This is a genomic window from Variovorax sp. GrIS 2.14, assembly GCF_046115955.1.
Classification (GTDB): domain Bacteria; phylum Pseudomonadota; class Gammaproteobacteria; order Burkholderiales; family Burkholderiaceae_C; genus Variovorax.
Genome location: NZ_JBJXIA010000022.1, coordinates 1 through 54,085, shown reverse-complemented (window position 1 = coordinate 54,085; position 54,085 = coordinate 1). Strand labels below are relative to the sequence as shown.

Here is a 54,085-nt window from a genome sequence, read left to right as displayed (position 1 = left end):
GCTCATCTTTGCTCCAGTCTTCACAGGCGAGGTCCTCGCCAGCAGGAGCAGTTTCCACACTTATCGGGTTGTTCAGATTTCCGGGGCCAGCTCTCAACCTCCATGCGCCGCCACGACTTGCCAGACCATCACGAAGCCGAAGCCATGCGTCCTGGCGTCGCGCGGCGCAATGTTGTGAGCCGCTTCAATGTCTCGTTCCAAAGTGGAGCGCGCGGAACCCCCGGTTAGGCCCTGGGGCGCGCGATCGAGCAACGCGTCCAACACGACCGGTGCCATGCCGGTGCCCTCGTCCTGAATAGTGACTACACCAGCTGTGCTACTTTTAGTGCCCTGTCGAACGCAAAAAACACCAACCACATTGAAAGTGCCAAGGATAGGTACAGCACCAATGGCGACGCCCCCAGGATGTAGCGGCCTTGCTGCAGCGCGTCGATGGCGCTCGCGTGGACTTCCGTTGAGGAGACCAATGTCGTGCCGGTGCCGGTGCCGGTAGCGACGTACCACAGCACGGCGAGCGTGCCCAGCGCGACATTGCGCGACTGCCCGACCACGATCGTGCGGCCCTTGAGTTGATCGGGGAGAAGCTTGCCTTCAAGCACATCGGAGGCGGCCCTGCGGGGCGTCGACGCGTTTTCGCTTGGTGAACGCCAAAGATTGAACTCCCCTCCCGCGAGGCAAGGACTGCGGAGTCCTATGCGCCCGAAGATCGCCCTACAACGTCTCGACGGTCGATCGCCGTGCCTCTAAGCAAGTGAGTACCGCGGCAGACTGATGGTGAAGACACAGCCGGTTCCCGGCACGTCACGCACGCTTAAAGTTCCCAGATCTGCTTCAATGCTCTGCCGGGCGATAGACAGGCCCAGCCCCAACCCAGCATTTGCGTGGCCGCTGTGCTTAAAGGGCACGAACATATTCTCGACACCCTTGGGAGGCAGGCCGCCGCAATGGTCCTCGACGTCGATCAGAACGAATTCTCCAAAAGCATGAGCGTTCAAAGTCACGGCGGTATTTGCGTGAGTGAACTTGAAAGCGTTCTGCAGCAAGTTCGCCAACGCAGCGTGCAGAAGCTCTCGATTCGCGTTGATCGCCAGCAACGGGTCCACGTCGCACACTTCAAAAATCCGACCTAGCGAATCGGCACTGAATCGACCTGCAATCGCAGAATCCGCGATGAACGAAGCTACGGAAAACGTTTGCCGTTCATGCGGCTTCTCACCACGCACTTCGACGAGTGCACCACCGATCAGCAGAGTCAACGCTTCAAGACTGCGCGACAGAACCGCACCGGTAGCGCCCCGGACTGTCATGTTGCCCACATCCAGCGCGCGAAACGCAAGGGTGGCCGTTCCCAATGCATTTCGGAGTTCGTGAACCAAAAAGCCCAGCCTCTGTTTCTCGCCAGCAATCTGATGCACCGAAATTTGCGCGTCGCGCTGGAAGCTGAACTCCGCGACTGCATCCGCGATGGCGTTATCCAAGCATCGGTTCAGTGTGCGGAATTGATCAACGGTAAAAGGCGCGTCCCGCTCAAAAGCCAGATCAGTGATTGCCTGACACACATCGCCGTAGTCGTGGACCACCTGATCTACCGTGTAGCCCAGATTCAAAAGCGCTTTGCCGTGTGCTGTCGCGCTCACGCCAATTTCAGACAAGGCTAGCGCATCCCCGCCGGACGGCCCGGAGATCTTGACGCTCGCATCGCCGTCGTTGTTTGTTTCGGCGGCAAGTGTTCGAGTTAGTTGATCCAGGAACATCGACACGCCTTGGACCAGACGCTCTTCGGACGCCGCGCGGTAAGGCCGCTGTGCCGCTTTGAGCTTGCACCGGGCGATTAACTCATCACGGTTGTTGACGAGAAAACGATGCATAGGAAACTTTCTTGCCCAACGGCAGATTATTCAACGCGCTTTTGTTGCTCCTGCTTAAGAGTTTGCAGCGCTCACACTGAGTCGAAATTTTGTCCTAGCGGCAAAACCCCCACCCCTCTCCAGCGCGCAGCATGTAGTGAATAACTTGGTGTCTACGTAGGACGACATCTTGCAGACCTGTCATCCCGCTGCAATGGGGAAATTCGGCCGTGCCAAGCGGAGAACGCTGTGCAAAGCTGCCATGTCACTTTCAACGCCGTAACCGGTGTACCTGCCGAATTCTCAGCATTCACGGCGTTGGGAGTCGTTCTTTTTGATGGTGCATAGCCGCACGTAGCTGGCGCAATGTCTTTTCAAAGCCCCCGGCATATGCATTGCGGGCCGCCAAGGCTTTACCCTCGGGGCTCTTTGGGCCGGTGGACTTTGACCGAGGCTGCCATCGCTGGATTGCCTCCCTGACCTTGTCCCTGGAATCCGTACCCCATAGCCGAGTTCATGAGTTGGCTTGCTGTGGCTGATTGGCAAGCCAGTCCTGCTCGAACTGCATCGGGCTGACGTATGCCAGCGTAGAGTGCAGCCGGTCGCGGTTGTACCAGAGCAGCCAATCGATGGTTTCGTCCTTCGCCTCGCGCCCGGGTCTTGAACCGTTTGCCGTGCAGCCGCTCCACCTTCAACGACCCGAACAGCGTCTCACTGCAAGCGTTGTCCCAGCAGTTGGCCGCCACGTCGGTCAAGTCGGGCCTGGCGCGCGCCATCTTGTACTCGCACCGCCGATGGGCAGCCCTCACGCGCTATGCCAGCGATGGCCGAATCGACTCTGACCACCCTGGACCAGTCGCACCGCCTCCTGCTTGAATTCGAGCGTGTAGCGCGCTCTTGCCGTCTTCGTCATTTCCGTTCTCCTTGCTTGAATTGAAACACTCAGCAAGGGGTACGTTTTTCGAGGGCAAGGTCAATATGCCGTGTGGTTCGCCCATTGATGTCGCGGCACGCCCGCACGAAACCACGTGTGTCGTAGGCCTTGTCGGCTCCAACGGTGATGCGCTGCTCCCGAATTTCGATCTCCCCGAGCATCACCGCGGCCGCATCACACTCGGCAGTCCCAGTGGCCTTCATGGTCTGCACGTTCACCACCAGGCCATGGCGGTTGTCAGTGGCGATGTGCCTCAGGAAGCTGGGCAGCGCCGGTGCCGCGTTGCTCTTGCGATAGAACTGCGAATCGGGATCGGTCCGGGACTCGTGGATCTCGTCGCTGCGCCGCTCACCACGCCAGTCCTCGGGGTCGCGCCCGTCGTCACCGCTGTCCTTGCGTCGCATGCTCTTGTGACTAGCCCAGGCCTTGATCTGCGTGCCGTCGACGCTGAAGTGTTATCCAGACAGCAGATCCGTGGCCTTGGCCATGTCGGCCGTGGCGTTGAACAGTTCGATGAGGAAGTCATGCTCGATCATCCGGTCGCGTTTCTTCGATGTTGACCGAGTGGTTCGACACTCCATCTTCGATCGACAGGCCGACAAACCAACGGAACAGCAAGTTGCAGTTATTCTGCTCGACAAGTTGCCGCTCGCTGCGAACGCTGTAGAGCACCTGCAGCAGCATGGCACGCACCAGCTTCTCGGGCGCTATGCTCGGATGGCCTCCATTGACGTCGGCTTAATACACAGCCGAATGACGCTCGTCCGTCTTGGCAAGCGCTTCGTTTATCCATGTGCGAATCGGTCGCAGCGGATGATTCGCAGGCACGGAGTCTTCCAGCGTCACCTTCGAAAACAGACTCGCGTTGTAGCCGCCACTGCCTCGCATCGTCGCTCCTCGGTCTGCTCAATATCGCAATTGTCGGAAAGATCTCGGGGTTCTTCAACGTCCCTGCCAACACACGACGCCAGAGGGCCTACCAGTCGCGTGGATGTCCTACACAGCTGTCTTTGGCTGGCGGACACCATGGTTTATGACGCTTGCTCCGTTGGACGCGCACCCCTCTAGCAACACAACCCTCCTACCGCGCGCAGCTGGCCAAGTGCCGAACATCGTTGCTTTGGGGATTTCAGGAGTAGGCAGTTGATTTCGAGGCCGACGTTCATTAGAAGCGTTGAGACGTCCGTTCCGCAGAACCGATTCACGAAAGCTGAGTGCCTGGCTGAGTTTGAAGCTTCAGACTGGTTCGGCAGGCTCGACCGCAGGTCTCACACCATCGCGCGTACGGTGCTGCAACGCGACAACGGTATCGACGCGCGTCGGTTGGCGGTGGATCGCCTGGCAGATATTTTCCAGATCGACCCTGACACGTTGAGTGAACGATTCCTCCGCAACGCGCCCGCGCTCGCATCCGACGCGGCGTTTCACGCGGTGGAGAGGGCCGGTCTCCTGGTCGCCGACATCGATGCTGTCGTCGTCAGCACATGTACCGGCTACCTGTGTCCTGGCCTGTCCGGCTATGTTGTCGAACGCCTGGGGCTCCGACCGAACGTCCAAGCCTATGACTTAGTAGGCCAGGGTTGCGCCGCGGCCCTTCCGAACATGCAAATGGGTCGGGCCCTGCTGCTCGGCGGTGATTGCCGCCATGTTTTGTCAGTTTGCGTCGAGGTCAGCAGTGCGGCGATGTACCTTGACGACGATCCCGGGGTTCTCATCAGTGCCTGCTTGTTTGGTGACGGCGCGGGCGCGGCGGTGTTGTCACGCGAGCCCCGCTCGGATGGGCGCTCCATCGAGTGGACGGACAACACCTCGCTGGTATTGCCCGAGCACAGGCGCGCTCTCAGGTTCGAAAGCCGCGCGGGGATGCTGCGTAACATTCTTACCAAAGAAGTTCCCGGACTCGCCGCATCCAATGCACTTGCGGTGCTGAATACGGTGCTCGATCGCGCTCGTGTCACGCTATCAGACGTGACCACATGGATCATGCACGCGGGTGGGCGGGATGTGCTGCAAGCAATCGAAACGCGGTTCGAACTCACAAAGCCGGACCTTCGCTACAGCGCGGAGATGCTGCGGGAATACGGCAATCTGTCGAGCGCGTTTGTGTATTTCGTGCTGCAGGCGGCGCTGGCCGACGAGGCCCCCGATGGCTGGTGGTGGCTGTCGTCGTTCGGCGCTGGCTTTTCTTGCCACGGTGCTTTGCTCAAGGTCGGGTGAGCATCGGCGAATGAACACTTCATCCCTGATGCCGCGCCAGGTGACGCCCGAGGCGCTTGACTCGCTTGGTGCCGACGACCCTGCCGCGCAGCGATCTCGCCGTGACCTTCGCCGCCTTCACGTCGTGATGGGCACTCTTTCGATCATGACGCGTGCGATCGGCGCCGAGCCAAACCGCGCGCCGCTACGCATCCTCGAGCTCGGTGCAGGCGACGGCTCGCTGGCACTGCGCTTCGCGCACAGACATGCGCGGCAGTGGCCGCGCGTGTCATGGACTTTGCTCGATCGCCAGGACACCGTCGCCGAGTCGACGCTGCACGGTTTGCGCGCGGTCGGTTGGCAGCCCATCATCGTTGTCGCCGACGTGTTCGACTGGCTAAGTAGGAACCAGCAATGCGGCTGGGACATCGTTGTCGCGAACCTGTTTGTCCACCACTTCGAAGGCGATGAGCTCGGACATCTGTTGCGCGCGCTATCCAAGGTCACGCCACTGTTCTTCTGCTGCGAACCACGGCGAAACATCACAGCGCTGATTGGCAGCCACCTCGTCGGCCTGATCGGCGCCGGGACAGTGACTCGCGAGGATGCGGTGCTCAGCGTTCACGCCGGCTTTCGGGACTGCGAACTGTCGGCGCATTGGCCGAGCCACGAAGGCTGGTCGCTGCGCGAGTATTCGGCAGGTTTCTTCAGCCACTGCCTGCTGGCGCGCAAGACGTGAGCGCCTCACCCGCTTTGCAGTACGACGCTATCGTGGTCGGCAGCGGGCCTTCCGGCGCGACCGCAGCGCTGCTACTGTCGCGGTCGGGCTGGCGTGTAGCGATCGTCGAGAAAGCTGCATTCCCGCGCCGCAAGGTATGCGGTGAGTTCGTCTCGGCCACGACGTGGCCTCTCCTCGATGCGCTTGGGGTCGGCGACGAACTCAGGGGCCAGGCGGGGCCCGTCGTGCGCCGCGTCGGGGTGTTCGCGCGCACGTCGATGGTCACGGCGCCGATGCCTGCCACAGGCAACGGGGTCGAAGGGGGACGCGCGGTCAGCCGGGAGTCGCTTGACGCAGTGCTCCTGTGCCGCGCCGTGGCGGCAGGCGCGACGCTCTGGCAACCGTGGACCGTGGCAACGTTTGAGTCCGGCGCCGGGCGACATGCTTGCACTATTGAGCACCGCGAGCGGGGCGAACGCATCGTTCTGGAGGCGCCGGTGATCGTCGCCGCGCACGGCTCGTGGGACCGCGGCCCGCTGCCCACGCAGCCTCTGCGCAGCGCTGTCGCCGCTTCGGACCTTCTCGGCTTCAAGGCAAGGTTTCAGGGCGGCACGCTCGAAAATGACCTGATGGCGCTGCTCGCGTTCCCCGGCGGTTACGGCGGCATGGTCAACACCGGCGCGGCGCGAGTCAGTCTGTCGTGCTGCATCCGTCGAGACCATTTGGACGCCGCCCGCGCTCGGCACCCGGGGCGTACTGCGGGGGAGGCCGTGCTCGCGCACATCTTCGAACACTGCGACGGTGTCCGCGCAGTCCTGGCCACAGCCTCTGGCGATGGCCAGTGGCTCGGGGCGGGGCCGATCCGGCCCGGCATACACGACTTCGGCCGAGATGGCGTGTTCGCGGTCGGCAACGCCGCTGCCGAGGCGCACCCCATCGTGGCCGAAGGTATCAGCATCGCGATTCAGTCCGCGGCGCTGCTAGCGGAGACCCTTGGCTGTTTCTCCGCTGCCGCGTCTGCACCCGTGGCGCTGGCGGTGGCACACGCGCGGTACCAACGGCTTTGGCGCCGCAACTTTACGCCGCGTATGCGCGCCTCCGCGCTTTACGCCCGAATGTTCATGCGGCCCTTGTCGACGCGGCTTGCGGTGGTGTCGATGCAGGTCTTCCCATCTATGCTGCGCATCGGCGCCGCGTGGAGCGGCAAGTCGCGCCAGCTGCAATTGCACTTGAACGCACCTCTCGGAGACGACGCATGACTAAGACTGCTGGCGCCGGCTCATATTTAACCTAGAGGAGCTGCGGCTAAAAACTTGGACTGTTTATGCCATGAACTCCAAGCTTCGACGGTAGTCAAGAGGGCTACGCGCGCCCAAGGACATCTTGATCCGCTTCTCGCTGTACCAGCGGATGTAAGAGTCCAAGGCTTGGGTGAACTGCTCAACGGTCGTTGACTGCCAGTTGCCAGGATAGAACCATTCGGTCTTCAATCGACCGAAGAAGCCCTCGCAAGCCGCATTGTCGGGCGAACACCCTTTGCGGGACATCGAACGCGTCAGCTCGGCATCCGCGATGCGTGCCAGCCATCCCGGCCATCGATAGTGAGCGCCGCGATCCGAATGCACAACAGGCCGGTTGGTGCTGATGTCGATCGTGTCGATAGCGGCATCCAGCATCGTGTTCACGCGCTGCGCGTCCGGGCGCATGCCGATCGTCCAACTTGAGTATTCCGGTCGAACGTGACCGCCATTCCGGCGAACGTGACCGGTACGGCGGTATGCGCCCCCGGCATGGGGATTGTCTGCATAACTCGACCCTATCCGTACCTCGTCAAAAGCAAGAGAACACGGACGACATGGTCCATCATGCAAGCTGATCTGCGCATCACGACCGTATGACGGCTGTGCTGCCAGGGCAACCGGCGCTGCGCTGCATGCAAAGCGACTTACTTCTTTGCCTTAGTTGCGGCGAGATCGGCCGCTGCTTCGGTGCCCTGAGCCTTTGGCCCTTCCCACACCTTCCACAATACCTTGCCTGTCCCGGCATCCACGGCGACCTCGACGATCGACGTCTTGCTCAGCAGTTTGATGTCGAACGTATAGATCAGGCAACCGCCTTCGGATTCCAGTCCGGAACTGGAGACCGAGGTCGCCGCCACGTTGACGGCCTTGAGCGCGGTGCTCTCAGCGTCAGCCTGGGTCACTTTGGCCAACGCCGGAAGGTCTGCATCCGTGATACCCGCTTTGAGATGAATCGAGCAGGGCAACTTGGCGGCACTGGCGCCAAACGATGCCAGGAGCGCGACGACGAGAAAGACTTTTTTCATGGGAACTCCGACCTCATTTCAGGGGTGGTCGAGGGCAGTAGGGCCATGACGTATGGCCGCTGTCGCTCTAGCACGATGGATGGTGCAGTCCGTGCGACCGGAGCGTCTGTGCGATGACCAATACGACCCGGGGGATTGCCTTGCCGAGTCGCATGAACAGCTTCAACGCTGGCGGCGAAGACGGTCGTTACTTGCGAGCACTGCTAACGGCTGGTTCAGCGAAACAGCGCACACCTTCAGTAGTCGACCCAACGGCCAGTCTCTTGTCTGAACCGCTCAGTCTGTACCAACAAAAAGGCCCCAGCGTCGGCATGCCACGCGTGGCGCTCGACGCTGACGGATTCCTCGCTGACCCGCAACACGTTGAACGCGTTCACTTCACCGCGGCTGCGCGTGGAGGTCGCAGTGCCGGCTTGTACAGCGAGCGCTGCATAGCCAGGAAAGTCGTGACGGCTGGACGTATCACCCGCATGGCTAGTGTGGAAGTGGCCCGCAAGCAGCAAATCGACGCCGCAGGTCGAGAAAGCTTCCATCGCCTGGCGTGCTCGCCCAACCAATTTGACCTTGCCCGTCACGTCGGGCAGGTCGAAGGGGTGATGGGTGACGATGATCTTGGTCGTTCCAGGCGGCAGTGCGGCGATGCGGCAACGGATCGATTCGATTTGGGCGTCGTCGATGCGGCCGCCCTTGAAAGTCATTGCGCGCGCGGTATTGACGCCGAGAACGGCAATCTCGTCATCGATGAACGACGGCTCCAAGTCTTCATGGATGCTGCGACGGTAGTTGCCGAAGGGATCTAGGATCCGCTCAAGGACCCCGTACAGCGGTACATCGTGGTTACCAGGAACGACGACCTGCGGCCTGGGCAAGCGATCAAGAAAGGCACGCGCATGACGGAACTGATCGACCCGCGCTCGTTGAGTCAGGTCACCTGAAACAACGACGCAATCCGGTCGGCTCGCCTGCACGCTGGCGAGCAAGGGTTCGATCACGGCCGGGTCGGTTCGGCCGAAGTGAAGATCCGAAAGATGGACCAAAGTGCGCATCAACGACCCATCTCAAGGGCCTGGCCGATCCGACGAAACCGCGCCGAGAACCGTCAGGCAGGCCGGGCGGATGCGATAGTGCAGCGGCGGCTTCATGACGCTGGTCTCGCCGTCGGTCGCCACGCGCAGGTGATGATGACTGCTCTCGACAATGATCACGGTGCCGAGCAGAACGTCGAAATCTCGCGCCTGTTTCAACTGCCCCACGAGCGCTCGAAGCGCGAGTTGCACGAGCCGTAGGCGTCCCGCTCGCTGTGTTGCGTAAAGGCTCAGACTGCCGCCGGTCAAGCTCTCGCGGTCTCCCATAGAAAAGCCTTCCATCCGGTATTCATTGTTGCCGATGAAGACGAAAGGGGTACGCCGCCGATGCTCCATTCCCTTCACCGAAAGACAAACGCTGAGGAACGCATACTTCCGAAGCGCCGTTACGGATGCCCAAAGAAGTGCCAGCCATTTGCCGCGGCCGATGCGTTTTCGCTGTCGATCCCGCTCGTGGACGATGTCCGGGTACAGGCCTAGGCTCGAATTATTGATGAAGACGCGTCCGTTGACTTCGCCCACGTCGACTCGAGTGCGTCGCCCAGCGGCGATCTGCCTGACCGCTGCATCGAGGGCCAAGGGAAGCCCCAGATCCTTGGCAAAGTGATTAAGCGTGCCGAGCGGCAAGATCCCGAGCGCGATGTCGCCGCCCGCCAACTCTGCTGCGACCGTGCTGACGGTTCCGTCGCCGCCACCGGCGACGATGACGTCAGCGTGCTTGGAGATGGCGTCGGCGATCTTCGCGGCAATCTCCCCGCCCCCTCTGGCCAGACAAACCTCCGCGGGTATACCGGCAGACACGAACAGGCCCTGAACCTGGCGAGTGAGCGCCTCATCGTGGCCGCTCCCGGAGTTGGCATTGAGGATCACGAAGATGCGGCTCATCGCAATGAATGCGGTCGGTCCTGCCCGCGCTCAGCCAAAAGCGTATCCGGCCTGGAGCCGACTTTGCGCCAAAACGTGGTCAACGCGCTCAGGCAAAGCGCGACCCATGCGACGCCTTCGGCGAAGGCCGCACCGACGTCACTGAGGTAATGCACGCCGAGATACATCCGAGAAAACGCCACGAGCAAAATCGCCAACCCTGCTGCGGTGACAGCCAGAACCCGCCATTGGAGCGCCCGCGTTTGGCCGAACACCCAGACTACGCCGAGCCCATAAAAGATCGTGCTGGCCGCGACGTGCCCGCTCGGAAAGCTGTAGCTCGTAAGGGTAAGAAGTGGATCAGCAAAGTGTGGTCGGGCGCGATGAAATGCGAGCTTCATCAGCACGTTGAGTAGCATGCCGCCTACCACACAAAGCGCCAGCGTCGAAACGCGGCGCCACCGCCGCTTTCGGAAGGCCAGAATGCCGACGATGCTTGTGTAGAAGGTCATCGCAACGGTCGAGTGAAGTTCCGAAACTACCAACATCCAGTGCGTCGCGCCGGTGCGCGCGTGCAGGTGCAGCCATTGGGCGACCCGCTCATCCAGAACGGTCAGGCGGTCCCCCGTCACGACGTCTTCGGCAATGGAGCCGAACAGCCACGCAGCGGCGACGAGGAGTACGGCCCCAACGCCGAGTTGCATGACCAGACGAACCCGAGCCGATGGATCGCGAGCCTCAGGCACAAGGCAAACAGGTTTTGCAAAGATGATTCATACCGTCATTTGGTGGCTGCGGGCAAAACCCCGAACAGCAATAGCTGTTGATTAAGAACCGAAGGGCACACTATCACCTCCAAGTCGAGTTGCGAGAACTCCTTGGCCTTGGCCTTGGTCTGCCGATCGAAAGGGCTTTCGACCAACTCTTCGCGCGCGTGGCTGCGCTCGGGCTTGGGCGGTCCGACATGCGCATACTGACCTTGTTTCATGAGGATCCGGGTAGCGTGAAGACGGTGGCCCTCCGCTCGACGGCCGTCTTCGTGGGATGCGCACCGGCGGCGCCGGGGTCGGGTCTGACGCCGCTGATGATCGATGGTGGCTTGTTAGCGCGTCTTGCGCACACTGGCCCCTATGCAACGATGCCGGCGGCTTACCGGTGGCTGTTTGGTCACCGGCTTGCAGCAAGCGGCCGCCATCTAGGCGCCAGCCCGGTGATTGAAGAGTACCTCAACAGCCCGCGGCAGACAGCGCCGAATGACTTGCGAACCTACCTTCAAATGCCGCTCCAGCCGATTAAGACTTTGGTATAATTGAACGCGAGGTTGACAAAGTGACCAGGGCCCTGCCGCCGCTTCCGGACGAGGTACGCAAAGTCTTCAATGCCTGGCCAAGCGAAGCTCGCGCGCAGTTGCGCAAAGTGCGTGCGCTCATCTACGCGACGGCCGAGCGTACGCCCGGTGTCGGCATGCTCGAAGAAGCACTACGCTAGGGCGAGCCGGCGTACATCACCTCGCAAACGAGCAGTGGCAGCACCGTAAGGCTCGGCTGGAAACCCGCACGCCCGGAATACGTTGCGATATATTTTCATTGCCGCACAGGGCTCGTCGGAACGTTTCGCACACTTTTCCCGGGCGAGTTCGCATTCGACCGCAATCGAGCCATCCTGCTCAGGATCGGCGAGCAGTTCGATCGCAAGGCGATCGCCATGTGCATCGCGGCAGCGCTGCGCTACCACCTCGAACGCCGCTCGCGTCGATGAAGCATTGGCCTCGACTACGCTGTTAAGCGGTCGCTGTCGCCAAGCCATGGCGGTCATGGCGGTCGGCTCGATGCCGAACAACTGACATCAAGTCTGGTGCTGCCAACTGTAGTGAGCAAAGCAATGCCGCGATGCGCTCAATTTGGTTCTGTCGCGATAAGCCACATCGGCTGCTCTGCGAGGTTGGCGAATCAGGGAAGTTGACGATGAACGAAACGTTGCGCAAGGAGCTCAGGCGACTGCACTACCCGCCGGAGGTGATGCTGCTGTGCGTGCGCTGGTATGCGGCCTACCCGCTGAGCCTGCGGCACATCGAAGAGATGATGGCCGAGCGCGGCGTGTTCGTCGATCACGCTACAGTCCGTCGCTGGGCGATGAAGATCTTGCCGGTGCTGACCGCCGTGTTCCGACGACGCAAACGGCCGGTGCGCCAGTTGGCGCATGGACGAGACCTATATCAAGGTCGCCGGCCAGTGGAAGTACCTGTACCGCGAGGTCGACCGCGATGGCCACACCATCGATTTCATGTTGCGTGCCAAGAGAGACTGCGCTGCTGCACGTCGTTTCCTGGAGCGGGCCATTGGCCTGCACGATGTGCCCGAGAAGATCACCATGGACAAGAGCGGCTCCAATACGGCTGCCATCCTGAGCGTGCAGGCTGCATCTGGCGCACGCATCGAGTTGCGTCAAAGCAGATACCTCAACAACGTCCTGGAGCAGGACCACCGCGCGATCAAACGCATCGTGCGGCCGATGCTCGGATTCAAGTCCTTTCGCTGTGCACGCGTCTTCATTACCGGCATTGAATTGATGCACACGATCAAGAAGGATCAACTCGACTGCACTGAAGGCCAAGTTTCGCCTGCAGCATCGAAGTTCTACACACTGGCATTTTGAGCGCAAGGAAGCAGCCTCGCTTCACTGGGCTCCGCGGCACTACTGCGACAGAACCGACCTGCGCCGGATCATTCAGGCCGCTCAGAACAAGTGCGAGGGATTCAACAGGTTCGCGCAGTGGGCGTACTTCGGCGCCGACCCGATCGCCGAGAACGTGCGCGACGAGCAGGTCAAGATCATCAAGTACAACCACCTGATCGCCAAGCTGGTCATCTACGCTACGCGCGTTATTGGTCGGGTACTTGAGCTTAGGCTCTTTGGCGAACCAGGGGATCAGGCCCCATTGACCCACAACCAGCTCGCGTTCGAAGCGTGTCGAGTGTCGCGCGCGGCGGATGAACGGCCCGGGTGCGCGCGGGAAGATCTACTTCGGAACAAGCGGCGGCTGGTTCGTCGGTCCGAGGTGCCAGAAGCGTTCGATCTCAGCCTGGGCCGGCTTGACATAGCGATTGCACATCTTCGGATGCTAGCGGCTGGCTTTGGCGCTTGCCCAAGTCGTCCGAACAGATCGCGAATCTTTTCAAGTGGATCCTGCGGGGCCAGGCGGTCTTCGCCGAGTCCGTGGCTGCCCTTCCGGCAGCGCCTCCAAGACGAGCGCGTTGATGAGCGGCAGACCTTGTCTTCGTTCAGCATGGGCTAAAGGCAAGAGCTGGCCCCGGAAATCTGAACAGCTCGATAAGTGTGGAAACTGCTCCTGAAGGCGAGGATCTCGCCTGTGAAGATTGGAGCAAAGATGAGCAGAAGACCCGCCGCACGCACTCAGCGGCTTTCTTGGGGGTTGGTTGCGTTAGCTGCCGTTCGAGGCGACAAGACGCTTGCCGAATTGGCGCTGCAGCATGACGCACACCCCAACCAGATCACAGACTGGAAGAACCAGTTGCTCAGCCGAGCGGCCGACGTGTTCGGCGGCGAGCAGGCGACAGCGGAACCTGCGATCGATCTGAAGGCACTGCACGCGAAGATCGGCCAGCTGGCGCTGGAGAATGACTTTTTGGAAGGCGCGCTCATCAAGGCCGGCATGCTGAGCGCGAAGCGGTGATCGATCGAGGCCACGATCTGCCAATCCGGCGCCAGGCCGCACTGATGAACATCAGCCGCGGCTCGGCGTACTACACGGCCAGGCCGGTGAGCGATGACGACCTGAAGCGGATGCGCCGCATTGACGGGTTGCACCTTGAACTGCCGTTCGCCGGAGCGCGCATGCTGCGCGATCTGCTGGGAGAAGAAGGCATCGCTGCGGGCCGCAAGCGCATGACCACGCTGATGCGGCGCATGGGAATCACGGCGCTCTACAGGAAGCCCAACACCAGCAAGAAGACACCCGGGTGCACGATCTACCCGTACCTGCTGTGCACGCTGCCAGCCTCCCGCGCCAATCAGGTCTGGGCGATGGACATCAGCTACATCCCGATGGCCAGGGGCTTCGTCTACCTAGCGGCGGTGATCGACTGGTACAGCCGCCGGGTGCTGGCCTGGAAGTTGTCGATCTCGATGGACACCGTGTTTTGCACTGATGCTGTCGAGGAGGCGATCACCAGATACGGCACGCCCGAGATCTTCAACACCGACCACGGCAGCCGCACCTCAATGGACGGCAAGGGCTGCTGGCGCGACAACGTGTTCATCGAGCTACTGTGGCGATCTATCAAGTACGAGTAGGTGTACCTGCATGCCTTCGAGAACGTGAGCCAGGCCCGAACCGGAATCGGGCGATACATCGAGTTCTACAATACTCGCAGGCTGCATTCGAGCCTGCAGGCGCGCACACCCGATGTGGTGTGCAGCGACTCGGTGCAACGGCCTTCGGCCGAGGCAGCCTGACCCCGCAGGATCCACTTATAAATCTTCGGAATCTGTTCAGATCAACGGGGCCAGCTCTCTATTCCAGGCTGACCGAGTTGTTCGGCACCGGCCTGTGCCAGCCAACGCCTCACAGCCGTCTCGCCCAATCGCATGTCCCGGCACACTTGGCCGATATGGAGCCCCTGGACGCGGATCATCTGAACGACTTGCAGCTTGAAGCTCGCGTCAAAGACTCTTCGGGTTGATTTCGTCACGTTTACTGTCCAACTGATTTCCGCCCATCCGAGCGTGCGAATTCATTAGACCAGGACACTTCAATGAGACGGCGGCACCCCACGGGCGTCAACTTTAGCGGCCATTCCGCACTACACAGAATTGCGATGAACAAAAATCAAGCCAAAGGCGCGCTGGGAAACAAAGGCAGTGCCAAAGAAGCATCAGGCAAAGTCATCGGCAGCGAAAAGCTCAAAGCCGAGGGCAAAGCTGCCAGAGCCGTGCAAGAGAAAGTTGGTGATGCCAAGGATGTCGCCAAAACCCTCACCCAAAAAACCTGAAAGACGGAGTCAGTGTCCGCACTATCACCCCGCGTGCCGCTTACGTATTCCGCGTCCGAAATTGAACGCGGCCGTCTGCATGCAATTCATGTCGAAAAGGACTTCCAAAGCCTGCATGCCCACATGATTACCTGTGCTGCACGTCGAGGGGTACCGATCACGCTGCGATGCACACTCGAAGCTGCACGCACCGTCATGCTGCTACGCATCGTCGCAAGCGTGTTGTGTGCTGCTGCCTTGGGTCTGGCACTTGGAAGTTTGCTCAGACTGGTCTTTGCGGCATAGGTATGGCATGCCACGGCCGACAAGGGCGCAATCGCAAATCGAGCGAAGGACCCGGGACTGGTGGCATGAAGAGGTCGTCTATCAGATCAGGGACGCGAAACCACATTGACAAGTGATCTAGAGAGAGAACCTTGAAAAGCATTTCCAGCTTCGTGGAGCAACAAGTACGCGAGTCAGCTTTACAGCTCAACACGGTCGAAGCGAAACGCGCGCCCAAGGACCTCAACAGGCCGGGCGATCCCGCAGCGCTGCTCGAGGAAATCAAAGTTACTCGCGCACGCTTGTCTCAGGGTCTGGAGGACATACGTGGCCAGTTTCCAATTCCTGGTAACCACAAGGTGCGAGCAGGGATGGCGACGGCACGACGCCCCGTGCCTGCGACACCGCCAATGCCCACGATCAGGAACGAGACGCGCCGCACACGGTCGACAGTCATGTCGCAGACTTTGGCGACTTTCTCGCCGGCTTCGTTGTTTACTACCCTGCCGACGATGCTCTCCCTGACGCTCCAGCCTCAGCTGCGCGGTTACTTGCGATGGTCGCCTAGCGCAGGATGGGCGACCCTTCGACCTTTGCCTGCGCGCCTTGCGAAGTCGAACCCCCAAGGCGATTCCCAGCACGGCTGGCCATCAAGACGTTCCTACGGCGCGGCCCGTTCATTCGAACTTTCCGGCGGCAGAGTCCGAATGCGCCGAAAAATAGCGGCGCGCCAGCGCGATCAGCTTGGTAGTACTTGGATGTTCCATCGCCTGCCAGTGGACGACCCGGCCCACCACCAGCGGCTGGAAGCTGTCGATATAGCGACGGAAGTCGGACTGTGCCACGGGCGAGCCGGCCACCAGCAACTGGTCGACGCCGGCCAGCGCTTCGCAGATCTCGGCGAAGAACGCGTGCTCGCTGCGCGTCTTGCTGTCGTGGTGTCGCGTGTAGTGGATGTGCGATACGACCTACTCGGCCAGCATGTAGGTCGCATCGAACGTCAGGATCTGCGCGCGGTGGTGATCAATCCAGGCGATGGCATGAAACAGTGACATTAGATTCCTTGTGAGCAGTGCGTGGAGTCAATGGGGCGCGCCACCGGCGCACGGGTCCGTGCGCTGGCGCACCGACGAATCGCGCGTTCGATACGACAGTCGCATTGAGTCCTCATGCCCGCACGCCGATGCCGATTGCACGGCACGGTCATTCCGGTTGAATTCTTAAAGGTCCACCCATGCGCCAAGACAACGTCACGACCAGCTTCCGGCAACTACCCGCCCGTGCCAAGGAGATCACCTGATGGCCTACAACCTCCTCCAGCGGTTGTGCACGGCGCAGCTTCCCGAAGAGATCGTCCTGCAGGCGGACATCGACAAGCTGCAGCAGCTTCGCAGATGGGGGCTGGTGGAGGCTGACATCCCGCTGGCCATGGCGGAGTGCGGAGGGCACTGCTATGTTGGCAATGCCATCGTCATGCGCGTCACGTCGAAGGGGCGCGCGGCTGCGAAACGCAATACGCGCGCCCTGCCCTGCGGCGCCGTCGTGCGGACCGCGCGCCGGCAGAGCGCCCCCTCGCCCTTTCTCTGACGTAGCAAGCGTGGCCACACCCCGGGCCACGCCCGCCCCGCAGGCTCCGGGCCAACATGCACACGCCAGTCCCGCGGCGTTTTCGCAGGCCTCGCCACTGTCGCTCGTGTTGACCGGCCGGTGGACCGCAATCGACATGGGCAACATCGAATGCGGTCTCGATGCACTGCAGCCCGTGAGCGGCGGCGCGCTCGCCGTCAACGCGAGCGGCGTCGCCGCGCTCGATACCGCCGGCGCCTGGGTCATCCAACGCCTGCTTGAGCACGCCCGCACGTCCGGCAGCGAAGCCACCCTCAGAGGCCTGCCGCAACGGTTCGAGGCACTGATGGACCTGGCGAGCCGCCAGTTAGCCACGAAGGCGGCGCGACCTGCCATCGTGGCGCCGCCAGTACCGGGTGCCCTCGCGTTAGTGGGCCGGGGCGCCATGTCGGCGCTCCGCGAAGCGCACGACATACTCGGCTTCGTCGGCGAAATCGCGGTGTCGATCGCGCACTGCATCGTGCACCCCTCGCGCTGGCGCTGGCGGCCGGTGCTATTCAATATCCGAACTGCGGGGTTCGATGCTTTGCCCATCGTCGGCCTGCTTTCGTTCCTGCTGGGCGTAGTCGTGGCCTATCAAGGCTCGAGCCAGTTGCGGCAGTACGGCGCCAACATCTTCGTGGCCGATCTGGTGGGCATTTCGATGCTGCGGGAGTTTGCGCCGCTGATCACCGCGATCATCGTGGCCGGCCGTTCGGGCTCGGCCTACGCGGCACAGATCGGCACGATGGCCGTCACCGAGGAGATCGATGCGATGCGCACGCTCGGCATCGACCCGCAGGAGATGCTGGTGCTGCCTAAGGTCATCGCGCTGATGGTCGCGCTGCCGCTGCTCACGGTGTTCGCCGATGCACTCGGCGTGCTGGGCGGGATGGTCATGGCACGGCAACAACTTGACGTCGGCTTCGTCGACTTCCTGGACCGCTTCGCGAAGGCGGTCGTCACGTCCACCGCGCTCACCGGCATCGGCAAAGCGCCGGTCTTCGCAGGGATCATCGCGGTCGTCGGTTGCTACCAGGGCTTTCGCACCAAGGGCGGTGCGGACAGCGTGGGACGGCAGACCACGCGCAGCGTAGTGCAGTCGATCTTTCTCGTCATCGTGGCGGATGCCTTGTTCTCGATCGTGTTCAGCGCACTGGATCTATGACATGACCAGCCCCCTTCGCGCACGCGACGCGGCCATCGAGGTCGACAAGGTCGTCACGCGCTTCGGTAGCCATGTGGTGCACTCCGACGTGACGTTCACCGTCGACCGTTCGGAGATCTTCGCGCTGATCGGTGGCAGCGGCTCGGGCAAGTCGACCCTGCTGCGCGAGATCATCCTGCTGCACAAACCCGACGCCGGTTCGATCCGCGTGCTCGGCCAAGAACTGACCGGCATCGGCGAGGACGATGCTGCGGCACTGCGCCAGCGCTGGGGCGTGATGTTCCAACATGGCGGGCTGTTCGACGCCCTGACCGTCAAGGAGAACGTCGGCCTGCCGCTGCGCGAGCACACGCAGCTCGATGACGACCTGATCGACGAACTCGCGATGGCCAAGCTGGCCATGGCCGGGCTCACGGCCGAGGTCGGCGCGCAGCACCCGTCCGAGCTCAGCGGCGGCATGCTCAAACGCGCGTCGCTCGCACGGGCGCTGGCACTCGACCCCGAATTGCTCTTCCTCGACGAGCCTACGTCGGGCCTCGACCCGGTCAGCGCCGAGGGCGTGGACAACCTCGTGCTCAAATTGCGCGACCTGTTTGGACTCACGATCTTCTTGATCACGCACGACCTCGACCTGCTGTGGCAGGTGGCCGACAGGGTGGCAGTGCTAGCAGACGGCAAGGTGCAGGGCGTGGGCTCGATGACGGAGCTCTCACGACGGGACGAACCGTCGATCCGCCAGTTTTTCGACAGTGCGCGCGGACGCGCCGCGCAGGCACAGGAACAGCGCGTGGCCGCGAAGGCGCCGGCCCGCGAGAACGGGAGCACCCCATCGAAACCAAGGTGAACTACACGGTCGTCGGCGCCTTCGTGCTGCTTCTGGGCGCGGTGATGATTGCCGGCGTGCTGTGGATCGCCACGGGCGGCACGATGCAGAAGAAGTACGACACCTACCTCGCGATCGAGGACGAGTCGGTCGCAGGGCTCAACCTCAACGCCCCGGTCAAGTACAACGGCGTCGAGGTCGGCAAGGTCGGCGCCATCCAGCTCGACGCGGCAAACCCGGAGCGGGTGCACTTGAGCTTTGCGATCGAGCGCGGGACGCCGATCAAGACCGACACCGTGGCCGTGCTCAAGACGCAGGGGCTTACCGGCATCGCCTATGTCGAGCTGGGCGGCGGCAGCCGCGATGCGCCGCTGCTCCCGCCGAGCGCCGGGGCACCGTATCCGGTGATCCGCACCAAGCCTTCGCTGAGCGCCAGGCTGGAGAACGTCCTCACCACCGTTCTGACGAAGCTGGACCGCACGTCGAGCAACATCGACGCCCTGCTCAGTCCCGCGAACCGGGCCGCGCTGACGAGCGCGCTGGCCGACATCGCCACCGTGACCCGCACGATCGCCGCGCGCAAGGACGACATAGACGCCGGCATTGTGAACGCGGCGAAGACCGCGGACCACAGCGCGCGCGTGACAGCGCAGCTGGGCCCGATCGTCGAACGCATGGGACGTGCCGCCAATGCGGTCGAGAAGATGGGCAACGAAGTCGCGCTCGCGGGCACGGCCACCTCCAAGACGGTGAACGCCGTCGGCGGCGAAGCCCAGCGCTTCGCAGCCGACACGCTGCCCGAGATCCAACGCCTTGTTGGCGAATTGAGCGACCTGTCGAACTCGTTGCGGCGCCTGAGCGAACAGACCGCGCGCGACCCCGCGGGCCTCATTCGCGGACGCAGCCCGGTGCCGAACGGCCCCGGCGAAACCGACCCACAGCCAACGAGCACACCATGAACTACCCCCCCTTTTCGGGCACACGCAGGACCCTCATCGGTATCGCCGCCACGTTGGGCATGACGCTGGTCGGCGGTTGTGCCGCGCTCTTTCCGAAAGAAGCCACACCACCGGCGGTCTACGTGCTCGACGGCGGTCACACGGCGCTTGAGGCAAATGCAGCCGCAGTGTCCGCTGCCGCCGCGGCGCCGGCGCTGGTCGTCAACCCGACGCGTGCCGCACCGGGCTTCGACAGCCAGCACATCATGTATGTGCGGGTCGCCCACCAGCTCGAACATTTCGCCCACAGCGAGTGGGCCGACACCCCTGCGCGCATGCTCACACCCCTCATCGTGTCGGCCATCGAGCGCACCGGGAGCTTTCGCGCCGCCGGAGCGTCGACCAGCGGAATCGCTGCGGACTTGCGGCTCGACACGGAAGTGCTGCGACTGCAGCAGCAATTTGGCGACACGCCCAGCCACGTGCGCTTCACCTTGCGGGCCACGCTGTCGGACAACGGCACGCGCCAGGCCATCTCGTGGCAAACCTTCGATGAGACCATGCCCGCGGCAAGTGACGACCCGTACGGCGGCGTGGTCGCGGCCAATCTCGCGGTGCAGCGCGTGATGGCACAGCTCGCCCGCTACTGCGCGACGGTGGCCGCTGCGCATCCGCGTGCCACCGCACCCTGAAACCCCCGGGGGCCGGGCGTTCGGCGGCGTACAGACACCAGGGAGCGGCACGCAGAAGCTGGCATCCCATTCTAAGGAACCCGACATGCCTTCATTGTTCGACCCGATTCGCATCGGCAGCGTCACGGCAGCCAACCGCATCTTCATGGCACCGCTGACGCGGGGCCGCGCCACGCGCGACCATGTGCCGACGCCGCTCATGGCGGACTACTACGCACAGCGCGCCGGCGCTGGCCTGATCATCAGCGAGGCCACGGGCATCAGCCGCGAGGGCAGCGGCTTCCCGTGCGCGCCGGGCATCTGGACCGATGCGCAGGTCCAGGGCTGGAAGCCGGTCACGGCGGCGGTGCACGCGGCCGGCGGCCGTATCGCGCTGCAGCTTTGGCACATGGGCCGGCTGGTGCATCCGAGCTTCATCGGCGGCACGCAACCCGTCTCGGCATCGGCCACCACCGCACCGGGCGACGCCTACACATACGACCACGGCAAGCAGCCCTATGCGCAGGCGCGGCCCATGACACCCGACGACATCCGGCGCTTGCTGGACGAATACGCACTGGCGGCCCGCAATGCGATCTCCGCGGGTTTCGACGGCGTGCAGATCCATGCTGCCAATGGCTACCTGATCGACCAGTTCCTGCGCGACAACTGCAACTTCCGTGACGATGCCTATGGCGGCTCCGTGGCCAACCGCATCCGCCTGCTCGTCGAGGTCACGCAGCGCGTCGTGTACACGGTGGGTGCCGAACGCACCGGCGTGCGCCTGTCACCTAACGGCGAGGTGCAGGGCGTCAACGACAGCCATCCCGAGATCCTGTTCCCTGCCGCGGCCGCGGCGCTCGATGCGCTCGACGTCGCCTACATCGCGTTGCGCGAACCGCAGCGCAACGGCACCTTCGGACATGCCGATTCGCCGCCGGTGCACCCGGCGATTCGCAAGGTGTTCCGCGGCCCGCTGATCCTGAACTCGGACTTCACCCTGTCAGAAGCTCAGGCGGCGCTGGATGCTGGTCAGGCCGATGCCATCGCCTTCGGACGCGCGTTTATTGCCAACCCGGATCTGCCGAGGCGTTTCGCCGAACACCTTCCCCTTGCGATCGGGGATATGGCCGGCTGGTATTCGAAGGGCGCAAAGGGCTACACCGACTATCCGGATGCACCGCATGCACGGCTGGCGGCTACCACGCCCGCCAGCGCAACCGCCACTGGCTAACCCGTAAGAAGCGAGTATTGAGGCGCGACTGCGGTGCTTGCAGCGCCACGTCGCGCTGCTGTCGCATGGCGACCGCTCATTCCAACTTCAACCGTTGCAGCCGAAGCGCGTTGCCGATGACTGAAAGCGAACTCAGGCTCATGGCCACCGCGGCCAGCATCGGGCTCAGCAGGATGCCGTACCACGGGTAGAGAATGCCGGCCGCCAGCGGCACGCCTAGCAGGTTGTAGACGAAGGCGAAGAAGAGCCCGACCTTTATGTTGCGCAGCGTCGCTTCGCTGACACGACGTGCACGCACGATGCCGCCCAGGTCGCCTTTCAACAAGGTGACGCCGGCACTCTTCATCGCCACATCGGCACCGGTCCCCATGGCAATGCCGACTTGCGCCTGGGCCAGCGCTGGCGCGTCGTTGACGCCGTCGCCGGCCATTGCCACCACGCGGCCCTCCGCCTGCAGCTTCTTGATGCTGGCCGCCTTCTGATCGGGCAGAACACCGGCGACGACGTCGTCGATGCCCAGGGCCTTGCCCACGGCGTCGGCCGTGGTCTTGGCATCGCCCGTGAGCATGACGATACGCAAGCCTTCCATGCGCAGTTCCTGGATGGCCCGGGCCGCGTTTGCCTTTACGGTGTCGGCCACACCGATCAGTCCGGCGAGTTGGCCATCCACCACCACGAACATGACCGTCTGGCCGAGCTGGCGCATCGTCTCGGCGCGCGCAGCCAAGGCGCCTGGGTCCACCTGCAGGTCGGTCAGTAGCGCCGCATTGCCCAACGCGACCGGCCGGTCGTCGACGCGGCCGCTCACGCCCTTTCCTGTCTTGGCCGAAAACTCCGTGGCGCTCGCGAGTGCCAGCTTGCGCCCCTGCGCGTCGGCGACGATGGCGGCCGCCAGCGGGTGTTCGCTGCCCTGCTCCAGGCTCGCAGCCAGCCTGACGAGTGCGTCCTCGTCCAGCCCGGCAGAAGGGCCGGAGCCAGCCTGCGCGAGCACGACGGCCACGACCTTTGGACGGCCGTCGGTCAGCGTGCCGGTTTTATCGACTACCAGGGTATCGACCTTGCGCATCATCTCGATGGCCTCGGCATTCTTAAAGAGCACCCCGGCAGCCGCCGCCTTGCCCGTGGCCACCATGATCGACATCGGCGTGGCCAAGCCGAGCGCGCAGGGGCAGGCGATAATGAGCACCGCCACCGCATTGACGATACCGTGCGCCACCCGTGGCTCGGGGCCAAAGAACGCCCAGACCACCAGCGTGAGGACGGCGATGCCCAAGACAGCGGGGACAAAGTAGCCGGCCACCTGATCCGCCAGTTTCTGGATCGGCGCGCGGCTGCGCTGGGCTTCGCCCACCATGCGCACGATCTGCGCCAGCAAGGTGCCCTCCCCGACCCGGTCGGCGCGCATCAGCATCGCCCCGGTGCCATTGAGCGTGGCACCGATCAAGGGGTCTCCGGCCTTCTTTTCGACGGGCATGGATTCCCCAGTGACCAGCGACTCGTCGACGGAACTGGTGCCTTCGAGCACCACGCCATCGATGGGCACCTTCTCGCCAGGGCGCACGCGCAGCCGGTCACCCACCGCCACGGCGTCCAGCTGAACATCGGCCTCGCCACCGTCGGCTGCAACGCGGCGCGCGGTCTTGGGTGCCAAGTGCAGCAGCGCGCGGATGGCATCGTTGGTCTGGCTGCGGGCGCCAAGCTCCAGCATCTGACCCAGCAACACCAAGACGACGATCACGGCGGAGGCCTCGAAGTAGACGGCCACCGCACCGTCATGGTCGCGGAACGTCGGGGGAAAAATGGCCGGAAGAAACAACGCGACGACGCTGTAGCCATAGGCCACACCGATGCCCAGGCCGAACAGGGTGAACATGTTCAGGTTGCGGCTGACAAGCGACTGCCATGCGCGCACGAAGAAAGGCCAGGCGCCCCACAACACCACGGGCGTGGCGAGTGCGAATTCGGCCCAGGCCTCGGCTCTTGCACCGATCAAGGCACGCATCGGTGCCCCGGGCAGCATGTCCGACATGGCGAGCAGGAACACGGCAACGGCTGGCCCCACCGTCCACCGGAACCGATGCGTCATGGCCACGAGTTCCGTGTTCGGCGCCTCGTCGGCGGCGGCCACCCGGCGCTCCAGCGCCATGCCGCAGATCGGACAAGCGCCCGGTGATGCACGAACGATTTGCGCGTGCATGGGGCAGACGTACTGCGACGTCGGATCAGCGGTTTGCGGTTCCATAGCGCTCGACCTGACCGGCTTCAATGTTCGGTGGTCCCGCCGTTGCGGCTGGCCTCGAATAGGAACCAGGTGCGCCGCTCCGTCTCGTCGATCCAGCTTTCGATCAGGCTGATGGTCGCGATGTCGCGGTGCTGCTCGCAGACCCCGTGCGCCTCGCGAAGGCTCGCTGTCAGAGTCTTGTTGTCCTCGCGCAGCTCCGCCAGCATGTCCAGCGGCTCGACGTAATCGGCATCGTTGTCGAGCACCCGCTGCGTGCGGGCGATGTGGCCGATCGAGCGCAGCGTGGTTCCTCCCACCTTGCGGATGCGCTCGGCGATAGCGTCGGTCATCGCGTAGAGCTGGTCGCCCTGGTCGTCGAGCAACAGGTGGTAATCGCGGAAGTGCGGCCCGCTCATGTGCCAGTGGAAGTTCTTGGTCTTGAGGTAGATCGCGAACACATCGGCAAGGATGCCATTCATGGCGGCGGCGATGTCCCGGGTCGCGTCGCCCTTGAGGTCCGTGGGCGTGACCAGCGGCGCCTCCTGTCGTTTCATGAGGTCCCGCACTTTTTTGGCGTCTGGTGTCTTCATGTGATGTCCTTGAATCGGTTCTTGAATCGATGGCTTGCTGCAGCCTCGGGCATCCAGCAGCCCTCGTCTGTGTGTCACCGCACTCAGTTCCGAGATGCGTCCGGCGCCCTGCGTTGCCGAGCGCACAGACCGGCGGGCGTGCCGCGCTTAAGTTGGGTGCCCCAAACACACTCACGAGGAAGCTTTCAACATGACCTCGACGCGCAAGGCCTATTTCGTCGGTGGTGGCATCGGCTCTCTGGCCGGCGCCGCCTTCCTAATACGCGACGGCGGCATGCCCGGCAGCCAGATCTCGATCCTGGAGACCGGCAGCTTGCTGGGCGGCAGCCTGGACGCTGCGGGCGATGCCGATCGCGGCTACTCGATGCGCGGCGGTCGCATGCTGACCACCGACAACTACGAATGCACCTGGGACCTGTTCAAGTGCATCCCCTCGCTCACGCAGCCGGGTCGCAGCGTCTTCGAAGAAACGCTGGAATTCAACGAGAAGCATGTCTCGCACGCAATGGCGCGCCTGGTCGACCGCCGCCGCGCCAAAGTGCCGGTGTCGTCCATGGGCTTCTCGATGCAAGACCGAGTGGACCTGCTGAAGCTAGTCAATGCCGAGGAATCCTCGCTCGGCAGCAGCTGCATCACGGACCACCTGTCGCCCGGCTTTTTCGAGACGCCGTTCTGGTTAATGTGGGTCACCACGTTCGCCTTCCAGCCCTGGCACAGCGCAGTCGAGTTGCGTCGATACCTGCACCGCTTTATGCTGGAGTTCTCCCGCATCGAGACGCTCGCCGGCGTGAAGCGCACCGTGTTCAACCAGTACGACTCGATGGTCGTTCCGCTGCAGCGCTGGTTGCAAAAGCAGGGCGTGCGTTTGGTCACGGACTGCACCGTGACAGACCTGGACCACAAGACCGAAGATGGCCTGTTCGAGGCCATTGCGCTGCACTGCACAATGAATGGACAGCCCGAAATCCTGCAGCTGGAAGACGGTGACCTCGTCTTCGTCCAGAACGGCTCGATGACGGACGCATCCAGCCTGGGCTCGATGACGGCGGCACCTGCCAAGCTGAAGAAGGCGCGCAACGGCAGCTGGGCCTTGTGGGAGAAGCTGGCCGAGGGCCGGCCGGCCTTCGGCAAGCCATCAGTTTTCAACAGCTGCGTCGCCCAGTCCGACTGGGCCTCGTTCACGGTCACGCTGAAGGACCCGGCCTTCTTCGATCGGATGCAGCGCTTTTCCGGTAACGAGGCCGGTACTGGCGGGTTGGTCACTTTCAAGGACTCGAACTGGTTGATGTCCATCGTGCTGGCGCACCAGCCGCATTTCGCCAACCAGCCGGCCGGCGTGCAGGTGTTCTGGGGCTACGGGCTGTTCCCCGATCGCATTGGCAACTTCGTAGCCAAGGCGATGGCTGACTGCACCGGTGCGGAGCTGCTGCTAGAGCTCTGCGGCCACCTGCGCTTCGACCTGGAAACCATGGCCACGGCCAACTGCATCCCCTGTCGCATGCCCTACATCACCAGCATGTTCATGCCGCGCGCGCCCACAGACCGACCGCTGCCGGTGCCGCCGGGCACGAAAAACTTCGCCTTCGTCAGCCAGTTCGTCGAGATTCCGCTGGACACCGTGTTCACCGTCGAGTTCTCCGTGCGTGCGGCGCAGATGGCGGTGTACGAGTTGCTGCACATCGCCAAGGCCATCCCGCCGGTGACGCCGCACGATGCATCGTTGCATGCGAAGTTCGACGCGCTGGTCAAGGCGATGCGTTGACCCACATCGCAATCACTTGCTCAGTCCGGATGCCGCTCGCCGGATTCAGGCGCTCCTGACCTCTTTCACCTCGGCGTCGACCACGCTGTCATCGGCGGTGGCATGCGTCGCAGCTTCAGGGCTTTCGGGGCCGCTGCCCGTCGAAGCCGCCGACGCTGCCTGCTCGGACTGCGCTTTCGCGTATATCTTCTCGCCGAGCTTCTGGCTCGCCGCAGTCAGTTTCCGGGTCTCTTCCTCGATCGCAGCCCTGTCTTCTCCCTCTAGGGCTTCTTCCAGCTTTTTGATCGTGCTTTCCATCGATTGCTTCTCGGCGGCTTCGAGGTGAGCGCCCTGCTCGGCGAGCGTCTTCTTCGCGCTGTGGACGGTGGCCTCGGCCTGGTTGCGAGCCTGGGCGAGTTCGACCTTTTTCCTGTCGTCCATTGCGTTCAGTTCCGCGTCCTTCACCATCTTCTGGATCTCGGCTTCCGAGAGGCCTGAGTTGGCCTTGATGGTGATCTTGTTTTCCTTGCCGGTGCCCTTGTCCTTGGCGCCGACGTGCAGGATGCCGTTGGCATCGATGTCGAAGCTCACCTCGATCTGCGGCGTGCCACGCGCCGCCGGCGGAATGCCCTCGAGGCTGAATTCCCCCAGCGCCTTGTTGCCCGAGGCGATCTCACGCTCGCCCTGGAAAACCTTGACGGTCACGGCCGGCTGGTTGTCGTCTGCCGTGGAAAAAGTCTGCGCGAACTTCGTCGGGATCGTAGTGTTCTTGGCGATCATCTTGCTCATCACGCCGCCCATCGTCTCGATGCCCAGCGACAGCGGGGTCACGTCGAGCAGCAGCACGTCCTTGCGGTCGCCCGAGAGCACCTGGCCCTGGATGGCGGCGCCGACGGCCACGGCTTCATCCGGGTTCACGTCCTTGCGTGGCTCCTTGCCGAAGAACTCCTTGACCTTCTCCTGCACCTTGGGCATGCGGGTCATGCCGCCGACCAGGATGACGTCGTTGATATCGCCCACGCTCACGCCGGCATCCTTGATGGCAGCCCGGCATGGCGCGATGGTGCGCTCGATCAGTGCCTCGACCAGGCTTTCGAGCTTGGCGCGGGTGAGCTTGATGTTCAGGTGCTTCGGACCCCCTGCGTCGGCTGTCACGTAAGGCAGGTTGATGTCTGTCGAGGCGCTGCCAGACAGTTCTATCTTGGCTTTTTCCGCCGCGTCCTTCAGGCGCTGCAGGGCGAGCACGTCCTTGGTCAGATCGACACCCTGCTCCTTCTTGAATTCGGTCACCAGGAAGTCGATGATGCGCTGGTCGAAATCTTCGCCGCCCAAGAAAGTGTCGCCGTTGGTCGATAGCACTTCGAACTGCTTTTCGCTATCGGCGCTCGAGATCTCGATGATCGACACGTCGAAGGTGCCGCCGCCCAGGTCGTAGACGGCGATCTTGCGGTCGCCCTTGTCATGTTTGTCCAGGCCGAAGGCCAACGCTGCAGCGGTGGGCTCGTTGATGATGCGTTTGACATCGAGACCCGCGATGCGGCCGGCGTCCTTGGTCGCCTGGCGCTGCGCGTCGTTGAAGTACGCGGGCACTGTGATGACGGCCTCGGTTACCGGCTCACCCAGGTAGTCCTCGGCGGTCTTCTTCATCTTGCGCAAAATCTCGGCACTGACCTGCTGGGGCGCCAGCTTCTTGCCCCGCACGTCGACCCAGGCGTCGCCGTTGTCGGCCTTGCAGATGCTGTAGGGCATCAGGTCGATGTCCTTCTGCACTTCCTTCTCCTCGAACTTGCGTCCGATGAGACGCTTGACGGCGTAGATCGTGTTCTTGGCATTGGTGACCGCCTGGCGCTTGGCTGAGGCACCGACTAGGACTTCACCGTCTTCCTGGTACGCGACGATCGAGGGAGTGGTGCGCGCACCTTCCGAGTTCTCGATCACACGCGCAGTGTTGCCTTCCATGATCGACACGCATGAGTTGGTAGTGCCGAGGTCGATGCCGATGATTCTGGACATGATGTGATTGCTCCTTCAGTGGGATAAATGGGTCGTCGCGAACTTCAATTAGTCTGCGCGGATGCACGGCAACCGTCTGTGGGCCACCGCACGATGCATTCGGGTCGCATGGGCTCGTTGGCACGCCGTTGTGCGGCAACGAACCGCCAAAGCGCGTGTCACCGTGAAGCTCGGGTCACCGCCACCCCGGGGCCAGGAAGCTTGGTCGATCTGAAATGTCAAACCACCATGACATCACGCCGCCTGGTAACGCGATGAACCTCTTCATCGACACCGAATTCAGTTCGCTGAACGCCCCGAAATTGCTCTCGATCGGCTTGGTGGCGGACGACGGCGGGGAGTTATATGTGGAAATCGCAGACGACCGAATACCGATCCTCCCCCACGTTCAGACGCTGAAAGTTGAACGTGGTGATGACTGCAAGGTTTTTGACGCCATGAACGCGGTCTTGCTGATATTGGTTAGCTTTGCAACGACCGCGATGGGTGAACTGATCGCACTTGGCCATCAACGCGCCCACCACCTACGCAACCGCGTGAAGCGCGCTGCCGTAAAGCGCGTCTTCGCATAGGCATCCGCCGCTTGCCGGATGGCTGCGCCCTGCGTCGGATAGGCATGGATGACCCTGGACAGTGCCTGCAGCCCGATACCCGTCACCATCGCGAGAGAGATACTGTTGATCATCTCTCCGGCATGCCGGGCCACGATGGTCGCGCCCAGGATCGTGTCGGTGCCCTCGCGCACATGAATTTTCACGAAGCCATCTTCCTCGCCATCGGCGATGGCGCGGTCCACGTCGTGCATCGGGATCGTGAAGGTCTTGACCGGAATGCGTTGTTGTCTGGCCTCCCTCACGTAGAGGCCGACGTGCGCGACCTCGGGGTCTGTGTAGGTACACCACGGGACCGTGAGCGCGCTCATGCGCTCATGCCCCAGCAGCAACGCATTGCGGACCACGATGCGGGCTGAGGCCTCGGCGGTGTTGGTGAACTTGCGCGTCAGGCACACATCGCCCGCGGCGAAGATGCAGCGGTTGCTGGTGCGCAGCAAGTCGTCGACATGAATGCCGCGTTCTGCGTCGTAGGCCACGCCCGCGGATTCCAGGCGCAGACCCTGCACGGCGGGCACTCGGCCGATGCCGGTCAGGAGGGTATCGACGCGCGTGGTGGCCGTGTTGCCGTCGTTCATCAGGTCGACCACCTTGCGGCCGTCTTCCATGCGCACGCGTGTGACTTTGCTGTTCAGGTGGATCTCCACGCCGTCGCGCGCCAGAGCGTCGGACACCATCTGCGCCGCGTCGCGTTCCTCCTGCGGCAGGAAGAGCGGCTCGCTGTGCGAGATCAGCGTGCGTGATCCGAAGCGCGCGAACACCTGGGCCAGCTCGCAGCCGAGCGGGCCGCCGCCGATCACCATCAGGCTGGGCGGCAGGACGTCGAGATCGAACACCGTCTCGTTGGTGAGGTAGCCGGCTTCGTCGAGGCCCGGAATGTCGGGCAACAGGGAATGCGACCCGGTGGCGATGAGCGCCTTCTTGAAGCGCAGCGGCATGCCGCCGACCTCGACCGCGTCAGGTCCGGTGAAGCGCGCCACGCCGAAGAACAGGTGAACGCCGGCGCGCGCGAGGTTCATCGCCGAATCCCGGCGGCTGATGCGCGCCGTGACGCGCCGCATGCGCCGCATCGCCGCAGCGAAGTCGAATGCCACCTCGGCCGGTGAAGTCACGCCGAAGTTCTCCGCATTGCGCATCTCCGCCAACAACCGCGCCGTACGGATCAGGGACTTAGAGGGAATACAGCCGTCGCTCAACGAATTGCCACCGAGCTCATGACGCTCGACCAGCGCCACATGGGCTCCCAGGGCCGCGGCGGCGTGGGCAGCCGCCAGCCCTGCCGGCCCCGCGCCGATGATCAGCAAGTCGTAGCGCTGCAGCGGCATCGGGCTGCGCCAGCCGGCGGGCCGGGTGTTGGCCAGACGCGCGTCGGCGGGCTCGGCGGCTTGGGAGAACGCGGGCATAAGGAATCGGCGGCGCTGCGGCTAGAGCCAACCGCCGGTGAATCCCGCTCGCCTCAGACCGGCACGCAGACAAGGAATGCTGCGGGTCAGACGCCAATACAGGCCGGTACGGAAGTTTTCGATCATGAGGACTGTCAGCCCTTGGTCGAGGCCGAATACGCCTTCCGAGATCCAGGGCGTGTCGCCGCCTGCCGTGACGTTGACGCCGCTGGCGTACAACGCGTTTCCACCCGTTGCGCCCGCTTCGACGACCAGCCGGCGCAGTGCGGGCAGCGCAATCTCGGGCGCGAACACCAGCGAGGCGGCCACGCAGGCGCTGTTGAGCGTTCCGTCGTCAGGGCCCCACGGGACCCCGCGCGCGGCATACCCGAAGAACGCCTGGCGGCGACCCGCCACTGTCTTCGAGTCGACGCTGGGGCCGTCGCTGGCCGTCAGGCCCCAGCTGTCCTGCCCATAGCCGCCGAAGCCACGCGGATTGCGGATCGCGTACTGCCGCTGCACTTCAGTGGCGCGCCGGCTGTTCTCGAAATAGTCGCAGTCCTTCTCGCGCATGAAGCTGTCGCGGATGCCGCGGAAGTCGATCCACGCATGCGAGAACTGATGCATGAACAGCGGTCCAGCGTACAGGAAGTCGATGCCATAGAGATTCTCCCACTGGTAGGTCTCGGTCCATGTTTCGAAGCTGGACCTTGTCAGCCGGTGTGTGTCCGAGCCCAAGCCGAGCGCATACAGGACGATGGCCTCGTTGTAGCCTTGCCAGCCGTAATTGAGGAAGCCGCATTCCGTCTTCCAGCCGAGCGCGACCGCATCGTCGTCGTGCTCGGACCAGTTCCAGTTCACTCGGTCATAAAGGAGGTTCGCGAGCCTTCTCAGCTCGTCCTCGGCAGGGGTCGGGGCATCGAAATAAGCGGCGGCCGTCAGCATGCCGACCACCAGCAGCGCGGTGTCGATGGACGACAGCTCCGAGGCCCACGCACGTCGGCCTGTATCGCCGTCCAGGAAATGGAAGTAGAAGCCGCGCCAGCCCGTCGCGTCAGCCGCGCCGGATTGGTCGCTCCCGGCGAAGAAACGCAACGCGTCAAGACATCGACCGACTGCGTCTTCCCTGGCGATCCATCCGCGCTCGACCGCTACCGGATAGGCAGACAGCGCGAAGCCCATGACGGCGATGCTCGCCGGTGCGTCCGGCCGGGATGTGTCGGCCACCAATCCAGTGCGCGCATGCGTATGGGTAAGAAAGTAATCGAATGCCGTGCGCTGCACGCCGTCTATCATTTGCTCGTCGGCACGTGTCGGCGCACCCAGAGCAGTCACCGGGTTCGCATCGCTGGGCTGATCTTGCGGCCCCAGCGCTGCCACCAAGGGGCCGACGGCGGCACGGCGTCAAGCAATCCGTTGAAAGCCGGGATTGAGATGCGCGCTGCCTCAGGTTCAGGGTTCGTCCTGTCCTCGAAGCCCGGCATGTCGGCAGTGGTGCGAAACGGGCTCATGGCACGTGGCCTCCAAGTCAAAGAAAGACCCACTGTCCACGCGTTCGCTCACAACGTCTGTTCGCTGGCGTACGTGCAGCCACGCTTGCGGCCACGGTCTGTTCTCAAACGCACAGACGCGCCGACCCGGAAAGCCCATTCTTCATTTCCAAAGGAGCACAGCTTGACGAAACCAAACTCCCACGTGCAGGTCCGGTCAACGTGACCCGGCCGCTAATTGTCGGAAACTGGAAGATGCATGGACTGACAGCGCAACTGGCAGACATCGAGGCGCTTGGCGTGGCGATGACTGACCGTCCCGCGCAGGCAGATGTCCTGATTTGTCCGCCGTTCACCTTGATCGAGCGTGCGGCGCGCGCAGCAGGCGCCCTGGTGTCCATCGGCGCACAGAACTGCCATCACGAGACCTCTGGCTCCTGGACGGGTGAGATCAGTGCGCGGATGCTGAGGGATTCGGGAGCATCGGCGGTCATCGTCGGCCACTCCGAGCGCCGTCAACAGCAAGGCGAAACCAGCGAGCGGGTGGCTGCGAAGGCGAACGCTGCAGTCGCCGCCGGTCTGCTCGCCATCATCTGCATCGGCGAAACGCGAGCGCAGCGTGAAGGTGGTAGCGCCCTGGACGCCTGTGCTGCGCAGTTGGCCCTTAGCGTGTCGAAGGACATCCGCGCTGGGGCGTTCGCCGTTGGTTATGAACCGCTTTGGGCGATTGGCAGTGGACAGGTACCGACTGCCGATCAGATCACCGAGATGCATCGGCATATCAGGCAGTGCCTGATCAATCGGCTGGGCACATCCGGGAATGCCGTGCGTATCGTCTATGGCGGCTCGGTGACACCTGCCAACGCGCGTAGCGTCCTTGCGCTGTCCGATGTCGGCGGCGTGCTGGTCGGCGGGGCGAGCCTGGAGCCCGAAGAATTCGAAGCCATCGTGCGAGCGGCTGCGCCATGAATCTGCGCGTGGGCATCGCGGCCGACCACGGCGGCTACGCACTCAAGACGGAACTCGTGCGGGCACTGCGAGGATGGGGCTGCCAGGTCGAGGACTTCGGCGCCTTTGAGCTCGACCCCTCGGACGACTACCCGGACTTCGTCGCTCCTCTGGCCAGCGCCGTTGCCAAGCGCTACATCGCGCGCGGCATCGCACTTTGCGGCAGCGGCGTGGGCGTGGCCATTGCCGCGAACAAGTTCGACGGTGTCCGTGCCGCACTGGTCCACGATGTCTTCACCGCACATCAGGGCGTCGAGGACGACGACATGAACGTTGCGTGCCTAGGCGGCGCGGTGATCGGCACGCGCTACGCGCTCGACCTCGTGCACGTGTTCCTCAACGCGCGCTTCTCGGGCGCTGCGCGCCACCAACGTCGCCTGGACAAGGTCAGGGCACTGGAAAACAGGAATGCCGAACCATGAAGACGATCGACATGCCGCTGCTCGCAGACACCGCCCGCCGCCTGATGGCAGACGGCAAGGGCCTGCTGGCGATGGACGAAAGCACCGGCACCTGCAACCGGCGCTTCGGCGCCGCAGGCATCCCGCAGACCGAAGCGTTCCGGCGCGCGTACCGTGAGCTGCTGGTGAGCACCCCCGGGCTCGGCCGCACGATCAGCGGCGCCATCCTCTTCGAAGAGACTTTGCATCAGCGAACGAGGGACGACGTGCTTTTCACGCAGGTGCTCGAAGACGCCGGCATCGTCCCAGGCATCAAGGTCGACCTGGGCGCCAAGCTGCTTGCAGGCCACCCCGGGGAGCGTGTGACCGAGGGGCTGGACGGTCTTCGCGCACGGCTGAAGGCATATTCTGAAAAGGGTGCGCGATTCGCCAAGTGGCGCGCGGTGTTCAGCATCGAGACCGGCACGCCCGGCCCGGCGTGCATCGCGGCCAATGCGCATGCACTGGCGCGCTACGCAGCCCTGTGCCAGGAAGCCTCGCTGGTGCCGATCGTCGAGCCGGAAGTTCTGATGGACGGCGCGCACACCCTGGCCGAGTGCGGCGAAGCCACGCACCGCGTCCTGCACCAGGTCTTCGAGCAGCTCGACCAGCAGGGCGTTGTGCTCGAGGCGATGCTCCTCAAGCCCAACATGGTCCTGCCGGGCACCGAATGCCCCGTACAGGACGACATCGATGCCGTGGCAGATGCCACGCTGGCGTGCCTGCTGCGGGCTGTGCCCGCCGCCGTGGCAGGCATTGCGTTTCTCTCGGGGGGTCAGCCGGCCGAGCTGGCCACGGTCCGGCTCAACGCGATGCACCGCCCCCGCGACACCGCGCCGATGAGCAACCCCTGGCCGCTGACCTTCTCGTTCGGCCGGGCACTCCAGCAACCCGCGCTCGCGGCGTGGGCGGGAAACGACGCCAACCGGGTAGCTGCCCAGCAGGCGCTGCTGCATCGCGCGGCTTGCAACGGCGCCGCCGTGCTAGGCCGGTACGGCGCCGTGATGGAGACCCCATGAGCACGCTGCTGCAGTTGTACCTCGTGCGGCACGGAGAAACCGCATGGACGATCACCGGCCAGCACACGGGTCGCACCGACCTGGGCCTGACCGCGCACGGCGAAGCGCAGGCGCGCGAGCTCGCACCGCGGCTGCGCGACATCGCCTTCTCCGGGGTTCTGGTGAGCCCCGCGCGAAGGGCTCGGCAGACGTGCGAGCTGGCGGGCCTGGAGGCATCGAGCCGGATCGAGCCCGACTTGGCGGAATGGGACTACGGCGATGACGAGGGACTGCGAAGCGTCGAGATTCGCAAGGCGCGACACGGGTGGGACCTCTGGCGCGACGGGTGTCCGAATGGCGAGACCCCCAACGAACTGGCGATCCGCGCGGACCGGCTCATCGGCCATCTGTCCAAGCTGGAGGGCAACGTCGCGCTGTTCTCGCACGGCCAGTTCGGCGCCGCGCTGGCTGCAAGATGGATCGGTCTGCCGCTAATTGCCGGAGCGCACTTCGCCTTGCACCCGGCTTCCCTCAGCATACTGGGCCACGAGTCAGCCCATCCCCACCGGCGGGTGATCGAACTGTGGAACGAGGTGCTCACGCTCCAGGAGCCGTGAGACCGTCCCGGCGCAGGGGCCGCTTCAACTCGCACGCGCGACCGTCGTGACCTCGAATCCGAATTGGCGCAGCCGTTGAACGTCGGTCTCGCCGGCGAGCCCGGCAGGAACCGACTCACCCTGCAGCCATGATTTGTGGATGAGAATCTGCGCGGCCTCTTCGGCGGAGGGCCGCGTGCCTCGCTGGACCTCGTCTTCGATCGGCGGACCGCCCTCCTCGCCCATGCGTGTGGCGGCGACGCGCCAGCGGTTGAGTTCGTAAGGAAGCGACCGTTGGATCGCTTCGCGCGTCAGGCCGACAGAGATGCTGAGATCGGGCGATCGCACGTCGGTAACCCACTGGGGTGCGATGAGAACGCTGTGGCCCATCCACCAGTGGCTCGTGTCGATCACGATGGCGTGCACGGCCCGTGTCTCCGCGTCGACCAGCAGGTCCTGGACATGCCCGGCTTCGCCGTCGAGCGCATGGACGCGATAGCCCTTCAGTGCCTTGCAGCTGCGCCAGTGCGAAGCCTCGCCGCACAGCGGTCGGTCGCGCGTCGACACGCCGGGTCCGTCGGCCTGGGGGAACGGGCTTGCGAAGACCGGCATCGCGTGGCATTCGAGCCAACCGCTCGAATCGACCACCAGGCCACGGACGACCCTTGGCCGTCATCGAAAGAAAAATGCATGACTTGACACATGGCCTCACTGTGGAGGGGCCCGGGTGCGGCGTCTGTTCGCTGCCGTACCCACGGCACCCATTGGCGACAGCCGACGGCGCGGCGCGCGAGCCGTGCACGCGTGTGCGCCAACGAACAGACCTCCTTGCAGGAGTTGCGCAAAGTGACGGCAACGAGTGCGCTCACCTTGTGCAGAGGCGCGACACCCCTACCCACCCGCCTGAAAGCATTGCCATGGAACCCATTGCAGAAGCAGTCGATGCCACTTGCTGCCCCCGGCGCAAGGACCCCAGGGCGCTCGCGAGGCGGTTTGCGTGACGACGCAACTTCCCCCGCCAGAACGCTTCGCCTTCGTCTACCGAGGCTGCTCGATGGTTTGCACCGCGGAGTTCGTTGCGCCTGCCGCTTATCGCCCCGTCGTGATCTATCGATCCGGTCTGCCCGAACTCGGGACCACGATCGTGCCGGTGATCGAGGCGAGCTGCGCAACGATTTCCGCTGCGATCCTGCGCGGACAGCAGACCGCCATGCTCTGGATCAACGAGCGGACCCGGCACCTGAACTGGTGGTTCTGATGCTGCACCCAACGCTCGCATCTGCCCCACCCCGCGAGAGCCGCCGCTGCACGCTCAACTCTCTCTTTCCCGATCCGGAACGAAAGCCGAACCCATGACGCAAACCCGCACCCGCAATCGCCGCATCGTCCTGAACGCTCGACCGGACGGCGCGCCGACCGCGCAAGACTTCCGCCTGGAGCACCTCCCGATGCCACAGGCCGGGCCGGGCCAGGTGCTGCTGCGCACGCTGTACCTGTCGCTGGATCCGTACATGCGCGGGCGCATGAATGACGAAGCGTCGTACGCGTTGCCCACGGCCCTCGGCGACGTGATGGTGGGCGCCACCGTCTCGCGCGTCGAGTCTTCCGGACACGCCAGCCTCAATGCCGGCGCCCTGGTGGTGGGTGCAGCCGGCTGGCAGGACTATTCGCTCGCGGACGCCGAGGGACTGAACGCGCTGTACCCGGAGGATCCGCACCCGTCTCGCGCGTTGGGCGTGCTCGGTATGCCGGGCTTCACCGCCTACATGGGACTGCTGGACATCGGTCAGCCGGTGGCGGGAGAAACCGTCGTGGTCGCGGCCGCCAGCGGCGCCGTTGAATCGGTGGTCGGACAGATCGCCAGGCTCAAAGGTTGCCGTGTCGTGGGCCTCGCCGGCGGGGACGAGAAGTGTCGCTACGTTGTCGACCAGCTAGGTTTCGACGACTGCATCGATCACCTTGCCGACAATATGGCAGACGCGCTCGCGGCCGCCTGCCCGGCAGGCATCGACGTGTACTTCGAGAACGTTGGCGGCGCGGTGTTCGACGCCGTACTGCCGCTGCTGAACACCCGCTCTCGCATTCCGGTGTGCGGCCTGATCGCCAGCTATAACGCCTCCGCGTTGCCGGCAGGTCCCGACAGGCTGGGCCTGCTGGAGGCCACGCTGCTGAAGAAGCGCATCCGCATGCAGGGCTTCATCACAATGGCCGATTACGGGTCGCGCTGGAACGAGTTCGCCGGCGCGATGCGAGAGTGGGTGCGCGAAGGGAGCGTAAAGGTCCGCGAAGACATCGTGTTCGGTCTGGAGAACGCACCCGACGCCTTCATGGGCCTGTTACAGGGCCGGAACTTCGGCAAGCTGATCGTGCAGCTGGCGTACGAATGAGGCATGTGGCCGCAAGGCGGCCACATGCCATCAGGGTGCGTGCCATCACGCGGTCTGCCGGTAGTTCACTGTCCCGCGTGCGCAGCCCAGAAGGCGTTGACCTTGACGCTCTCGGCCACAAAGTTGTCCTTTTGGAAGTTCTGGTCCTTCTTCACGTGCGGTGCGGCCTCCAGCGTCGACTTCACGGTGGCCAGCACGAGTAGCTTGTTGCCGGGCGCTGCCTTGAAGCTCTCCCACGGCACGGGCACGTACTTCTCGTCGATGCCGAAAATGCCTCCCCTCCCGATGACAAGGTAGGCGACCTTGCCGGTCTGCGGGCTCATCACGATGTCGTCGACGCTGCCGAGGTCTTCCCCCTTCGGATTCACCACGCCCGCACCGAGCAACTGGTCCGAGCGAAACGCCATGTCACCGCCGGAGACGGACACGGCAGCAGCGATCTGCTGGCGGCGCCAGGCCGACACGTCCAGGCGCGGAACCTTGCCACTGCTCAGGTCCGCCGCATAGGCGACATACACGGTGCGCGCGGCGCTCAGCGAACTCTCGCAGGCCTCCTGGTCACCGCGCTGCGCCAGGATGTTGGCCGAAGCGATGAGCGTGCGGACCTCGTAGCCCGGGCGGACGTTGGAATAGCCCACGCCTGCGACGTTTGGTTCCGCGACATAGCCGTACCCATAGCCGTACATCGGATAGCCATACCCGTAGCCGTAGCTGTGCAGCCAATAGCCTTCCTTTTGCAGCTGGCCGTCGAATGCCTTCAGGTCGGTGAGGCACTGCTGCGCCGGTTTCGCGGCTGCGGGCTGGGCGAGTGCCCCGGGCGAGAAGACTCCGAGGCAAACCGATGCGGCGAGCGACGCGATGTCCGACCGAGAGAGAGAGAGTTTTTTCATGATTCGTAACCTTGGATGGGGCTTCAGACTTTGTCTTCGGTGGCGAACGAGTCAGACCAGTAGCCCGCACGTCCGTAGTGGCCGCGCAGGTCGATGTCCGACTGCATCCTCCAGGTCTCGCTCGGGTCATAGACGGGCGAGGACTTCACTGCATCACGGCTCAGGTCGACCGACACGGTTTTGTCCGACCAGTGCACGCCGGTGATCCACTCCGGTGCCACCAGCACTTGGTGGCCCATCCACCAGTTGCTCGTGTCGACCACGAGGTAGCGGATGGCCCAGGTTTTCTGGTCCACCAGAAAGCCGGAGACATGCCCGATCTCACCGTCGTTCGCCCGAAGGTGATAGCCGGTGACGGCCTTGCAACTGCGCAGGTGCGGATCGTCGTTGCGGTGGCGCTGCCGCTCGGTGCGCAGATAGGTTTCCATCTCGCGTTCCCGCTCGGCGCGATCGATGCCGTAGCCCATGTAGCCGGGAACCATGCCGTAGGGATAGAGACCGCCGCCCCACAGGCCGGCCCCGCCCCAATAGTTGCCGTAGCCGTAGTACCCCATGTACTGCGCTTCGTTCTGCCGCGAAATGGGCTTTTCGGTGTCGACGTCCGGACTGTTCTTGACCTGCTCCTTGGTGATCGACACCGGGAACGTCTGGCCCACCCAGTTGGGATTGTGGATCGCAACGGGGGAAATAAGGACCTTGCGGCTCGTGAGCCAGGAGCCCGCATCCACCACCAGGTAGCGGACGACCCACGTGTCATCGTCGAAAAAGAAATCCTTGACCTCGCCGATCTCGCCGTCGGTGGCCTGGATCACGTACTTCTCGAGTTCATGTGTGCTTCGCAACATGGGAATGTCCTTTCAGAATGCCGAATCGGATCGATCGACGGAATGCGTCATCGCGGGGGTTCAAGAGACCAATGTCATCGCAACCGCCCCGGCCGTCTGTTCGCCACCGCACGCGGCGCGTCAGCGACGACGCCGGTTCAGGTGTCAACCTAGTCGCGCAGAGCCTTGAATCCCGAGATGACGTCCGATAGTTCTTCGTCGATCTTGGCTTGCCGCAAGCGATGCAAGGCGTCTTCGAGCGTGCCCAGCATCTCGTCGATGTTGCGATCGGCACGGTCCATGGCAGCCAGTCGGCTCGCGTTCTCGCTCGCGAGCGACTCGGCACAGGCGCGAAAGATGGAGACGAAGAGGTACTCGCGGATCAAGGCACGCAGGGTGGCTCGGTGCCATCGCATCGGCGTGCGCGTCGTGAACCACGCAGGCGTGGTTACCGCGCATCAAGCGGGATGTCATGCTGGCGCCCATGCGCCCGAGTCCGATCATGCCGATCTGCATTCCTTGCCTCCTGTGTGGTGGATGCGAATGACCACCGCGTGCTCGCAGCGATCGTCGATCAAGGGAATGACCGAGCCGGACAGAGCCATGCCGTCCAGCATTAGCGCAGGGCCTTCACCCTCCGACGACTTGGTCAGTACCTTTATTCGATAGACGGTCTCTCGATAGCGATAGTTCACTCGAAACGAAACCCAATGTTCCGGCACGCAGGGAACGATCCGCAGCGCATCCGACTCGACCTGCAAGCCCAGCAGCGACTCCAGCACGAAGCGCAGCATCCATCCGGCCGACCCGGTGTACCAGGTCCATCCGCCACGGCCCGCGTGCGGGGGCAACGCATAGACATCCGACGCCATCACATAGGGCTCGGTCTGGTACGTTGCGAGCGCATCGGTCGAGTCGGCGTGGCGGACCGGGTCGAGCATGCGGGCGAGTTCCCACGCGCGCGGCGCATCGTCGAGCGCCGCGAACGCCATCGCCGACCACACGGCCGCATGCGTGTACTGCCCGCCGTTCTCGCGCACGCCGCGCGGGTAGCCCTGGATGTAGCCGGGGCTCGGATCGGAATGGTCGAATGGCGGGGCAAGCAGTCGAATGAGGGCCGCGTCGCGGTCTACGAGACGACTGTCGAGCGCTTCCATCGCCTCGCGCGCGCGACCCGCATCCACCGCGCTCGACAGCACGGCCCAGCTCTGCGCGATCGCATCGATGCGGCATTCGGCGTCATCGGAACTGCCCAGCGGCGAGCCGTCGTCGAACCAACCCCGTCGATACCAGCCATCGTCCCATGCGCTCCGCTCGATCGCAGCGCGCAGCCGCACGGATTCGGCGGCACAACGTTGTGCGAAAGGCAAATCGCCACGTCGATCGGCCAGTCGCACGAACTGCACGAGCACCGTGTCGAAGAAGAAGGCGAGCCAGACGCTTTCGCCCTTGCCGTGCACGCCGACGAGGTTCATGCCATCGTTCCAGTCGCCGCCGCCGATCAACGGCAGGCCGTCTGCGCCAAAGCGCAGGCCGTGCGTGATGGCGCGCACGCAGTGCCCATACAGGCTGGCTGATTCGGGCGACTCGGCAGGCAGGTCGTAGCAGGAAACCTCGCCGTCCTCGAGCGCCCTGCCCGACAGGAAGGGCACGGGCGCATCGAGCACCGCCATGTCGCCGGTGACGAGGGCGTAGCGACAGGTCGCGAGCGGCAGCCACAGGTAGTCGTCCGAACAGCGCGTGCGCACGCCGCGGCCCGATGGCGGGTGCCACCAGTGCTGCACGTCGCCTTCGGGGAACTGGCGGCCCGCGCTGCGCAGCAGGTGCTCGCGCACGAGCCCGGGTGCCGCGTGCACCAGGGCCATCACATCCTGTAGCTGATCGCGGAAGCCGAAGGCGCCGCTCGACTGATAGAACGCGTTGCGCGCCCACAGCCTGCACGCCAGGGTCTGGTACGGCAGCCAACCGTTGACCAGCAGGTCGAGCGACGGCTCGGGCGTCTCGACCTGTACTGCGCCGAGAGTGTCGCTCCAATGCCGGTGCACGGCGGCCAGAGCCTCGCGCGTCGCGCTCGCCCCGCGCCAGCGCGTCGCGAGCGCTTGCGCCGCCTGCGGCGTGGTGCCGGCACCAAGGCGAAACACAATTTCGCGCGTCTCCCCAGCCGCCAGCTTGAACGGGACGCGGAGTGCGGCGCACGGATCGAGCGCCGCACCCGCCGCGCCGCAAAGGTGTTGCGACGCCATCGCTGCGGGATGGCGCAGGCTGCCGTCGTGCCCGATGAAGGCGCGGCGGTCGCAACACACACTCGTGCCAGCCGCAGTCGCTTCGTCGACATCGAAGAAGGCAGTCCGCCCCGAAAAATCCGTGGTGTACGCATTGGTGGCGTACACGGTGCCGTCGCTGGCGTCGACGCGCGTGCTCACATGCATCGCTGTATTGCGTCTCTCGTCGCCGAGGACCCATTCGAGGTAGCCGGTGACGCTGAGGTGTCGCATCCGGTCCGACCGGTTGATCACCTTCAAAACCGAGAACTTGATCGGCGCATCGATGGCCACGAAGATCGTCAGTGCGGTTTCGAGGCCGTCCTCGTGGTGCTCGAAGACGCTGTAACCGAAGCCATGGCGCGTGACGTAGGGCGTCGCGCCGGGGCACGGCAGCAAGGTGGCCGAGGCGTAGCGCCAACTGTCTTCGTCGCGCAGGTAGAACGCCTCGGTGTTGGGATCCGACACCGGGTCGTTCGACCAGGGCGTGAGCCGGAAAGCTTGCGCGTTCTCGCTCCAGGTCGCGGCACTGCCGCTCTCGGACACCAGCGTGCCGAATGACGGATTCGCCAGGACATTGACCCAGGGCATCGGCGTCATGTGATTTGGTGTGACCGTGACCACGTACTCGCGCCCATTCGGCGTGAAGCCGCCGATGCCGTTGCGAAAGATCAGGTCACGCTGCGCAAGCGGTGGCGACGGCTCGGCAGAGCCTTCGGACTCGGCCGCGGCCACGGCGCTGTCCGGTGGCGAGACACGGTCGCCCACCGGCCGACGTTGCGCGAGCTGCTGCGGCAGCAGCCCATCGCGATCGTCGAGCACGACACGGGCCACGGCCTGCAACAGATCGCGATCGGCAGCCGGCACCTGCGCCAGCGCGAGCACGAAGACGCCGCCCGGCTTGCCGAGCCGCTCGACATCGACCAGCGCAGTGAGTCGCTGTTGCAACGACGCCCCGGAATCACCGCTGTCGTCGACGAGCACCACGAGGTCGACAGCGAGACCCGACAGGCGCCAATAGGCGTGGGCCCGGATCAGTTGACACGTCAGATCGAGCCGGACCGAATCGGCCGCCAGCAGCAGCACGATCGGCAGATCGTCGGAGACCGCATAGCGCCACAGGCCCGCCTGACCTTGCCGGTTTCTCGCCAGCACAGCGGGGTCGGCCCGCATCGCCGCATCGGGCATCAGAAGCGCCCCGGCCAGTTCGGTATAAAGCCGCGCATCGTCGGCACTGGCATGCAGTCGATCGAGAACGGCCTGCGCGGTAACCCTCGCGCCGCCGTCCACACCGTCGGCCGTCGTGCGGTCCCGGTACTTGCGCATCAAGTCCACGCAGGCCTTAAGGGTGGCGCCGACGCCGCTGATCCAATCGACCGTCGTCGATTCGCCGGGGGCCAGCGACACTGCGCAACGGATGCCGGCCATTGGGTCGAGCACCGGACCGGCGCTGCCCGACAACGGTGCCCAGTCCTCCATGGCCTGCGGATCGGTCGGATCGCGACCGCGGCCTACGAATCGCGCGCGATCCGTCTCGAAAGACAGGGGCTCCGAAGGCGGCTGTTCGGTGACGACCTGATGGAACCAGGTCGGCGTTTGCTCATCTGGGGAGCGTGCACGCCGCCTGCACACGACCGCCTGCAACTCGTGCAGCACGTCGGTCTCGACAAAGAGCTTTTCGAACGCCGGATGCGCCGCATCGGCAGCGGCAGATCCCAGCACGAGCTCCGCATAGCTCGTCAATGCCAGCCTCCGGCGGATCGACGAATGGTTGGTGATGCAAAGGCGCCGCAGTTCGACATCATCGTCAGCCGACACGGCGACCATGGTCTGAATCTCAATGTCGTGCGCTCGCACACGGAATGCCGCGAGGCCCCGGGAGAACTGCGCCTTGTACACGCCAGCCCGGGCCGCGACGGGGTTTCGGGTCGTCGACCACACCTCGCCACCGTCCATGTCCTTGATGTAGCAGAACGCACCGTAGGCTTCGCACGTGGCGCCCTCTCGCCACCGAGTGAGCGCAAGGTCGTTCCAGCGGCTGTACCCACCGCCAGCGTCGGTGACCATGACGTGGTAACGCCCATTCGACAACAGCTGTACGCGCGGTGATGTCGACTCACGCATCGGCATTGCCCTTGGCGCGGCAGCGCAACGCATGCGGATCTGGCGTCGCTTCGCGAAATGAGTTCATGCCGACTCCTTGATTAGGCGACGGCGTCCGGAATATGAGCGTTACCCGTCATAGAAAAAGAGTCTGAATCGGCCCGCCGGACAAGTCTGTTCGTTGACGCACAGACGGCTTCGCGCCTGCCTTCTAAAACCGAACACCGAACTCCCGGAACCCCTGCCCATGAAGAACGATCCGCTCAGCCCGGACCTGCTGCACCAGATGAACGCCTACTGGCGGGCCGCCAACTATCTGTCCGTCGGTCAGATCTACCTCTACGACAACCCCCTCCTCAAGGAGCCGCTGAAGCTGTCGCATGTGAAACCGCTGGTCGTCGGACACTGGGGCACGACACCGGGCCAGAACTTCATCTACGTTCACCTGAACCGGTTGATCAAGGCCCACGACCTCGACATGTTCTATATCGCCGGGCCCGGGCACGGAGGACCCGCGATCGTCGGCAACGTGTACCTCGAAGGCTCCTGGAGCGAGGTCTATCCCGACGTGACACAGGACGAGGCGGGTCTCAAGAAGCTATTCAAGCAGTTCTCGTTTCCTGGCGGGATCTCCAGCCATGTGGCACCGACCACCCCGGGCTCGATCCACGAAGGTGGCGAGCTTGGCTATTCGCTCAGCCATGCCTTCGGTGCTGTCTTCGACAACCCCGAACTGATCGTGGCCTGCGTGGTCGGCGACGGCGAAGCGGAGACAGGTCCGCTCGCCACTGCATGGCAGTCGACCAAGATGCTCGACGCGGTGACCGATGGCGCGGTCCTGCCGATCCTGCACCTCAACGGCTACAAGATCAGCAACCCGACATTGCTGGCGCGCATCGAGCACGACGAACTCGAGCAGTTCTTTAGCGGCTGCGGTTGGACACCCCTGTTCGTCGAAGGCAACGATCCGGCGACGATGCACCAGCTAATGGCCCGCGCGATGGACGAAGCCCTCGAGATGATCCACCAGGCGCAGCGCGATGCGCGCGAGCGCAAAAGCGCGACGCGACCGCGCTGGCCGATGATCGTGCTGCGGTCCCCCAAGGGTTGGACCGGGCCGAAGACCGTCGACGGACTGCCCGTCGAGGGGACTTTTCGTTCGCACCAGGTTCCGCTGCTGGTCAATGCCCAACACCCCGAGCATGTCGCCCAGCTCGAGCAGTGGATGAAGAGCTATCGGGCCGAAGAGCTGTTCGACGCGAATGGGCGCCTGCTCCCTGAACTGGCTGCACTGGCACCAGATGGCAACAGGCGCATGGGCATGAATCCACATGCCAACGGCGGCTTGCTGCTGCACGACCTGCACATGCCGGACTTCCGCGACAACGCGGTGACAGTGCCGTCGCCCGGTGCGCTGCAAAGGCAGGACACGATGGTGCTTGGCCGGTTCCTCGGCGATGTGGTGCGGCTGAACGAGGGCCAGCGCAATTTCCGCGTCTTCGGCCCTGACGAGACCTTGTCGAACCTGCTCGGCGCGGTCTTCGATGTGACAAACCGGCAATGGAACGCGACGACCGTGCCGAACGACGAGTTTCTCGCGCCGGCCGGCCGGGTCGTCGACTCGATGCTGAGCGAGCACCAGTGCGAAGGCTGGCTCGAAGGCTACCTGCTGACCGGCCGGCATGGCCTGTTCAACAGCTACGAGGCCTTCATCCGCATCGTCGACTCGATGTTCAGCCAGCACGCCAAGTGGCTCAAGGTAACGCGCGAGCTGCCGTGGCGACGGCCCATCGCTTCGCTGAACTACCTGCTCGCCTCGCACGTCTGGCAGCAGGACCACAACGGCTTCACGCACCAGGACCCGGGCTTTCTTGACCACGTCATCAACAAGAAGGCCGACATCGTGCGCGTTTACCTGCCACCCGATGCGAATTGCCTGCTGTCGGTCTTCGACCATTGTCTGCGCAGCCGCAACTGCGTCAACGTGGTGGTGGCCGGCAAGCACGCCCTGCCGCAGTGGCTCACGATGGAGGCCGCTGTGGTGCACTGCACCGAGGGTATCGGTATCTGGACATGGGCCAGCAACGACCGGGGCACAGAACCCGACGTGGTGATGGCCTGCTGCGGCGACACGCCGACGCTGGAGATCATGGCGGCTACGTCCATCCTGCGCGAGCACCTGCCGGGCCTGAAGATCCGCGTGGTCAACGTTGTCGACCTGATGAAGCTGCAATCGGCCAGCGAGCATCCGCACGGACTCGATGAGGCCGACTTCGATTCGCTCTTCACCCGTGACAAACCCGTGATCTTCGGCTTCCACGGCTACCCCTCGCTGGTACACCGCCTGACCTACCGCCGCACCAACCGAAACCTGCACGTGCACGGCTACAAGGAAGAGGGAACCATTACCACGGCCTTCGACATGCGCGTGCAGAACGAGCTGGATCGCTTTCACCTTGTGCAAAAGGTGCTGGACTGCCTGCCCCACCCGGGCAGCAGGGCCGACTACCTCAAGCAGATGTGCCGCGGCAAGCTGGTCGCGCACAAGCTCTACATCGACGCGCATGGCCAGGACATGCCGGAGATCCTCGAATGGAAATGGGGTGCCCCGACACAGGAAGACAAGCGATGAACGCGAACACACCGTCCCACCTTTCGCATGCGCAGCGCCTCGTTCTCACGGCGCTGCTCGAGTCCCGGCGCGTCGCTTTCGAGCGCCTGAGCACCTTGCAGCTGGAGGGCCAGTCGCAGGTCGAAGCGGCCCGCCGCGTCTTGCTGCAGGACGCCGACGACGCACGGCAGCGCGAGGGCACCCACGAGGCCGAAGGCATCGTTGCGGACATCGACAGCGGCGAGTACACGGCGATCCGCGCTGCGTTGGAACGCATTCATGGTGCCGCCTACGGCCTGTGCGTCGATTGCCACGTCGAGATTCCGTTCGACCGCCTGCAGATCGAACCCCAGACCTTGCGCTGTACTACCTGTCAAACCCTTCACGAACGGAAATCCAAGCCATGAGCCTCTTTCACGCGGTCGCATTCGTCGACCATCAATCCGCCCACCTGCTGCAGTTCGCACCCGACGAGAGGGTAGAGCAGCATGTACACGAGCAGCTGAAGTTCACACGCCAGCATCACAGCGGCGTGCGCACCGAACACGAGTTCTTCGGAGCCGTCTGCGATGCGTTCGACGGCATCGCCGAAGTGCTGGTCGTGGGCGGGCACACGAGCGTCGCCGACTTCCAGAGTTATGTGGGGAAGCACCGGCCGCAGACGATGCCCCGCATCGCCGGCTACGAAGTGGTGGACCACCCGACCGACAACCAGCTCGTCGCGCTGGCACGCAGCTTCTTCGTGAACCACGACCGCATGGTCGGCACTCGCGTGCCGACCTGAGTCTCGGCGCACACGGGCCCGTCAGGTCACCAACACCGCCGCCCCCTCGAAGCGGCCCGCGCGCAGGTCGGCCAGTGCCTCGTTGGCCTTTTGCAGCGGATAGCAGGTGGTCTTCGTCACGATGCCCATGTCGGGCACTTGGCTCAGAAAATCGAGCCCGTCCTGACGTGTGAGGTTGGCCACCGAGAGCAACTCCCGCTCTTCCCACAGGAGGCTGTACGGGAAGCGCGGAATGTCGCTCATGTGGATGCCGGCGCAGACGACGCGGCCACCCTTGCGCACCGCCTTCAGCGCCAGCGGCACCAGCTCACCGACCGTGGCGAAGATGATCGCGGCATCGAGTGCCTGCGGTGGTATCTCGTCGGACCCGCCGGCCCAGGTGGCACCCAAGCTGCGCGCGAAGGCCTGGGTCTTCTCGTCGCCCGGGCGGGTGAACGCGTGCACCGAACGCCCCTGCCAGCGGGCAACCTGGGCCAGGATGTGCGCCGCCGCGCCGAAGCCGTAGAGGCCGAGGCTCCTGCCCTCGCCCGCGATGGTGAGCGCGCGCCAGCCGATCAGGCCGGCGCAGAGCAAGGGAGCGAGCGAGGCATCGCTTCCCTCCTCGGCCAGCGGAAAGGCAAAGCGCGCATCGGCCACCGTGGCGGTGGCGAATCCGCCATTGCGCGTGAAGCCGGTGAACACAGGGTGGTCGCACAGGTTCTCGCGCTGCATCCTGCAATAGGGACAAATGCCGCAGGTGTGACCCAGCCACGGGATGCCCACGCGCTGGCCGATCGCCAGGCCGGAGACGCCCGCGCCGAGCACATCGATGCGGCCTACGATCTCGTGGCCCGGGATGATCGGCACTTGCGGGTGCGGCAACTCGCCATCCACTACATGCAGGTCGGTGCGGCACACGCCGCAAGCTGAAACCTGCACGCGTATCTGGCCCGGACCGGGCTGCGGGTCGGGCAGCTCGGTCCAGACCAGGGGCGCGTGCAATGCGTTGAGGACCATGGCGTGCATGAGAGAACCCTTTGCAGTCAAGTGGCTTCGGTGACTTCGTGGACCGGCTTGCCGGTCCTGGCGAAAGCGTCGACGTTGGCCATCGTGGTGTCTGCGATGGCTTTCATCGCATCCGCGGTGAAGAAGGCCTGGTGCCCCGTCACCAGCACGTTGGGGAACGTGAGCAGGCGCTCGAATACGTCGTCGCGGATCACTTGGTCCGACTTGTCGTCGAAGAAGAGTGCGGCTTCTTCCTCGTAGACGTCCAGGCCGAGGTGACCGATGGCGCCGCTCTTGATGCCATCGACCACCGCTTTTGTATCGACGATGCCGCCGCGGCTCGTGTTGATGAGCATGGCACCGCGTTTCATCTTGCCGATCGCGGCGGCGTCGATCAGGTGCCGCGTCTGCGGCGTCAGGGGGCAATGAAGCGTGACGATGTCGGCCTGCGCAAGCAATGTGTCGAGCGATACATACGCCACGCCGATTTCCGTGCACGCGGGGCTGGGCTCGATATCGCTGGCCAGCACCTTGCAACCGAACCCGGTCATGATCTTCGCGACGCTGGTCCCGATGCGGCCGGTACCCACGATGCCCACGGTGCGGCCGTGGAGGTTGAAGCCGAGCAACCCCTCCAGCGCAAAGTTGCCTTCGCGCACCCGGGCGTAGGCACGATGGATGTTGCGGTCTAGCGAGAGCATCAGCGCCACCGCGTGCTCGGAAACGGCCTCGGGCGAGTAGGCCGGAACACGCGCGATGACGATCCCGAGTTTCTTCGCCGCGGCCCGATCGACGTTGTTGAAGCCCGCCGACCGCAGGGCCACGAGGCCCACATCCAGCGACTTGAACGTTTGCAGTACCGCGCTGTCGACCTTGTCGTTGACGAAAGCGCAGACGGCACCCGCGCCACGTGCCAGGACCGCGGTATCGGCCGTCAACTGCGCGTCGAGATAGTGGAGCTTGTGCCGACCCGAGCACGCTGCGTTGATGAATTGGCGATCGTAGGGCTTGGTGCTGAAGACGGTGATTTCCATGGGGTTCCTTTGCATCGTGCCATCGAGAGGTCGCGGCAGGGGTATTCGGTCTTGACTTCGGACGGTCCGCGGCTGCTAGGCGATGGCAGGCTTCGGCACCTTGCCGGATGCCTTGTCGATCTTGGGCGCGGTTGCGGACGAGCCGGTTTCGCGCAGAAAGAAACTCAGCACGATGGCCAGCACCACGCCACCGACGAGTGGCAGAAACGCGGTCTGGAATTCGGCCAGCGTCATGGTGGCGCCTTGCGCGGGCAGCATCAGCCGCGAGATGAAGGGCGACATGATCCCGGTCGTGACGAAGACGAGAAAGTTCATCGCGCCGGCCGCCGTGCCCTTGACCTCGGACGGGTTGACCTCCTTCATCATCGCAAAGGGGATCATGGCCGCCCCGGATGCGATCCCGAGTACTAGGGCAACGCTGTAGCGAGGGAGAGTTCCGACCGGAACGTAGATCGCCGAGAGCCCCGCAGCGAGCATGAGCAAGGCACCGCAGATCAAGACGGGTTTCCGGCGGCCGATCTTGTCGGAAATGTAGCCAAGCAACGGGCAGCCGATGACCCAACCGATCGGAACCATTGAGGCATCGGTCGCGGCAGCCGCCATCGTCATGTTCTCTCCGCCGTGCAGGAAGGAGGTCGCCCAGACCAGCGCGCCGATCGTAGTCGGCAGAAAGAGCAGGCCGCCCACGACGCCTGCCAGCCAGCTTTGCGGGTTGTCGAAAACGACCTTGAATGGCTTGACGACGCTGGCCAGCGACAGTGCACCGTGATGTCTGGGGCTGTCGCCCTTGTCAGCCGGCATGATGAACCAGGTCGCCACGGCCAGCACACTTCCGACGCAGGCGAATGCAATCCATACTGACTGCCAGGGCACATGGAAGCTTCCGCTCGGATCGATGGCCATGTGCACCGGCTTGGCGCCGAACGCAGCGCCCGCCATGCCCAGGCATTGCGTGAACCCGATGAACATCGCCAGCATGCGCGCGGGCAGGTAGCGCGCCGCCACATAGAGGACGACCCGATGAACGCGAAGATCGCGCCGATGGCCTGCAGCACGAACCCCACCATGCCGGCGGCTTCACTGCCCTGCGCGAAGACCAAGCAGCCGACGCCCACGACAGCGATCCCGAAAGGAATGGTGCGGCGAGGTCCATACCGGTCAAGCAGGACACCGGCTACCAGCGCCATCACGGCGTAGGCCACGTAGTAGGCCGAGATCATCGCGCCGATGTGGTTGGCACCCCATGCGGCGGTCAGCTCAGTCTGCATGACGCCGGGCGCAGATCGCACGGCGTACTGGAAAAAGTAGAAGACGGCGCACAGCAGCCAGGCGACGAAAAAAAGAGGTTTCAAGTCGTATGGCGGCGCGGTGCTGGACGACGCTGGCAGAGGTGCCGTCCCTCGCGGCGATGCAGGCGGCGCGGCCGCATTCGGGTTTTCGACCGAGGGGGTCATGATGCTTGATCCTGTTCAGAGTTGTGCGGGTGGTTTGGGGATGTAGAGTCCTGTGCGATAGAAACGCTGGAGCGGCGGGGCCTCCTGTCCTGGAGGTTGCGCAACACGGTGGGCAGCAGGTCGGGCAGGTCTTCCGCCATCAGCCCCGGCCCGAAACCGGATGCCGCCGCGCCATGCAGCCACACCGAAGCGGCCGCCGCGAGGAACGGCGCCATGTCCTGGGCCAGCAGCCCGAGCACCATGCCAGCCAGCACGTCACCCGCGCCCGCGGTGGCCAGCGTCGGCGGCGCATTGGCGTTGATGATGGCGCGCCCGTCGGGTGCGGCAATCACCGTGTCGCTGCCCTTGAGAACCACGATGGAGCCGCTGGCCTGCGCGGCAGCGCGGGCACGCGTGAGCTTGTCGGCGCCCATGTCGATCACACCCTCGAACAGGCGTTTGAATTCGCCTTCGTGTGGGGTCAGCACGCAAGCGCCGGTGAGGGCGTTGAACAAGGTTACCGGGTCGTCCTTGAATGCCGACAGGGCGTCGGCATCGAGCACGGTCGCCCGTCCCGTCCCGAGCATCGCCAGCACGCGTGCCCGCGTGTCCGGCCCCACACCCGCGCCGGGGCCGATCATCAGTCCGGTGTACCTGCTGTCGGCCAGCAGGTGTTCGAGGTCTTCGAGCCGAGTGATGGCGCTCACCATCACGCTGGTCAGCGCGGCAGCGTAGACCGGCAGCGCGGCGGCGGGCACCGCGACGGTCATGAGGCCCGCGCCCATTCTGGCGGCCGCCCTCGCGGCCATGCGTGCCGCGCCGGTGGTGGGCCAGCCGCCCCAGCCCAGGGCGTGCCCGCGGGTGTATTTGTTGCCGTCGGCTTGCACCACCGGCAGCGCGTCGACCCACAGCGTCGGATCGTTCTCGAAAGTGTCGGGCGTGAAGTGTGCGAACACCGAGGCGGGTGTGCCAATATCGGCCACGATCAATTCGCCGCACAGGCTGCGGCCCGGTTGCAGCAGATGTCCGGGCTTCTTGCGAAAGCACGTCACCGTGAGCGCACAGGGCACTGCGCCCGCGCTGGCGCCGGTATCGCCCATCACGCCGCTGGGGATGTCCACCGCAACGAGCGTCATCTGCCTTGCGGCTACCTCAGCCAACGTTCGAGCTGCCATCCCTTCGAGCGGGCGGCTCAGACCTGCGCCGAAGATGGCATCGACGATGAGCGCGGCGCCGTCCAGCGCTGCGGGTGTCAGCGCCTCGATCGGCCCGCACCACAGCCCGGCGTGGTGGGCCGCTGCGCCGCGCAGGCTCTCGCGTGGCACCAGCAGCGCCACACGCACCGGCCAACCAGCCTCGGCCAGCTGGCGAGCCGCCACGAAGCCATCGCCGCCATTGCTGCCGGGGCCGCACAGGACTAACACCGGGCGCGAGGTCCAGCGCTGTTGAATGGCCTGGGCCACGGGACGACCGGCGTTTTCCATCAGCGCCATCTCACTGATGCCACAGGCCACCGTCAAACAGTCCGTAAGCGCCATCTGCTTGGCGGTGAGCAGGGCCGTGTCGCAGTTCATCGCATCTCGGTTGCCGGGGGTGTCAAACGCCAGCACCTAGAGCCGTCGCATGCGCCGGCTGGGGAAAGTCGGCGGCGCGCGCTACAGCCTCGCCCGCCGCGAACTCGGTGCGCAATTCGTGGACCTTGGTCATCGCACCGTCGAAGGCGTCGTTGCCCAGCAGCAGATGGTCCGGCGGATGGCCTGAGACCACCGCGTCGATGAGCGCATTGACGGCACGCACGGGATCGCCCGGCTGCTGGCCGGAGGAGGCGCGGATCTGGCGCCGCACATTGCCGGCCGTGGCGATGTAGTCATCGATCTGGTGCTTGCTCTCGTTGGCGGAGCGGCCGGCCCAGTCGGTGCGAAACCCGCTGGGTTCGACCACCATCACCTGAAGACCCAGTTCAGCGACCTCCTGCCGCAAGGCCTCAGACAAGCCCTCAACGGCGAACTTGGTGGCGCAATACTGGCCCAGCGCCGACATGCCGCGGATGCCGGCCAAGGAAGAGAGGTTGACGATGCAGCCGCGCCGACGCTTGCGCATGTCGGGCAGCACGGCCTGAATCATGCGGGTCAAGCCGAAGACGTTGACATCGAACATCTTGCGCACCTGGGCCTCTTCACCTTCCTCGATGGCCGCGAAGTAGCCGATGCCGGCGTTGTTCACCAGTACGTCGATGCCGCCGAAGCGGTCCTGCGCCGCCTTGACCGCTGCGACAACCTGGTCCTGCCGGGTCACGTCGAGCGTGAGCACCAGAACGTTGTCGATTGCGCCGAAGCCTTCCAGGGCGGCGGGATTGCGCGAGGTCACCACCGTCCGGTAGCCATGGTCGATGGCCTGTCTTGCGAGTTCGAGACCGAAGCCTGTGGAGCAACCGGTGATGAACCAGATGGGTGGCTCGGTCGCGATGGCGTTGTGAACTTGGGTATTCATTCGTTTACCCTCACGCCAGGATGGCCGCCTTCATGCGGCTGTAGTCGTCGTGGGTGATCTCGCCCCGCGCATAACGCTCGCTCAGGATGTCCTGCGCTTCCTTGCCGAGGGGCCTGCCGTAGTTGCGATGGACGCGGTAGGTGTAGCCCCAGTTCCCGGCGCTCGAGAAGATGAGGATCATCATCCCGAACCAGAGGAACCAGCCCCAGCCCGAGTACCAGTCGTTCCAATAGGTGCCTGCCATTTTTCAAACTCCTTCAGTGAAAGGGATCTACCCCGAAAAGCCTGGTCGACGCAGAGGTCTCACCGGGCCGAGAAATCGAGCACCACGCGCGAGGGCACCTCGCCCCTGGACAGTCGCTCGAACACATCGTTGATGGCCGACAGCGGCTGCAACTCGATGTCGGCCTTGACCTGGCCTGCGGCAGCGAAGGCCAGCGCCTCGGCCATGTCTCGCCGGTTGCCGACGAAGGAGCCGCGGATGGTGATGCAGTTGGCCACCACGTCGAACAGCGGCGTGGGGAATTCGCCCGGCGGAATGCCGACCAGCACGCAGGTGCCGTGCTTGCGCGTCATGCGCACGCCCTGCTCGAAGGCGGGCAAGGAGGGCGCAGTGATCAGCACGCCATGCGCGCCACCGCTCGTGGCCTTGACCACAGCCGCGACCGGGTCGCCCTGCTTGGCATTGACCACCGCATCCGCACCCAGGCGCGTCGCATGTGCGAGCTTGCCGTCGTCGATGTCGACCGCGCAGACGTGCAGACCCATCGCCCTGGCGTACTGCACCCCGAGGTGACCGAGCCCGCCGATGCCCGAGATCACGACCCACTCGCCCGGTCGGGCCTGGGTTTCCTTGATGCCCTTGTACGAGGTGATGCCGGCGCAGATCAACGGTGCGGCGTCGACCGCCGACAGCCCGGCCGGAATGTGCGCGACGTAGTTCGGGTCGGCGATGATGAATTCGGCGAAGCCGCCGTTTCGGGTGTAGCCACCGAACTGGGCCTCAGCGCAGACCGGCTCCTGTGCCGCCAAGCAGAACTCGCAGTGCCCGCAGGCGGAATAGAGCCAGGGCACGCCGACGCGGTCGCCCTCCTTCACCGCCGTCACCCCTGTGCCGAGCGCGGTGACGATGCCGATGCCTTCATGGCCTGGCGTGAACGGCAGCGGCGGCTTCAACGGCCAGTCGCCATCGCGCGCGTGCAGATCGGTGTGGCACACGCCGCAGGCCTCGGTCTTGACGAGGATCTGGCCCGGTCCGGGCGTCGGCACATCGAGCTCTTTCATCACCAGGGGCTGGCCGAATCGTTCGACCTGGGCGGCTTTCATCTTGGGTGTCATGGAGAATCCTTATGTTGAAAATCTTTCAGGCCGCGGCTTTCAACCCGAGCCCGCGCACCGCTTCGATCATCTCGACCAGCACGGCTTGTGCGTCGCCATAAACCATGTGGCAGTTGTGGCCATAAAAGAGCGCGTTGACGATGCCTGCATAGCCCTTGCCCTCACCTCGCT

At 64.2% G+C, this 54,085-nt stretch carries 53 protein-coding genes and 5 pseudogenes; 27 read left to right on the top strand and 31 right to left on the bottom strand.

All coding sequences use genetic code 11. The features are described 5' to 3' along the window. Positions 1-302 precede the first annotated feature (302 nt). From RCH10_RS23695 to RCH10_RS23680, 4 genes and pseudogenes are all read right to left on the bottom strand, one after another. Positions 303-599 (bottom strand): hypothetical protein, encoded by a 297-nt coding sequence (locus tag RCH10_RS23695; RefSeq protein WP_323501581.1) that lies wholly within the window; start codon positions 597-599, stop codon positions 303-305. A 144-nt stretch (positions 600-743) separates the two neighbouring features. Then, a complete protein-coding gene (locus RCH10_RS23690; RefSeq protein WP_323501580.1) occupies positions 744-1,868 on the bottom strand; it encodes a HAMP domain-containing sensor histidine kinase in 1,125 nt (374 codons plus the stop codon). Positions 1,869-2,361: 493 nt separating this feature from the next. Continuing rightward, positions 2,362-2,584: pseudogene (locus tag RCH10_RS23685) on the bottom strand (IS3 family transposase); the annotation flags it as partial. 217 nt (positions 2,585-2,801) lie between these two features. Beyond that, positions 2,802-3,669, bottom strand: a pseudogene (locus RCH10_RS23680) (IS5 family transposase); the annotation flags it as partial. A gap of 399 nt (positions 3,670-4,068) precedes the next feature. Between RCH10_RS23680 and RCH10_RS23675 the strand changes: the two are divergent. Genes RCH10_RS23675 through RCH10_RS23665 form a run of 3 tightly spaced genes read left to right on the top strand, consistent with a single transcriptional unit; the run spans position 4,069 to position 6,954 of the window. Beyond that, entirely contained in the window at positions 4,069-4,998 is a 930-nt protein-coding gene (locus tag RCH10_RS23675) for a 3-oxoacyl-[acyl-carrier-protein] synthase III C-terminal domain-containing protein (protein WP_323501579.1), read from the top strand. Positions 4,999-5,008: 10 nt separating this feature from the next. Next, positions 5,009-5,716: a hypothetical protein gene (locus RCH10_RS23670; protein ID WP_323501578.1), complete on the top strand. Its 708-nt coding sequence runs from the start codon at positions 5,009-5,011 to the stop codon at positions 5,714-5,716. Further along, positions 5,713-6,954 carry an NAD(P)/FAD-dependent oxidoreductase gene (locus tag RCH10_RS23665; protein WP_409054314.1) on the top strand — a complete coding sequence of 414 codons (1,242 nt, stop codon included), beginning with the start codon at positions 5,713-5,715 and terminating at the stop codon, positions 6,952-6,954. Before RCH10_RS23670 ends, RCH10_RS23665 begins: the two co-directional genes overlap by 4 nt. 63 nt (positions 6,955-7,017) lie before the next feature. Here RCH10_RS23665 and RCH10_RS23660 read toward each other — a convergent pair. The 6 genes and pseudogenes from RCH10_RS23660 to RCH10_RS23635 form a co-directional block, all read right to left on the bottom strand. Next, a pseudogene (locus RCH10_RS23660) lies at positions 7,018-7,416 on the bottom strand (transposase); the annotation flags it as partial. Between the two features lie 224 nt (positions 7,417-7,640). Next, positions 7,641-8,021: a PepSY domain-containing protein gene (locus RCH10_RS23655; protein ID WP_323501576.1), complete on the bottom strand. Its 381-nt coding sequence runs from the start codon at positions 8,019-8,021 to the stop codon at positions 7,641-7,643. A 236-nt stretch (positions 8,022-8,257) separates the two neighbouring features. Next, the gene (locus tag RCH10_RS23650; RefSeq protein WP_409054313.1) at positions 8,258-9,067 is read right to left on the bottom strand and encodes a metallophosphoesterase family protein; all 810 of its coding nucleotides are present in this window, start codon (positions 9,065-9,067) and stop codon (positions 8,258-8,260) included. Between the two features lie 12 nt (positions 9,068-9,079). Then, on the bottom strand, positions 9,080-9,991 hold the full coding sequence (locus tag RCH10_RS23645; protein ID WP_409054312.1) for a diacylglycerol/lipid kinase family protein: 912 nt from the start codon (positions 9,989-9,991) through the stop codon (positions 9,080-9,082). Continuing rightward, entirely contained in the window at positions 9,988-10,674 is a 687-nt protein-coding gene (locus RCH10_RS23640; RefSeq protein ID WP_409054311.1) for a phosphatase PAP2 family protein, read from the bottom strand. The genes RCH10_RS23645 and RCH10_RS23640 overlap by 4 nt, the downstream gene beginning before the upstream one ends. Positions 10,675-10,751: 77 nt before the next feature. After that, the gene (locus tag RCH10_RS23635) at positions 10,752-10,958 is read right to left on the bottom strand and encodes a hypothetical protein (protein ID WP_409054317.1); all 207 of its coding nucleotides are present in this window, start codon (positions 10,956-10,958) and stop codon (positions 10,752-10,754) included. On the opposite strand from RCH10_RS23635, the gene RCH10_RS23630 reads away from it, so the two are divergent. Further along, complete coding sequence (locus RCH10_RS23630) at positions 10,905-11,279, top strand: GyrI-like domain-containing protein (RefSeq protein ID WP_409054316.1); 375 nt, start codon at positions 10,905-10,907, stop codon at positions 11,277-11,279. The genes RCH10_RS23635 and RCH10_RS23630 overlap by 54 nt on opposite strands. A gap of 20 nt (positions 11,280-11,299) precedes the next feature. After that, positions 11,300-11,458, top strand: a complete 159-nt coding sequence (locus RCH10_RS23625; RefSeq protein ID WP_409054310.1) for a hypothetical protein — start codon at positions 11,300-11,302, stop codon at positions 11,456-11,458. On the opposite strand, the gene RCH10_RS23620 is transcribed toward RCH10_RS23625, so the two are convergent. After that, the gene (locus tag RCH10_RS23620; protein ID WP_409054309.1) at positions 11,450-11,809 is read right to left on the bottom strand and encodes a hypothetical protein; all 360 of its coding nucleotides are present in this window, start codon (positions 11,807-11,809) and stop codon (positions 11,450-11,452) included. The genes RCH10_RS23625 and RCH10_RS23620 overlap by 9 nt on opposite strands. Positions 11,810-11,934: 125 nt before the next feature. On the opposite strand from RCH10_RS23620, the gene RCH10_RS23615 reads away from it, so the two are divergent. The 3 genes and pseudogenes from RCH10_RS23615 (at position 11,935) to RCH10_RS23605 (ending at position 14,446) form a co-directional block, all read left to right on the top strand. Continuing rightward, positions 11,935-12,625, top strand: a protein-coding gene (locus tag RCH10_RS23615; protein ID WP_409054308.1) for an IS6 family transposase whose coding sequence is annotated in 2 segments (ribosomal slippage) — positions 11,935-12,158 and positions 12,157-12,625 — 693 coding nt in all. Because the reading frame shifts where the segments join, the coding sequence is not laid out codon by codon here. Next, positions 12,558-13,265: a Tn3 family transposase gene (locus tag RCH10_RS23610; RefSeq protein ID WP_409054315.1), complete on the top strand. Its 708-nt coding sequence runs from the start codon at positions 12,558-12,560 to the stop codon at positions 13,263-13,265. Before RCH10_RS23615 ends, RCH10_RS23610 begins: the two co-directional genes overlap by 68 nt. A 41-nt stretch (positions 13,266-13,306) precedes the next feature. Then, positions 13,307-14,446, top strand: a pseudogene (locus RCH10_RS23605) (IS3 family transposase). 41 nt (positions 14,447-14,487) lie between these two features. Here RCH10_RS23605 and RCH10_RS23600 read toward each other — a convergent pair. Continuing rightward, positions 14,488-14,682 (bottom strand): transposase, encoded by a 195-nt coding sequence (locus RCH10_RS23600; protein ID WP_409054307.1) that lies wholly within the window; start codon positions 14,680-14,682, stop codon positions 14,488-14,490. Positions 14,683-14,808: 126 nt separating this feature from the next. On the opposite strand from RCH10_RS23600, the gene RCH10_RS23595 reads away from it, so the two are divergent. Further along, positions 14,809-14,982, top strand: coding sequence for a hypothetical protein (locus RCH10_RS23595; protein ID WP_323501568.1), 174 nt, complete (start codon positions 14,809-14,811; stop codon positions 14,980-14,982). Between the two features lie 571 nt (positions 14,983-15,553). Here the strand turns inward: RCH10_RS23595 and RCH10_RS23590 are convergent. Then, positions 15,554-15,703 (bottom strand): hypothetical protein, encoded by a 150-nt coding sequence (locus RCH10_RS23590; protein ID WP_409054306.1) that lies wholly within the window; start codon positions 15,701-15,703, stop codon positions 15,554-15,556. Positions 15,704-16,004: 301 nt separating this feature from the next. On the opposite strand from RCH10_RS23590, the gene RCH10_RS23585 reads away from it, so the two are divergent. The 7 genes from RCH10_RS23585 (at position 16,005) to RCH10_RS23555 (ending at position 21,685) form a co-directional block, all read left to right on the top strand. Continuing rightward, positions 16,005-16,298, top strand: coding sequence for a hypothetical protein (locus tag RCH10_RS23585; protein ID WP_409054305.1), 294 nt, complete (start codon positions 16,005-16,007; stop codon positions 16,296-16,298). A gap of 247 nt (positions 16,299-16,545) precedes the next feature. Further along, a complete protein-coding gene (locus tag RCH10_RS23580; RefSeq protein WP_323498745.1) occupies positions 16,546-16,833 on the top strand; it encodes a hypothetical protein in 288 nt (95 codons plus the stop codon). Positions 16,834-16,843: 10 nt separating this feature from the next. Further along, positions 16,844-18,019, top strand: coding sequence for an ABC transporter permease (locus RCH10_RS23575; protein WP_409054304.1), 1,176 nt, complete (start codon positions 16,844-16,846; stop codon positions 18,017-18,019). A 1-nt stretch (position 18,020) separates the two neighbouring features. After that, complete coding sequence (locus tag RCH10_RS23570; protein WP_323501565.1) at positions 18,021-18,863, top strand: ATP-binding cassette domain-containing protein; 843 nt, start codon at positions 18,021-18,023, stop codon at positions 18,861-18,863. After that, positions 18,860-19,801 carry an MlaD family protein gene (locus RCH10_RS23565; RefSeq protein WP_323501564.1) on the top strand — a complete coding sequence of 314 codons (942 nt, stop codon included), beginning with the start codon at positions 18,860-18,862 and terminating at the stop codon, positions 19,799-19,801. The genes RCH10_RS23570 and RCH10_RS23565 overlap by 4 nt, the downstream gene beginning before the upstream one ends. Then, a complete protein-coding gene (locus RCH10_RS23560; protein WP_323498740.1) occupies positions 19,798-20,472 on the top strand; it encodes an ABC-type transport auxiliary lipoprotein family protein in 675 nt (224 codons plus the stop codon). The genes RCH10_RS23565 and RCH10_RS23560 overlap by 4 nt, the downstream gene beginning before the upstream one ends. Positions 20,473-20,557: 85 nt before the next feature. Beyond that, a complete protein-coding gene (locus RCH10_RS23555; RefSeq protein WP_323501563.1) occupies positions 20,558-21,685 on the top strand; it encodes an alkene reductase in 1,128 nt (375 codons plus the stop codon). A gap of 76 nt (positions 21,686-21,761) precedes the next feature. Here RCH10_RS23555 and RCH10_RS23550 read toward each other — a convergent pair whose 3' ends face one another. Both RCH10_RS23550 and RCH10_RS23545 read right to left on the bottom strand, forming a co-directional pair. Next, positions 21,762-23,927: a copper-translocating P-type ATPase gene (locus RCH10_RS23550; RefSeq protein ID WP_323501562.1), complete on the bottom strand. Its 2,166-nt coding sequence runs from the start codon at positions 23,925-23,927 to the stop codon at positions 21,762-21,764. A 20-nt stretch (positions 23,928-23,947) separates the two neighbouring features. Beyond that, entirely contained in the window at positions 23,948-24,496 is a 549-nt protein-coding gene (locus tag RCH10_RS23545; RefSeq protein WP_323501561.1) for a DNA starvation/stationary phase protection protein, read from the bottom strand. A 190-nt stretch (positions 24,497-24,686) separates the two neighbouring features. On the opposite strand from RCH10_RS23545, the gene RCH10_RS23540 reads away from it, so the two are divergent. Continuing rightward, complete coding sequence (locus RCH10_RS23540) at positions 24,687-26,258, top strand: oleate hydratase (RefSeq protein ID WP_323498736.1); 1,572 nt, start codon at positions 24,687-24,689, stop codon at positions 26,256-26,258. Positions 26,259-26,303: 45 nt separating this feature from the next. On the opposite strand, the gene dnaK is transcribed toward RCH10_RS23540, so the two are convergent. Then, positions 26,304-28,250, bottom strand: a complete 1,947-nt coding sequence (gene dnaK / locus RCH10_RS23535; protein WP_323498735.1) for a molecular chaperone DnaK — start codon at positions 28,248-28,250, stop codon at positions 26,304-26,306. A 254-nt stretch (positions 28,251-28,504) separates the two neighbouring features. On the opposite strand from dnaK, the gene RCH10_RS23530 reads away from it, so the two are divergent. Next, positions 28,505-28,822 (top strand): hypothetical protein, encoded by a 318-nt coding sequence (locus RCH10_RS23530; protein WP_409054303.1) that lies wholly within the window; start codon positions 28,505-28,507, stop codon positions 28,820-28,822. On the opposite strand, the gene RCH10_RS23525 is transcribed toward RCH10_RS23530, so the two are convergent. Next, the gene (locus RCH10_RS23525; protein WP_323501559.1) at positions 28,759-30,264 is read right to left on the bottom strand and encodes a mercuric reductase; all 1,506 of its coding nucleotides are present in this window, start codon (positions 30,262-30,264) and stop codon (positions 28,759-28,761) included. The two genes, RCH10_RS23530 and RCH10_RS23525, sit on opposite strands and share 64 nt — an antisense overlap. A gap of 21 nt (positions 30,265-30,285) precedes the next feature. Beyond that, positions 30,286-31,425, bottom strand: coding sequence for a glucoamylase family protein (locus RCH10_RS23520; protein WP_409054302.1), 1,140 nt, complete (start codon positions 31,423-31,425; stop codon positions 30,286-30,288). A 530-nt stretch (positions 31,426-31,955) separates the two neighbouring features. On the opposite strand from RCH10_RS23520, the gene tpiA reads away from it, so the two are divergent. Genes tpiA through RCH10_RS23500 form a run of 4 tightly spaced genes read left to right on the top strand, consistent with a single transcriptional unit; the run spans position 31,956 to position 34,796 of the window. Next, positions 31,956-32,702, top strand: a complete 747-nt coding sequence (gene tpiA / locus RCH10_RS23515) for a triose-phosphate isomerase (protein WP_323501557.1) — start codon at positions 31,956-31,958, stop codon at positions 32,700-32,702. After that, complete coding sequence (locus RCH10_RS23510) at positions 32,699-33,163, top strand: RpiB/LacA/LacB family sugar-phosphate isomerase (protein ID WP_323498729.1); 465 nt, start codon at positions 32,699-32,701, stop codon at positions 33,161-33,163. The genes tpiA and RCH10_RS23510 overlap by 4 nt, the downstream gene beginning before the upstream one ends. Beyond that, positions 33,160-34,200 carry a class I fructose-bisphosphate aldolase gene (locus RCH10_RS23505; protein ID WP_323501556.1) on the top strand — a complete coding sequence of 347 codons (1,041 nt, stop codon included), beginning with the start codon at positions 33,160-33,162 and terminating at the stop codon, positions 34,198-34,200. The genes RCH10_RS23510 and RCH10_RS23505 overlap by 4 nt, the downstream gene beginning before the upstream one ends. Further along, positions 34,197-34,796, top strand: coding sequence for a histidine phosphatase family protein (locus tag RCH10_RS23500; protein ID WP_323498727.1), 600 nt, complete (start codon positions 34,197-34,199; stop codon positions 34,794-34,796). The genes RCH10_RS23505 and RCH10_RS23500 overlap by 4 nt, the downstream gene beginning before the upstream one ends. Positions 34,797-34,820: 24 nt before the next feature. On the opposite strand, the gene RCH10_RS23495 is transcribed toward RCH10_RS23500, so the two are convergent. Then, positions 34,821-35,387 carry a PRC-barrel domain-containing protein gene (locus tag RCH10_RS23495; protein ID WP_323501555.1) on the bottom strand — a complete coding sequence of 189 codons (567 nt, stop codon included), beginning with the start codon at positions 35,385-35,387 and terminating at the stop codon, positions 34,821-34,823. A 385-nt stretch (positions 35,388-35,772) separates the two neighbouring features. On the opposite strand from RCH10_RS23495, the gene RCH10_RS23490 reads away from it, so the two are divergent. Together RCH10_RS23490 and RCH10_RS23485 are read left to right on the top strand one after the other, a co-directional pair. Then, on the top strand, positions 35,773-36,033 hold the full coding sequence (locus RCH10_RS23490; protein WP_323498725.1) for a hypothetical protein: 261 nt from the start codon (positions 35,773-35,775) through the stop codon (positions 36,031-36,033). Between the two features lie 94 nt (positions 36,034-36,127). Beyond that, the gene (locus RCH10_RS23485) at positions 36,128-37,162 is read left to right on the top strand and encodes an NADP-dependent oxidoreductase (protein ID WP_409054301.1); all 1,035 of its coding nucleotides are present in this window, start codon (positions 36,128-36,130) and stop codon (positions 37,160-37,162) included. A 65-nt stretch (positions 37,163-37,227) separates the two neighbouring features. Here RCH10_RS23485 and RCH10_RS23480 read toward each other — a convergent pair whose 3' ends face one another. The 4 genes from RCH10_RS23480 to RCH10_RS23465 all read right to left on the bottom strand — a co-directional run bounded on the left by RCH10_RS23480 (position 37,228) and on the right by RCH10_RS23465 (position 43,261). Then, a complete protein-coding gene (locus tag RCH10_RS23480) occupies positions 37,228-38,052 on the bottom strand; it encodes a PRC-barrel domain-containing protein (RefSeq protein ID WP_323501553.1) in 825 nt (274 codons plus the stop codon). Between the two features lie 23 nt (positions 38,053-38,075). Beyond that, a complete protein-coding gene (locus RCH10_RS23475) occupies positions 38,076-38,897 on the bottom strand; it encodes a PRC-barrel domain-containing protein (RefSeq protein WP_323498721.1) in 822 nt (273 codons plus the stop codon). Positions 38,898-39,046: 149 nt separating this feature from the next. Beyond that, positions 39,047-39,292 (bottom strand): F0F1 ATP synthase subunit gamma, encoded by a 246-nt coding sequence (locus RCH10_RS23470; protein WP_323501552.1) that lies wholly within the window; start codon positions 39,290-39,292, stop codon positions 39,047-39,049. Positions 39,293-39,376: 84 nt separating this feature from the next. Beyond that, complete coding sequence (locus RCH10_RS23465) at positions 39,377-43,261, bottom strand: GH36-type glycosyl hydrolase domain-containing protein (protein WP_409054300.1); 3,885 nt, start codon at positions 43,259-43,261, stop codon at positions 39,377-39,379. A gap of 226 nt (positions 43,262-43,487) precedes the next feature. Between RCH10_RS23465 and RCH10_RS23460 the strand changes: the two genes are divergently transcribed. The 3 genes from RCH10_RS23460 to RCH10_RS23450 are packed head-to-tail and all read left to right on the top strand — an operon-like array spanning position 43,488 to position 46,635. After that, on the top strand, positions 43,488-45,872 hold the full coding sequence (locus tag RCH10_RS23460; protein ID WP_409054299.1) for a phosphoketolase: 2,385 nt from the start codon (positions 43,488-43,490) through the stop codon (positions 45,870-45,872). Then, positions 45,869-46,258: a TraR/DksA family transcriptional regulator gene (locus RCH10_RS23455; RefSeq protein WP_323501549.1), complete on the top strand. Its 390-nt coding sequence runs from the start codon at positions 45,869-45,871 to the stop codon at positions 46,256-46,258. Before RCH10_RS23460 ends, RCH10_RS23455 begins: the two co-directional genes overlap by 4 nt. Further along, positions 46,255-46,635, top strand: coding sequence for a hypothetical protein (locus RCH10_RS23450; RefSeq protein WP_323498716.1), 381 nt, complete (start codon positions 46,255-46,257; stop codon positions 46,633-46,635). Before RCH10_RS23455 ends, RCH10_RS23450 begins: the two co-directional genes overlap by 4 nt. A 21-nt stretch (positions 46,636-46,656) precedes the next feature. On the opposite strand, the gene RCH10_RS23445 is transcribed toward RCH10_RS23450, so the two are convergent. The 8 genes and pseudogenes from RCH10_RS23445 to RCH10_RS23410 form a co-directional block, all read right to left on the bottom strand. Continuing rightward, entirely contained in the window at positions 46,657-47,640 is a 984-nt protein-coding gene (locus RCH10_RS23445; protein WP_323501548.1) for a zinc-dependent alcohol dehydrogenase family protein, read from the bottom strand. A gap of 17 nt (positions 47,641-47,657) precedes the next feature. Then, entirely contained in the window at positions 47,658-48,653 is a 996-nt protein-coding gene (locus RCH10_RS23440; protein WP_323498713.1) for a 2-hydroxyacid dehydrogenase, read from the bottom strand. Between the two features lie 75 nt (positions 48,654-48,728). Then, positions 48,729-49,658, bottom strand: coding sequence for an MFS transporter (locus RCH10_RS23435; RefSeq protein ID WP_323501547.1), 930 nt, complete (start codon positions 49,656-49,658; stop codon positions 48,729-48,731). 20 nt (positions 49,659-49,678) lie between these two features. After that, positions 49,679-50,107: pseudogene (locus RCH10_RS23430) on the bottom strand (MFS transporter); the annotation flags it as partial. Then, entirely contained in the window at positions 50,104-51,660 is a 1,557-nt protein-coding gene (locus RCH10_RS23425) for an NAD(P)H-hydrate dehydratase (RefSeq protein WP_323501546.1), read from the bottom strand. The gene RCH10_RS23425 and the pseudogene RCH10_RS23430, both read right to left, overlap by 4 nt. A 22-nt stretch (positions 51,661-51,682) precedes the next feature. Continuing rightward, a complete protein-coding gene (locus RCH10_RS23420; RefSeq protein ID WP_323501545.1) occupies positions 51,683-52,576 on the bottom strand; it encodes an oxidoreductase in 894 nt (297 codons plus the stop codon). Positions 52,577-52,586: 10 nt separating this feature from the next. Next, entirely contained in the window at positions 52,587-52,820 is a 234-nt protein-coding gene (locus tag RCH10_RS23415) for an SHOCT domain-containing protein (protein WP_323498708.1), read from the bottom strand. A gap of 59 nt (positions 52,821-52,879) precedes the next feature. Beyond that, positions 52,880-53,914 carry a zinc-dependent alcohol dehydrogenase gene (locus RCH10_RS23410; RefSeq protein WP_323498707.1) on the bottom strand — a complete coding sequence of 345 codons (1,035 nt, stop codon included), beginning with the start codon at positions 53,912-53,914 and terminating at the stop codon, positions 52,880-52,882. Positions 53,915-54,085: the final 171 nt, after the last annotated feature.

Excerpts from the sequence above, each read along its gene's own strand:
- RCH10_RS23415 (WP_323498708.1), bottom strand. The coding sequence starts at position 52,820 with ATGGCAGGCACCTATTGGAACGACTGGTACTCGGGCTGGGGCTGGTTC.
- RCH10_RS23450 (WP_323498716.1), top strand. The coding sequence starts at position 46,255 with ATGAGCCTCTTTCACGCGGTCGCATTCGTCGACCATCAATCCGCCCAC.
- RCH10_RS23530 (WP_409054303.1), top strand. The coding sequence starts at position 28,505 with ATGAACCTCTTCATCGACACCGAATTCAGTTCGCTGAACGCCCCGAAA.
- RCH10_RS23470 (WP_323501552.1), bottom strand. The coding sequence starts at position 39,292 with ATGCGATGGCACCGAGCCACCCTGCGTGCCTTGATCCGCGAGTACCTC.
- RCH10_RS23455 (WP_323501549.1), top strand. The coding sequence starts at position 45,869 with ATGAACGCGAACACACCGTCCCACCTTTCGCATGCGCAGCGCCTCGTT.
- RCH10_RS23650 (WP_409054313.1), bottom strand. The coding sequence starts at position 9,067 with ATGCGCACTTTGGTCCATCTTTCGGATCTTCACTTCGGCCGAACCGAC.
- RCH10_RS23585 (WP_409054305.1), top strand. The coding sequence starts at position 16,005 with ATGTTCCATCGCCTGCCAGTGGACGACCCGGCCCACCACCAGCGGCTG.
- RCH10_RS23545 (WP_323501561.1), bottom strand. The coding sequence starts at position 24,496 with ATGAAGACACCAGACGCCAAAAAAGTGCGGGACCTCATGAAACGACAG.
- RCH10_RS23570 (WP_323501565.1), top strand. The coding sequence starts at position 18,021 with ATGACCAGCCCCCTTCGCGCACGCGACGCGGCCATCGAGGTCGACAAG.
- RCH10_RS23555 (WP_323501563.1), top strand. The coding sequence starts at position 20,558 with ATGCCTTCATTGTTCGACCCGATTCGCATCGGCAGCGTCACGGCAGCC.
- RCH10_RS23485 (WP_409054301.1), top strand. The coding sequence starts at position 36,128 with ATGACGCAAACCCGCACCCGCAATCGCCGCATCGTCCTGAACGCTCGA.
- RCH10_RS23410 (WP_323498707.1), bottom strand. The coding sequence starts at position 53,914 with ATGACACCCAAGATGAAAGCCGCCCAGGTCGAACGATTCGGCCAGCCC.
- RCH10_RS23445 (WP_323501548.1), bottom strand. The coding sequence starts at position 47,640 with ATGCACGCCATGGTCCTCAACGCATTGCACGCGCCCCTGGTCTGGACC.
- RCH10_RS23560 (WP_323498740.1), top strand. The coding sequence starts at position 19,798 with ATGAACTACCCCCCCTTTTCGGGCACACGCAGGACCCTCATCGGTATC.
- RCH10_RS23495 (WP_323501555.1), bottom strand. The coding sequence starts at position 35,387 with ATGCCGGTCTTCGCAAGCCCGTTCCCCCAGGCCGACGGACCCGGCGTG.
- dnaK (WP_323498735.1), bottom strand. The coding sequence starts at position 28,250 with ATGTCCAGAATCATCGGCATCGACCTCGGCACTACCAACTCATGCGTG.
- RCH10_RS23420 (WP_323501545.1), bottom strand. The coding sequence starts at position 52,576 with ATGAATACCCAAGTTCACAACGCCATCGCGACCGAGCCACCCATCTGG.
- RCH10_RS23500 (WP_323498727.1), top strand. The coding sequence starts at position 34,197 with ATGAGCACGCTGCTGCAGTTGTACCTCGTGCGGCACGGAGAAACCGCA.
- RCH10_RS23635 (WP_409054317.1), bottom strand. The coding sequence starts at position 10,958 with ATGAAACAAGGTCAGTATGCGCATGTCGGACCGCCCAAGCCCGAGCGC.
- RCH10_RS23655 (WP_323501576.1), bottom strand. The coding sequence starts at position 8,021 with ATGAAAAAAGTCTTTCTCGTCGTCGCGCTCCTGGCATCGTTTGGCGCC.
- RCH10_RS23540 (WP_323498736.1), top strand. The coding sequence starts at position 24,687 with ATGACCTCGACGCGCAAGGCCTATTTCGTCGGTGGTGGCATCGGCTCT.
- RCH10_RS23480 (WP_323501553.1), bottom strand. The coding sequence starts at position 38,052 with ATGAAAAAACTCTCTCTCTCTCGGTCGGACATCGCGTCGCTCGCCGCA.
- RCH10_RS23595 (WP_323501568.1), top strand. The coding sequence starts at position 14,809 with ATGAACAAAAATCAAGCCAAAGGCGCGCTGGGAAACAAAGGCAGTGCC.
- RCH10_RS23690 (WP_323501580.1), bottom strand. The coding sequence starts at position 1,868 with ATGCATCGTTTTCTCGTCAACAACCGTGATGAGTTAATCGCCCGGTGC.
- RCH10_RS23465 (WP_409054300.1), bottom strand. The coding sequence starts at position 43,261 with ATGCGTGAGTCGACATCACCGCGCGTACAGCTGTTGTCGAATGGGCGT.
- RCH10_RS23525 (WP_323501559.1), bottom strand. The coding sequence starts at position 30,264 with ATGCCCGCGTTCTCCCAAGCCGCCGAGCCCGCCGACGCGCGTCTGGCC.
- RCH10_RS23645 (WP_409054312.1), bottom strand. The coding sequence starts at position 9,991 with ATGAGCCGCATCTTCGTGATCCTCAATGCCAACTCCGGGAGCGGCCAC.
- RCH10_RS23550 (WP_323501562.1), bottom strand. The coding sequence starts at position 23,927 with ATGGAACCGCAAACCGCTGATCCGACGTCGCAGTACGTCTGCCCCATG.
- RCH10_RS23505 (WP_323501556.1), top strand. The coding sequence starts at position 33,160 with ATGAAGACGATCGACATGCCGCTGCTCGCAGACACCGCCCGCCGCCTG.
- RCH10_RS23425 (WP_323501546.1), bottom strand. The coding sequence starts at position 51,660 with ATGAACTGCGACACGGCCCTGCTCACCGCCAAGCAGATGGCGCTTACG.
- RCH10_RS23580 (WP_323498745.1), top strand. The coding sequence starts at position 16,546 with ATGGCCTACAACCTCCTCCAGCGGTTGTGCACGGCGCAGCTTCCCGAA.
- RCH10_RS23460 (WP_409054299.1), top strand. The coding sequence starts at position 43,488 with ATGAAGAACGATCCGCTCAGCCCGGACCTGCTGCACCAGATGAACGCC.
- RCH10_RS23520 (WP_409054302.1), bottom strand. The coding sequence starts at position 31,425 with ATGGGCTTCGCGCTGTCTGCCTATCCGGTAGCGGTCGAGCGCGGATGG.
- RCH10_RS23475 (WP_323498721.1), bottom strand. The coding sequence starts at position 38,897 with ATGTTGCGAAGCACACATGAACTCGAGAAGTACGTGATCCAGGCCACC.
- RCH10_RS23440 (WP_323498713.1), bottom strand. The coding sequence starts at position 48,653 with ATGGAAATCACCGTCTTCAGCACCAAGCCCTACGATCGCCAATTCATC.
- RCH10_RS23590 (WP_409054306.1), bottom strand. The coding sequence starts at position 15,703 with ATGACTGTCGACCGTGTGCGGCGCGTCTCGTTCCTGATCGTGGGCATT.
- RCH10_RS23640 (WP_409054311.1), bottom strand. The coding sequence starts at position 10,674 with ATGCAACTCGGCGTTGGGGCCGTACTCCTCGTCGCCGCTGCGTGGCTG.
- RCH10_RS23510 (WP_323498729.1), top strand. The coding sequence starts at position 32,699 with ATGAATCTGCGCGTGGGCATCGCGGCCGACCACGGCGGCTACGCACTC.
- RCH10_RS23670 (WP_323501578.1), top strand. The coding sequence starts at position 5,009 with ATGAACACTTCATCCCTGATGCCGCGCCAGGTGACGCCCGAGGCGCTT.